Origin of the sequence: Parvibacter caecicola (genome assembly GCF_003725335.1) — a bacterium.
GTDB lineage: Bacteria > Actinomycetota > Coriobacteriia > Coriobacteriales > Eggerthellaceae > Parvibacter > Parvibacter caecicola.
In genome coordinates this window covers 114536-155914 of the sequence record NZ_QIBY01000003.1, presented here as the reverse complement: position 1 = coordinate 155914, position 41379 = coordinate 114536, and the positions used below count along the sequence as shown (strand labels likewise).

Sequence of the window (41379 nt, the reverse complement as noted above, 5' to 3'; positions counted from 1 at the left end):
GGGCGAAGGTGGTCAGGAACGGCCTTGCGGGGGAGGGGCGGAGGCGAAATCCGGCGGCATGGCGGGAATAGGCCGCTAGTCCGGCCACGCGGCGGCGCGGCGGGGCGGCTGCGGTACAGTTTCCCCTTTCGGAAAGCGCGTTCGCACAAGGGGTTGATGGCGTGGAAGCTTTGGAGCTGATTCTGTTTCTGTTGGCGGCGGTGGTGGCCTCAAGCATCCTGGACAACTTGCTGCCGCGCCTGTCGTTGCCGTTGGTGCAAATCGTCCTCGGCGCACTCATCGCGCTGCTGGTGCACACGCCGCTGGAAAGCGGCCTCGACCCTGAGCTGCTTCTCATCCTGTTCATCGCACCGCTTCACTTCAACGAATCCCGCCACGCCGACTCCGGCGCCCTGTGGGCCAACCGCTGGGGCATCGCGTCGCTGTCGGTAGGGCTGGTATTCGCCATTATCCTCAGCCTGGGCTTCACCTTGCACGCGCTGTTGCCGGCCATCCCGCTGGCGGCGGCGCTGGCGCTGGGAGCCGCCATGGGCTCCACCGATGCCGTGGCAGTGATGGAGCTGTCCAAAGACTTCAAGTTCGGCCGGCGCCACGAAACCTTGCTCACCGGCGAGGCGTTCTTCAACGACGTCACCGGCACGGTGGTGTTCCAGTGCGCCATCGCCGTGGCCGTCTCCGGCAGCTTCTCGCTGGTGCATGCTGGGGAAGAATTTGCGCTCGATCTGTTTGGCGGCCTGCTGGGCGGTCTGGTGATGGGCGTGTTGGCCTGGGGCCTGCTGGAATTCATCCGCCGGCTGGGCATCGACAACCCAACTTTGCACGTAACACTGGAACTGCTGTTACCCTTTCTTATCTATCTGCTAGCAGAGCAACTGCACATCGGCGGCGTAATTGCGGTGGTGGTTGCCGGCATGATGATGTCGGTGTTGCCCCACCGCCAAACGTCCCAAACGGCGCGCCAGCGGCTGCAGTCCCGCAGCGTGTGGGACACCATCAGCTTCATGCTGAACGGCGTGATATTCGTCATCTTGGGTATGCAGCTGCCGCGAGTGCTCACGCCAGCCACCGACGGCGGCCTGGGAAACCCGCTGGTGCTGATGGGGCTGATGGCGCTGCTCACCTTGCTGCTGGAAGCGGTGCGCTTCGCCTGGGTGCTGGGAATGGACGTCGCCCATCACCGGCAGCAGCGGCGCGCGGGGAAGAACCCCGGCCCCTTCCTCACCCGCGGTGAGCTGCGCGGCGCGCTGGCGATGGCGCTGGCGGGCCCGAAAGGCGGCATAACGTTGTCGCTGATGCTGACGGTGCCGCTGGCCCTCACCACAGTGGACGGCTTCCCGGTGCGCGAGGCGCTGGTGTCGGTGGCATCGGGCATGATCCTGCTCACCTTGTTGCTGGCGAACTTCGCAGTGCCGGCGCTGGTGCCCCACAAGCACGTGGTCCAAAAGACCCGGCAGCGGGTGGACGCAGAGGCGCGGCTGCTGATGGAAGTGATTGAGTGGGTGCAGCGGGACGCCCCCATGACCGGTGTGGTTACGGAAGTGGCGCCGGCTAATGTGGCGGCCGCCGGTGCGCCGCCGGTTGGTGCGCTGGCCGCCGATGCCGCGGGCGACGCGGTGGAGCGTGCGGCCCAGGCGGCCGTTGCGGACGGGGCTACCCCGAATGCCGGCCGCTTTGCGGCCGATGAGCCGGCAACGGTGATTGTGATGAAGCGTTACGCCGACCAGCTGGAAGAGCTGATGCCCCACGCCTCCCCGGAATGCGCCGCCCAGGCGCGGGAGGTGGTGGCCCACTGCGGCGCCCTCTACGAATCCATCGACCAGCTGGCGGAGGAAGTGGCGGCGCTGGCCCAAGACGGAGGTGACGGGGAAGAGGGCGACGACAGCCCCTGGCCGGATCCGTCGCGGCTCACGGCCCATTTCCGCATGCTGCGGGAAACTTACGATGCAGTGGAAGACGTGCAGGCCCAGGCGCTGGTGCGGGAGCTTGAGGTGATCAAGCGCATGCGGAAGGCGGGCGAGCTTTCCCCCGATCGCGCCAAGGCGCTGCGCAACGACGTGTACATCCAGCAAATGGCATTGGACTAGAAGAGGCAGAGGTTTTGCGTCCGACTGACCGACGGCCTGCACGTGCTTGCATCCCAGGCAGAGATAGAATCTCTGCCCTACGAAGGCCAGTTGAGCGCGGCCCGCGGCAGCCTGCGGGGCGAGTCCGATTGCGGCCCGTAGTGCGGTCCGCGGGGCCCCAGGGGTGAGTCCGGTTGCGGCCCGCAATGCGGTCCGCGGGGGTCGGCCGAATGCGGCCTGCAGGGCCCGGTGGCGCGGCCGGGTTCCGGCCAGGCGCGGCCCGCGGCGGTGGCCCCCGGATTGCGCGGACGAATTCCGGTCAGGCGCGGCCCCGGCGGCGCGCAGTGGTCCACCGGGTGGGTCGGCCGAATGCGGCCCGCGGGTTCCGGTCGGGTGCGGCGCCAACAATAGGAAAGGCCCTCCGAAGAGGGCCTTTCCTGCATTAGGGAGAGGGTTAGCGCATCCCGACGCGAGCGCTATTCCTTCTTTTGGGTTTCCACCGCAACCGCAGTGCCCTCGGCGCTCTTCGCCACGTACACGAAGCCCACCTGGCCGGCCGGCGGCAGCTCGTTGTAAGCCACCATCTCGGCAATCTCTTCGGGGGTAGCGCTCTTGGGCTCGGTCTCCAGCAGGTAGGCGGTATCGGCGCGGCGCTCCATGGCCTCGGTGAAGTCCTTGGTGCCCACGAACACTTCCTGCTTGTAGGGGTTCACGCCCAGCTTCTTGCTGCGGTACAGGATGTAGCTCAGAGCTGCGATGTTGGCCACCAGTGCGATCAAGGAAACCGCCAGGTTCACGTTGGGGTTGTTCACGGAGTTGGCGGCGAAGATGGAGTCGTTGGCGAACATCGGCACCATCTGGCAGAACATGCACCACATGGAGAGAGTGAAGGCGCGGTTCTGAATCCATCCGCCCTTGTTCCAAATCAGGCCGGCAATGGTAGGCGCCAGCAGCAGCGCCACGCCGCAGTACCAAGAGTGGGTGGGAAGGCAATTGTAGGTGTAGCAGAAATTCCACAGGTCGTAGGCAATGATGAACACCCAGGTCATATCCGGCCACAGCATATCTTGGCGTTTCTTGGAGATGTAGATGCCAAACCAGCCAGTCATGCAGGCGATGTTCAGCAGGCCGGCGATGCCGTTGAACACGTTGTGCCAACCGCCGTACAGGGTAACGCCCTCGGTGGACACCCAGGTGGTGCCAAAGGCGCGGAAGGCGCTCTCGAAATCGCTCACCACGGCGATGAGAATGTTGATAGCCACGATGACGAAGGGGAAGGCCTTGAACCAATGGGAGCGGCCGATTTTACCCCAGGAGTACTTCAGCATCATGAAGCCGATGCAGCCGGCGGTGGCAGCGTACACCTTAGCGTAGTGGAACCAGCTGTTCATATCGGTGTGGGTGGGGTTGGTGAGCGCCCAGTCGGCACCCATGGCGGCGCCAATTTCCACTGCCAGGCAATAGATGGTCATAGCCCCGCATACGCCGAAGAACATGAACATACCGCCGAACTTGGTGCGGCGCGCGAACTCGTTGAGCAGGATGAGGGCCACTAGCACCATGGCCAAACCCAGCCACTGGTACAGGGCGTTCGGCCCGTAAACATCGAATAACATTGTTCCTCCTAAGATGAATCACTTGCAACTTCATGCCTCTTCGAAACGCCGGTTGTGCTCCTTTCCGTCTCTTCGTCCGGCCGGCGGGCCCGGGCGCCTGCAGGAGCTTTCCATTTGCCGCAGTTTGTCTTGGCAAAAGCAGCGGCAAATGGAAAGCCGTGATGCTTATGTGGTGTGCGGCAGGCTTCTGTCCATGTGCAGGGTCTGCGCGATGAGGTCGCACACCACCTCATCTGGTACTTCAGGGTGGCGGCGAGTGTAGCTGATCATGCCCACAATGAGCACGTAGAAGGTTTCGTACAGGTGATCGATGCGCACCTCGTGCAGCTGCTGGTAGTCACGCACCGTGGTGTCGATGAGGTAGTGGGCCGTCTGCTCCGCTACGCGATTGATGAAGTCGATGTAGAGGGCCGAATTCTCGCGGGAAGCCAGCGCTGTGCGAAACGAATCCTTCTCGAACAGAGCCGTGCGCAGCAGGTGGGTGATGGTGCGCAGCGCGTGCTCGATGTCGCCGCGGCGGCGGTTCTCGTTCCAGTAATGCAGTGCCTCCAGGTAGTCCTCCACGTAGGCGTCCAGCACGGCGGCGGTCACGGCGTCTTTATCGGGAAAGTAATGGTAGAACAGCGAGCGGGCCACCCCCATGCGGTTGGCGATGTCTTGGATGGTGGTGTGGCTGAGCCCCTTTTCCTCGTAAAGGGCGCGGGCCGTTTGGATGATTTCTTCACGGCGTTCTGCGGCGTCCAGCACGGCGCGGGGGCGGCGGACAGGCTTCACGCCGTTTTCTGCTGCGCTTGCCACGATCGCCCTCCTTCGCTGCCCCCGTGGGGCGCTTTCGCTTTCCGCAGGCCCCTCCAATAGCTGCCGGGATGAAGATAATGAGGAATTGACATGCAGTCAATGAACACATTTGACAAATCGTCAATGGTTGACAGCTTGTTAATTAACGTCACTAATCCCTTGATGAAGTCAAGTTTCCCTGCTAATCTTCGTGTAAAGTTCATAAGTGAAACAAAAAAGAAACTTCTAGGAAGAAAAAACGCCCACCGCAGAGCGTCGGAATTGCGGCGAAAACTCGGAGTTGCAATGGAGAGCCCGAAATTGCGATGAGCGTTGCTGAGGATAAAGGCAATCGGCAATAGGAGGGATGATGCAGCAAGACGAAATCATGCGCGACGGAAGCGCACCCGAACCGACGGGTGGCACTGCGGCCGCCCCGGAAGCCCCCTCGGCGGCCCCCAAGCGCCCCCGCCGCAAATGGCCCATCGCGGTGGCGGTAGTGGCGGCGGTGCTGGTGGTGGCGGGCGCCGGATTCTGGACATGGCACGAGCAGCCTAGCTTCTGCAACGCCATTTGCCACAGCCCCATGGACGCCTACGTGGAGGGCTACTACCATGACGCCAGCCTGAGCGCCAACGCCCATCAGGCGGCCAACGTCACCTGCCTGCAGTGTCATGAGGCCAAGATTGAAGACCAAGTGCACGAGGGCTTGGTGTGGTTGTCCGGCGATTTCGAAACCGGCAAAGATGGCCTGCTGACCACGGTGGGGGTGCGCTCGGACGAGAAGATGTGCACCGCGAACGGCTGCCACGACTTCGATGAGGTGGTGGCCGCCACCGAGAACTGGGGCGGCCAGGAGGGCGTGAACCCCCATGAGTCGCATCAGGGGCACGCCATCGACTGCAGCAACTGCCACGGCGTGCACCAGCAATCGGTGATGTACTGCAACACCTGCCACGACTATGAAGTACCCGAAGGCTGGGCCCAGCCCCAGCGCGCCGCCGATGCCTCTTAGGCGCGGCCGACCAATGCCCGGAAAAGGAGGTTCTACCATGAACAAGAACATTGCCGCCGTGGCCTGCGGGGCCGCGGCGCTCACCCTGGGGCTTACTGGCTGCGGCGCCTCGTTCGAGGGGTCGGGGTCGAAGGACGCCGCCAGCGCCGAGCAGTTGGCGTTGCACGAAGACGACCCCTGGGCCTTCGAGATTTCGGCCGATTCCCAGAAGAAAGCGGAAGGCGAGCTGGCCGATGGCGTGTACACCGGTACGGCTCCCGGCATGGAGGGCAACGTGAGCGTGACCCTCTTGGTGGACGACAACCGCATCACCTGCCTGGAAACCACCCAGGAGGGGGAGAGCCAGAGCCGTGGCGGCTACGAGGCCATCCGCGATGGCAAGTACGCCCTGATGATTGAAGAGGCGCAAGGCTCTGACATCGACACCATAAGCGGCGCCACCATCACCACGGCCGCTGTGAAGAACGCCACAGAAGACGCCCTCGACCAGGCCCGCGTCGCTGCCCAACCGGCCGCTGCCGCGCAGGCCGCCAGCGAATAGGAGGAAGACCATGGAAAACGAGCGCACATATTCGCGCCGCGACTTTCTGGAGCGGGCCGCCCTGTTCGTAGGGGGCACTGCCGCCGCTGGCGCTGCCGCTACCGGGGCTGCCGCCGGCGTGGCCTATGCCGATGAGCGCATCGGCAACTGGGCGGCTGACGGCAGTCACGAGGTGGAGCTGCCCGCATCTGAGGCCACCAACGCATCGGCTTTCGACGGCACCTACCGCGACCACAACCCTGAGGCCTTCCCCGCCAACGATGCCAGCCCTATTCCGCCGCGGGCCGTGCCCGAGGCCTGGGACTACGAGTGCGACATCTGCGTGGTGGGGGCCGGCGGCGGTGGCCTGAACGCCGCTGCTCGCTCGGCCGAGCTGGGGGCCCACACCATCTGCGTGGAGGCGCTGGGGCTGCACGGCGGCAACGCCCAAGAGGCGGGCATGTGCGGCATTCTGGGCGGCATGTCCATGCAGGAGGACAAGAAGTTCGCCTTCCCCAGCTATCCCTTTAGCGCCCAGGCCCTTACCGATTGGGCCATGGACGAGTACCACTACGCGGCCGACCCCAAGCTGATTTATAAGATTGCCGAGCAAGGCGGCAAAAGCCTGGACTGGATGGCGGAATGCGGCGTGCAGTGGCGCCTGGGCGAGGTGCCGGTATACGTGGCGCCGAAGAACTCCACGCTGGATCACCACGTGCTGAAGATGAAGGACGCCACCGACGCCATGTTCGCTTATGGCCAGCGCAAAGGGGTGGAGTACTTCTTCCAGAGCCCTGCTGAAGCGCTGGTGCAAGACGAGGACGGCCGCATCGTGGGTGTGGTGATTTGCGAGAAGTTCGGCTCTGAAAAGTACATTCACGCGAAGAACGCCGTCATTCTCACCGCCGGCGGCTTCTGCAATAACAAGGCGCTGCTGGACAAGTACATCCCCACCGCCGCCATGGGTTGCGCCAGCAGCTACCTTACCGCGGGCGAAACCGGCGAGTGCTTCCGCATGGGGCTGGGCGTGGGGGCCGACGTTTCCGGCTTCAACTCTTCGGCCTCTTTCGACGGCGGCGTGGATTGGCAGGCGGAGGGGGGCCAGTGGGCGCGCTTCCTGTACGACGGCATGACCCAGCTGTCCCGCCAGCCGTGGCTCACCATCGACCGCTGCGGCAACCGGCTGCGCTACATGGACAGTCGCGTGGGGGAGGACGGCGCCAACGCCATCTACGCCCTGGGCGATTTGGCCACCATCCAGATGACCCCGCCGGGCCACCGCTCCTACATCATCTTCGACTCCCACTACGAGGACCATTTGGCCGGCTACGCGCAGGAGCACTGCCGCAAGCTGATCACGCCGGACTTGGAGCAGATCGACAAAGTGCCGGCCCATTACCGCGATTGGCACCACGGCGTGCAGGACGCCATCGACGCCGATGTGCTGAAGAAGCGCGACAGCCTGGAAGAGCTGGAGGCCGATTTGGGCTTTGCCCCCGGCGTGCTGGTGGGGGCCGTGGAGAAGTGGAACGAAACTTGCGCCAAGGGCCACGACGATTTCATGTACCCCATGCCCGACGAGTGGCTGCACACCATTGCCGATCCACCGTTTTACGGATGCCGCATCGGCGGCAACCTGTACGGCACCAAGGCGGGCCTGCTGATTAACGACCAGATGCAGGTGATGGGCACCAACGGCCTGCCCATCGCGGGGCTGTACGCCGGCTGGCACACCGCCGGCGGTGCTTGCGGCGAGAACAGCTACATCGGCGACCCCATTTTGGGCTCGCTCATGGGCGACGTGGGGCTGGCCTTCTGTGGCGGCTACCTGTGCGGCACTTCGGCGGTTCAAAACGAAATGGAGGCATAAGGCCATGGATTCCATGAAGCAAATGGCGAAGCCGTTTTTCACCCTGTTCGGCATTGCCCTCATCATTGCGGTCATCGGGCGCGTGGGGCTGGCCATCATGGCCGCCACCGGCGCGCTGGCCTTCGATTACATCTCCGCCAGTGGGGTGGCCATCTTGGATGTGATTTGCTCCATCCTCACCGGATCTGCCTTCGTGGCGTTTCTGTTTGCGGCGGGGCTGGCGCTTTGCCTGTCCACCGCCGGCCCGGTGCTGTACGGGTATCTGTTTGCGAAGAAGGGCGGCCCGGCCCGTCCGCTGACGGCGTTTCTGTGGGGCTGGGCTACGGCGCTGATGGCCATTGTGTGCCTGCTGATCGTGGTGTCCGGCATCCTGTCGGCGGTGCAGGTGGGCTCCATGAGCTCGAAGCTGCCGGGGGCGCCGGTGCTGGTGCTGGCCCTGGTGGTGTTCGCGGCGTTTTTGGGCACGCTGCTGGGCGCCGCCTCCATGGTGGTGTGCGCCTGCATCGCCCGTGCCCGCGCCGGCCATAGCCTTTCCGCCCAGTTGCTGGCGGCCACGGCCCTGTGCGGCGCGGTGGTGATGGTGCTCACGGTGGGCACGTTCGCCACGCTGAACTCGGTGGCCATCAACACCACGGCGCTTTTGGCATGGTTTGCTGCCGATGTGGCGGTTAACCTGGTGGTGCTGTTCGCGGCCGCCCGTATGGCCCGCGCCCCTCGCGCAGCAGCGGCTCCGGCGAAGGCAAAGGCAACGGCCGCCTAGGCCCCGCCAAGACGCCATCCCAGGTCAAATTCGTAGGGCAGAGATTCTATCTCTGCCTTTTCGTTTCTGGAGCAGGGAAAAGAGGTAACGTCACGCCTTAGGCGGGGCTGAGGTCGCTTAGTTGCTGCTGCTCGCGGGCGTCCCGTTGGGCTTGGATGCCGGCAATCACGATGTGCCCCATCTGTTCGATGGCCTCTTTCTGGGCCGGGCTCAGGTTCACCCACAGTCGGTTTTCCGCCAGCTCGTTTATGGTGGCGTTGATCAACTGCGCCTGGAATTGCCCCTCGTCGGTGAGGGCCGCGTACACCGCCTTGCGGTCGTGGGGCGACTTCATTCGCTGGCACCAGCCGCGGCCCTCCAGCTTGCTGGCGGTGCGGGTAACGCCGATGGGGGGAATCAGCAGCGCGTCGGCCAGCGCCCCCAGCCGCAGCGGCCTGCCTGCTTCCGCCAGTTTTTGCACGATGCGACATTCGACCATACTGGCGCCGCAGGTTTCCTTCAGCACCCGCTCGGTTTCCTGCCGGATCAGCTCCACCGCCGCCAGGGCGCGGGAGGCGGGGCGTTCCGGGATGCCTCCCTCTTCCCGGTCGCCTTCGATGCGCGAGCCGGCGAAAATGGCCGCTTCCAAGATGGTGCGCCATGTGGTGTTGGTGGTGGGGAAGGTGGCGTACAAGCTGTTCACCAGGGCTTCGTTCACGGTGTCCACGTGTTGGCGCCCTGCTTCGGTGGCTTGCAACACGCGGGTACGGGCATCGGTGGCGCCGGGAAGGCGGGTGGCGAACCCCTGCTGCTGCAGTGCGTCCACCGTTTGGGTTGCGGTGTTCGCCTTCAGTCCCAGCAACTTTCCCAATGTGGCTTGATTTACGGCGCCAGCTGCTTGGCACAGCTTTGAGAGGAAGCGGTACTGGGTGATATTGAGAGGGCTTGCCTCAGTGAGGCCCTGCTTGAACGCGCGGTGCGCCATTTCGAAGGCCACCAGGTAGGTGGAATCCAGCGAGAACCGGTAGTTGTCCGGCTTTGCGGGGGGAGGAGGGGTGGATGGCGTTTGCTCCGCTGCGCTCATAACCTTGCTTTCGAGGGGCTAAAAATGGGTTCATTTCCAGTTTAGGCATTTCGCTGAAAAGTGGGGGCAGCGCGGCCAAATCTCCACGGTGCGGCCGCCCGCGGCGGTGGTTGGTGAAGGCTTTTCGCGTGCGGTGCTCCCGCTTGGTCACGGCAATTTTAATGAAGCGGAAACGGGTGGCTGACCGTTGGGATGAGGCGCCCGTCGGCGGCGCCATTGCGGGTTTGGCGGCGCTACGATTAAGAGCGCGATGGGTGCCGAACGCCTTGAGGCAGCGCGTCGTCGCCAAGGCGGTTGGTTGGATGTTCGAGGTACAGCAGTGGAGGTTCTGGAATTTGCGCTCATAGTGCTTGCCTGCGTCATCGTGTCTTCGGTGGCGGGGCGCATCGTGCGCAAAGTGGCGCTTCCTCTGGTGCAGATTGCCGTGGGGTTTGCGGCGGCGCTGGTGGCGCCGGCAGTGGTGGAGGTGCAGATGCCCTCCGACCTGTTCCTGGTGCTGTTTATCGCGCCGCTGCTGTTCGATGAGGCTCGCCGCAGCGACCGCCGTCAACTGTGGCAGCACAAAGGGGCCATCGCCTCGCTGGCGGTGGGATTGGTGTTGGCCACCGTGGTTGTGGCGGGCTTTTCGCTGCACCTCATTATGCCCGTCATCTCGCTTCCGGCGGCGCTGGCCTGCGCGGCGGCCTTGGCCCCCACCGATGCGGCCGCCGTGAGCGCTATGGGCTGTCAGGTAAGTCTGCAACCGCGGCAGCGCACGCTGCTGTCGGGGGAGTCGCTGGTGAACGATGCCTCTGGTGTGGTGGCCTTCCAATTTGCCATCGCTGCCGCTGTGACCGGCGCCTTCTCGGCCATGAGCGCAGGGGAGGACTTTCTGGTGATGTTCTTCGGCGGCATCGGCGTCGGCGCCGTTTTGGGGCTGTTGGCGCTGGGCACCATGCGGGTGCTGCGCCATTTCGGCTATGAAGACACCACCATCCACGTGCTGTACGAGGTGTTCACGCCGTTTGTGGTGTACCTGCTGGCTGAGCGGCTGGGGGTGAGTGGCATTTTGGCGGTGGTGGCGGCTGGCCTGGTGATGGCCGAGCGCGCCCCGCGGCTGATGTCCGCCTCTGCCGCTAAGCAGCAACTGGTGTCCGATAACTTCTGGCGCATCATCGAGTTTCTCATTAACGGCATCGTGTTCGTGATGCTGGGCATGCAGTTGCCTTTGGCTATGACCCCCGGGGTTGCCGAGCTGTACGCTGTGCCGCATCTACTTGCCGCGGTGCTGGCCCTTACGGCGCTTATCATGGCGTGTCGCCTTTTGTGGCTGTGGGTGATGGAGCTTTTGCACGTGCGGCGCGCCCATGGGATGCGGCTGGGTCGCAAGATGGCCGGCGCTCTGCGAAACGCCCTGGTCATGACCCTGGCCGGCCCTAAAGGAGCGGTAACCCTCTCGGTCATCTTCACCATTCCCTTCATGGTGGAAAACGATGCGCCGTTTCCCGCCCGCGGCCTGATAATCTTCCTCACGGCCGGCGTTATCCTTGCCACCCTGCTTTTGGCTAATTTCCTGCTGCCGATGCTGGCGCCGAAGAAGCGCAACTCCACTGAGGAAGAGGAGCTGCAACAGGCCACGGTGAAGGTGCTGGAAGCCACGCTGCAAGAGCTGCACCGGCGCCTGGACGAGGGGGAACCGGCCGAATACGTGCCGGCAATGCGGCGCACGGCGGCTCGTTACCAAACCCGCCTAGTGCGTCAGCGGGAAGCCGGTGGCGATTGCGGCAAGCAGCTGGCCGAGCTTTCCCAGCAGTGCTTGCAGGTGCAGCAGAGGCGGGCGGACGAGCTGCAGGGAGCCGAGGACAACCAGTTGAGCGTAGGGGATTCGCTGCCCTATTACGCCGCATTGCGCGGCATTCGCGCTTCGGTGGGCTATGTGGGCCAGGCGGTGAACGTGGGGGCGCGGTTCCACAGCCTGCATGGGTGGGTGCGGCTTTTGTGGCGTCGCACCAAGCCATTCGAGGTGCTGGACGACCAGGCGGCCCAGGTATACTACGACTCGTGCCTGTTCGCCATCGAGCTGGAACACGCCGCTATCGCCTATCTGCGGGACGTGGCCGCCAAGCAGCCCGGCAGCGCCCGTGCCGCCCAGGTGCTGCTGGCCTCCCATCAGGCGGCGCTGAATTCGCTGTGGGGGCGCATCAACTACGGTCAGGAAGTGCCGCAGGATACCGGCACGCTGCCGTTTGAGCTGAGGCCCCACCAGGATTTACCCGAAGGCATGCGTCCCTTGTTCAACGACCAGCTGGCTATGGCGCGCCGTTACGCCAACGCTGTGGATTCCAATGCGCTCATCGTGGAGTTGGACGCGGTGCGCCATCTGGAGGAGGCGGGCGAAATCTCGGAATCGGTAGCCCGCCAGCTGCGCCAGCGGGTGTACGCCCTCCAAGCCGCCCTTGAACCCTCCCCCTCGTGACAGGGGACGGGGATAACGTCAGGTTTTCGGCATGCTGAGGGGCGTCCCCCTGACACGCCTTGGTTGGGCCGACCCGGCGGGTCTTAAGCGAGGTTCGGTCAAGCGGATTAGGGGAGCGTCGAGTGCCGAGCCTGTCGGGCCGACCCAACCCCCCGATGAGACATTAGGGTTGTCCCTTTGTCTCGTTTTGGTATCCTTTGCAAATACTTTTCGCCTGATAGGAGCTTGCATGACGCTTTCTTTTCGTTCCGACGTTTTTGCCGATGCAGCTGAAATTCGTCGCAAGGTGTTCATGGAAGAGCAGGGTTTCCAGAACGAATTTGATGCAGTGGACGAAGACCCGCGCACCATTCACCTGACTGCCTACGACGAGGGCGAACTGGTGGGTTGTGCCCGCATTTTCCCCTCCGACATGGAGCCGGGCCTTGAAACCGCGCCTGGCCGTTGGGTGTTTGGCCGTTTGGCGGTGCTGCCTTCCCGGCGGGGCAAGGGCATGGGCTCGCGTATTTTGGCCGAGGCGGAACAGCTTGCCCGGCAGAGCGGCGCTGCCGAGATGCATCTGCATGCCCAGTGTTACGCCCAGCCCCTGTACGCGAAGGCGGGCTATGTTGCCTACGGGCCCGTTGAATTTGACGAGCACGTGGAGCACCAGTGGATGGAGAAGCGCCTTTCGACTTAGGAGAGGGTGCAACGGCGCAGCTTTAATTCTGGGTCGTGCTGCTCAAACTTGCCGAAGAGCAGGGGATATCCGCTTTTGCCAAAAGAGGAAGATGGGTTATCCTTATGGGGAAATACGATGGTTCCAAAGGATGGCATAATGGCGCAACCGCAATTCCAATTAGACAAAGACAGTCCTACGCCGCTATGGGTTCAGCTGCGTAGCCAAATTGTGAACATGATTCGCCACGGTCAGCTGCAGCCCGAGCAGAAGATGCCCACGGTACGCGGCCTGGCCCAGCAGCTGGAAGTTAGCCCATCGGTCATCAACCAGTGCTACCGCTATCTGCGCGCTACCGGATACCTTGAGTCGCAACAGGGCAGTGGTGTGCGGGTGCGGCGCCGCACTGACAACATGATAGACTCTGACTTTCCGAAGGCCGCTAAGCTGCTTAACGATTTCATCGATGCCTATACGGCGATGGGCATGCCACTGGACGGAGTGGCGGATGCTGTGGCCTACGCCGTGGCAGCGCGCACGCTGGACCCCGACAACCGCGACGCCATTATGGATCTGTACCGCGAAGAGGCCGAGCAGACCGAAAAAGAGGGACGCTAGCGGGGGCGATAGCCCAACTTCCCTGCCCATCAGGGCGTTTCTTCTGCAAGCGAGGCACTGAAAATTGTTCCGTAACAGTCTTGATTGTTACGGAACAATTTGTTATTCTGCCTCCAGTAAGTTGGAGGGAAAGGCGAGCGGCCTAAGGGAAGAGCGGCTCGCAGAGGGAATCAATCGGACTGTTTGAAAGAGGCGCCTGCGGGGGTCTTGATTTCGTGCAGCCTGATGGGGGCGGCCCGTGCCGCTTCGCCCTGCCATTTGGCCCCTCCGATGAGGCGCTGCCCTGCGGGGCGGCGAAACGAGAGGGAGGAAATTGATGACAGGGAATACTCATCAAGCATCCGCGCAGCTCACCCGCCGCAGCTTCTTGAAAGCTACGGGGGCCGTGGCGGGCGTCACCGCTTTGGCAGGCACTGGCGCCACGCTAGCCGGGGTGGCCGCAGGCGAGGCCCATGCGGAGGCCTCGGCCGCCGAGCAGTACTTCCACAGCGGTTGTCGCGGCAACTGCGGCAGCAAGTGCCATCAGAAGGTGACGGTGCGCGACGGCAAAGTGGTGAAGGTTTCGGCCATGGAGTACCCCGAGGGGGACGAGGGCTGGCGCCGCCTGTGCGTGAAGGGGCAAACCCAACCGCAGCGCCAGTACGACCCCGACCGCGTGCAGTACCCCATGAAGCGCGTTGACGGCACCGAGCGCGGCGCCGGCCAGTGGGAGCGCATCTCCTGGGACGAAGCCATCGGGCTCATCGCCCAAAACATGGGGGCGGCGCTGCAAAGCGGCGGCGGCACTTCCATCGGCTTCATGTCCTCCTACGCTTCCTACGGCGTGCTGAACGGCGCCACCGGCGGCTACATGTCCTTCGCCTACGGCCGCTTCATCACCGCGGTCGGCTGCACCGTGCTGGGGGCGTGCTCGGACTACGCCCAGATGCACGTGCAGATGCTGGGCTTCGGCCAGAACGGCAACTCCGCCGATGACGTGGTGAATTCCAAAACCATGATCTGCTGGGGCGGCCGGCCGGACGAGTCCGATGTGCACATCTGGCACTACGTGTGCGACGCCCGCGAGAAGGGCATTCCGCTGATCACCATCGATCCGCAGTACAGCGCCACCGCTGCCCATTCCGACCGCTACATCCCCATCCGCCCTGGCACCGACGGCGCGCTGATGCTGGCCATGATCAACCACATCGCCGCCAACCAGCTGGAGAATGTGGATTACATGCGCGCCTACACCCAGGCCCCGTTCCTGGTGAAGGAAGACGGCACTTTCCTGCGTATGAGCGCGTTCGGCGTTGAGCCCATCGAGGCGGGCATCAACCCCATGACCGGCATGCCCATCGTTTTGGATTCGCCGGCGGTGTTCGACGAGGCGGACGGCACCGTAAAGGCGCTGGAGGCGGCGCAGCAGCCGGCCATTCTGGGCACCCACGCGGCCGCCGATGGCGCCAGCTACAAAACTTGCTATCAGGAGTGCCTGGACCACATCACCGAATACACCGCCGCCCGTGCCGCCGAGATTACCGGCGTGCCGGAGGAGACGGTGGTGGAGCTGGCGGAGATTTACGCGCAGGGCGGCATTTGGAACCTGGGTTATCAGGGGCTGGGCCATCACGTGAATTCCCACCACAACTACAAGAACATGGCGCTGCTGTGCGCCCAAACCGCCAACTACGGCCTGCCGGGCACCGCTATTTGCCGCAACACGTCGCCGTTCACGGGCGTTTCCAACTACATGCCCTACATGTACGGCCGCGTGGGCGCCAACGTTCCCAGCATGGCGCTGCCGGATGTGCTGGAAACTAAGATATGGGGCGAAACCCCCGTTGACCTGCAGGTGCTGTGGGTGATGAACGGCAATCCGCTGTGTTGCGAGAGCGGCCGCACGGAGCTGATCGAGGCCTTCAAGAAGGTGCCGTTTGTGGTGGTGGCCGATGTGTCCATGACCGACACCGCCATGTACGCCGACGTGGTGCTGCCGGTGCCGCACGTGTTCGAGGTGGAGGATTACGACTCCGGTTGCCCCACGCCGTATTTGATGTACCACCAGAAGTGCGTGGATCCGCTGTATGAGAGCAAGTCCGACATTGACATCATGCGCCTGGTGGCGGCTGCGCTGCAGATGGATGCCATCTACGCCGACGGCCCCACCGACGGCGACTTCATCAAGCAAATCGTGGAGGCGGAAACCACCGCCCCGCTGGGGGTCACCTACGAAAAGCTGGCCAGCGGCGAGATGGTGCGCAGCCCGCTTTCGCCGGCATCGCATGTGGAAATGAAGATCGGCTCGGCCGAGGGCGAGCGGCTGAAGTTCTACATGGAGGCGCCTACGCCGCGCATCGTGAGCGGCCAAGAGGTGGCCGATTACGAGAAGCGCCCTTACTTTATGCCCGCTAACGAGGCCTATTGGGAGAATCTGCTGCGCAGCCAGTATCCGCTGATGGGCTGCAGCGAGCACACGAAATACCACGTGCATTCCCAAACCGCTTTCACCCCGTGGCTGCGCGAGTTGGAGCCCGAGCCGGTGCTGAAGATTAACAGCCAGGATGCGGCCGAGCGCGGCATCGCCCAGGGCGACTACGTGCGTGCTTTCAACGACCGCGGCGATGTGGTGCTGAAGGCGTTGGTCACCGATGGCATCATGCAGGGCGTGATTGGCATTCCCCACGGTTTCCGTGAGGACCAGTACGTCAGCGGCCACGCCCAGAACCTCACCTCGCGCGTGATGAACGATTTCTGCTACAACAACGCCTACTACGACTTCCTGTGTGAAGTGGAGCGTTACGAAGGGAGCGTGGAATAAATGGCTCGCTACGGAATGGCTATCGACACCAAGCGCTGCGTGGGCTGCAATGCCTGCACGCTTGCCTGCAAGCAAGCGAACAACGTGCCGGACGGCGTGATGTGGAGCCGCGTGCTCACCGACGGCGGCGACATGCCCGACACGCCGGCGTCTGACGGGGGCAACCTGTCCATGCGCTACTTCCCCATGGGATGCCAGCATTGCGAGAACCCTGCCTGCGTGAAGGTATGCCCGGTGGGGGCCACCTACAAGGACCCGGAGACCGGCGTGGTGCGCCAGGACTACGACAAGTGCATCGGCTGCCGCATGTGCATGAGCGCCTGTCCCTATAGCGGCGTGCGCAGCTTCAACTGGGACGAGCCGCAGTACTGCCTCGGCCACGATGTGGGCGATGCCGATGCGCCGGCCCACCAAAAGCACGTGGTGGAGAAGTGCACCTTCTGTTATCAGCGCATTTCCAAGGGCGAGGTGCCCTCCTGCATGGATCTGTGCCCCGCCCGTGCCCGTTTCTGGGGCGATTTGGACGACCCGAACAGCGAAGTGGCGAAGAAGGTGGCCAGCCGCCAATACACCCACCTGCTGGAAGAAAAGGGCACCAAGCCTAGCGTGTACTACCTGGTGTAGCTCGGCTCCAATAGCCTGCCGGCCATCGGAAGTCCTCGGCGCTGCGGCGCACTGCGGCCGCCCGCCCTTGCCCTTCAGGCCTTTCCCTCACGTGCCGAAGCACGCTCGGCCGGCCTTCAGGGCAATTGCGGGCGCCACAGCGCCCCTCGCTCGCTCGGTAGGACCTGCAAGGCTGTTTTTTCGTAGGGCAGAGATTCTATCTCTGCCTTGGCGGCGAGGGGATGCGGGCCCTGCCGGGCCCGAAACGAATTGCAACTCTGTATAAGGAGAGCCTTATGACTAACTACAACTCCGAGGCCGTCATGGACGACCTCGACGTGCCCGCCGCGGCGCCCGCGAAGGCCCGCGAGGCGGTCGGCGCTCGCGCGGCCGCGAAGAGCCGCGGGCTGAACGTGGCCATCGGCATTTCCGCCATCGTTGCCGCTATCGGCATCGCGCTTTGGGTGGTGCAGATGTCCGGCGGCATGGTCCAGACCGCCATGCGCAACCTGGACTCCTGGGGCCTGTACATCACCTGCTTCATGTTCTTCGTGGGCCTCTCCGCCGGCGGCCTGATCATCTCTTCCGTTCCCAAGGCCTTCGGCGTCAAGGGCTTCGGCGGCATAAGCAAGGTGGCCGTGATGACCTCCATCGCCGCCACCGTGGGCGCCATCGGCTTCGTGGTGGTGGACATGGGCCAGCCCCTGCGCGTGTGGGAGCTGTTCGTGTACTCGAACTTGGGCTCGCCCCTCATGTGGGACATCATCGTGCTCATGGTGTACCTGATGCTGTCCTGCGTGTACCTCTGGGCCCAGATCGCCGCCGAGAAGGGCAAGGTCTCCCACGCCGCCCTGCGCGTCATCTCGGTCGTCGCGCTCGTGTGCGCCGTCATGGTGCACTCCGTCACCGCCTGGATCTTCGGCCTGCAGCAGAGCCACGAGATGTGGCACACCGCCCTTCTGGCCCCCTGGTTCGTGAGCTCGGCCTTGGTGTGCGGCACCGGCCTCGTGATCTGCGCCGCGGTCGCCCTTCGCGCCGCGGGGTACCTGAAGTGGGAGCAGGCCGACCTCGTGAAGCTCGCGAAGCTGCTGGCCGCGTTCCTGCTGGTGGACCTCTACTTCTTCGGCTGCGACCTGCTCACCGAGGGCTTCCCGGCCGCTTCCGGCGCCGAGATCGTGGCCATGCTGGTGTCCGGCCCGCTGGCTCCCTTCTTCTGGGGCGAGGTCGTCCTCTCCGCGCTGGCCGTGATCATCTGCGTGGTGCCGCGGCTGCGCACCACGCCCATGCTGGTGGCGGCCGGCCTGTTCGCCATCGCCGCCATCTTCTGCAAGCGCGTGCAGCTGCTGGTGGGCGGCTTCCAGGTGGCCAACATCGACTGGCCCGCCGTGCTGACCCCCTTCACCGTCACCGACTGGGAGGGCAACATGGCCCAGGCCTATCAGGGCATGGTGTACTGGCCCACCCCGCTGGAGCTCGGCATCGCCCTCGGGGTCGTCGGCCTGTCCTTCCTCATCTTCTTCCTGGGGCTGAAGCTCCTGCCCCTCAAGCCCGCCGGGGGCAAGTAGCCCGCATCCGCCCGATGCCGAGAGGGCGGCCGGTCCGGCCTCCCGCGACAACCTCCCTCCCCGCGCAGCGCCCTCGCCACCTCCGGCGGGGGCGTCCTTGCGTCCGGCCCGGTGCCCCCGGCGGCGCCCCTGTCCGAACCGGCCCGCCGACGGGCGGCAGCTCGGCAGTCGCCCGGCCGACCGGGGCCCCGGATCGACTCGCCGCTCAGGCAGAGATAGAATCTCTGCCCTACGAAGGGTCGGGTCGGTGCGCCTGCCTGATGCCGGAAGGACGCCAGGCCCAGTGCGCTTGAGGGCCGGCCCCCGGTCCGCCCGCAACAACCTCCCTCCCCGCGCAGCGCCCTCGCCACCTCCGGCGGGGGCGTCCTTGCGTCCGGCCTCCTTCCCGTCCTCGGCCGACACCCACCTCTCCCTTCCGCTTCTGCCCGGATTACCCCGCTTGTCCGGTCAAACCTCCGGCTGGATCCCCGCTAAACCCGCCCTCTGCCCGGATTAGCCCGCTTGTCCGGTCAAGCTTTGCATTGTCTTGTCTCGCCCGTCACCTTTTGCCCGGATAACCCCGCTTGTTCGGGCAAACCCCCGGCCATGCGGCGTTGCACCTAGCCCTCTGCCCGGATTGCCCCGCTTGTCCGGGCAAACGGCCTGCCGGCGTGTCGCCGGGTTGTCTATTTACCCGGATTACCGCGCTTGTCCGGGTAGCTCCTCGACCGGAATTCCGTTGGCCCCGTCCTCTGCCCGGATTAGCCCGCTTGTCCGGGCGCTGTGGCGGAAATAGGCCCCTATTTCCGCCACGGTTGGGAACGGGGAGAGCGTTATGCTGGGCATTGGCAGAAATAGGCGCCTAGTTCCGCCACGACTTGGGTTGGGGGGCGTGTCGATTGGTCTTGCGGCAGGAATAGGCGCCTATTTCCGCCAAAGCGCTTCGTGGCAGCGGCGGAGGGGTGGGCTGTGAATTTCCCGAGCTTGTTTTCTGCTGAGAGGTAGACGGCGATGGCCGTTGGGAGGGCTTCGGTATAATTGCTGGAAAAGGGGTCGATGACAAAGGGGAGCAAGTGAGCGAAATGCAGGGTTTTGAGAGGGGTCCTTTTTCGGAGGATGCCGTCTTGGCAAACGTTGGATCGGCAGATGCCGTCTCGGGAGGCGCTATCTCGGGGGGAGCTGCTCTGGCAAGCAACGCCTCGACAACCACCATCTCAGGGAGCGCTGTTCCGGCGGCCGCCGTTTCGAGAGGTGCCGCCTCGGAGGATGCCATCTCGGAGAGTGCCGTTGCGGCGGTTGCCACCTCTGCGGGTGACGTTTCGATTGATGCCGTCTCAGCAAACACCGCCTCGGCAGGTGCGGCTTTGGGGGGCGGGGTTTCCGTCGCCCGGTCCGACGAGGTGGAGCGCCTGCTGGCCCAGCGGCCCACGCTGGCGGCGTGGCTGGCGGAATACGACGCCATCGGCCAGGAATACGTGGACGGCTTAGCTGGCTTCGGCATCGACTTCGCTCCCCGCAACCAGGACACCGCTGCGCGCCAAGCGGTGCTGCAACGGCTGCGTGAAAAAGGCGCCCGGTTCCGCAACGGCGGCGCCAGCATTTCCTGCGGCCCGCTGTCCAGCGCTTGCGTGGCCTGCGCCGACGACAACGGCAGCCGCACCTTCTACCTGTCGCTCTCTTGCAACCGCGACTGCTACTTCTGCTTCAATAAAAACCAGGTGAACTATGAGGCAGACAAGCTGCTGAAGAAAAACTGGCGCGCCGAAGTGGACGAGTTTCTGGACGGCGACGTGCCGGTGACCCACGTGGCGCTCACGGGCGGCGAACCGCTGCTGCACCCCACTGAAGCGCTGGCCTTTTTCGCCCACGTGAAGGCGAAGGCCCCCCAGGCCCACCTGCGCCTTTACAGCGATGGCGACTTCCTGGACGAATCGCTGGCGGCCCAGCTGGCCCAAGCGGGGCTGCAGGAGCTGCGCCTTTCGGTGAAGCCGGACGAGCCCGGCGCCTTTGACGAGGCGGTGCGGCGGTTGGCCATGGCCAAGCGGCACATCCCTGAAGTGATGGTGGAAATGCCAGTGGCCCCGGAGATGAAAGAAGAGATGAAGGGCCTGTTGCGGGGCATGGACGCCATCGGCGCGTTCGGCGTCAACCTGCTGGAGTTCGGCTACCCCATGGGGGATTGGGCCCCCTTCGCCCAGCGCGGCTATCGGATAGCCAACCCGCCCTTCGCCATCCCCTACGAATACACCTACGCCGGCGGCCTGCCGGTGGCCGGCAGCGAGCTGGTGTGTCTGGAGCTGCTGGAATGGGCCATGGACGAAGGCCTTGCGCTGGGGGTGCACTATTGCTCGCTGGAGAACAAGAACCGCATGCAGATGCACCAGCAGAACACCCAGGCGCGGCTGGACGGTGCGCTGTGGCAGTTCGACACGGAAGACTTTTTCTGGAAAACCGCCAAGGTGTTCGACGGCGATGTGCCGGTGGCCCAGCGGCTGCTCAAGGCTGCGGGCGCGGCTTGCCAAAAGGACGCCGATGAGGAGAGCCTACAGTTCCATCCGCGCCATTTGTCGCTGTTGGCCGGGGCGGGCGTGCTGTCGGCCATCTCGTTTAACGCCCTGGAGCGCTACGACAGCGGCTTGGGGGTGCGCGAACTGGCGCTGCATCTGGCATAATCTGTGACGGGGCGGCGGCAGGGGCCGTGCAGAACAGGGAAGGGAAGCCCGTGAGCTACATAGTGCGTTTCGGCGAAGAGGTGGACGTTGCCTACCTGGACAAGTTGGTGCCGGTAGACCGCGCATGCTACGAAGAAGCCTATTGGGGCGACCCGCAGAAAACGGTGGACCGCTTCCTGAAGAACCGCCAGTCGTTCGTGTTCGTGGAGGACGCCGATACGGGGCAGCTGGCCGGTTACGTGAACTTCTTCCCCTGCGAAGAGGGGCTGTACCGGGACAACCTGGAGCGTAGCCCGGTGATACGCGACGACGACATTGCCCCGGAAGAGGTGGCGCCGTACCGGGCCGACGAGAATCACCTATTCATCATTTCGTTGGCGGTGCACCCCGCCTACCAGGGCACCGAGGCGATCAAACTGCTGTCCAACGGGCTTATCGACTATCTGAACCGCCTGCAAGCGCAAGGCTTTCCCATCACCGACATCATGGGCACGGCGGTATCGCCCGATGGTAAGAAGGCGCTGGCGAACTACCTGTTCCGCGAGGTGCGCACGCTGGCCGACGGCAATACCGTGTACATCTGCGACGGCAAGCTGCTGCAGCATTTTCTGGCGGGCCAGCTGGAGGTAAAAAGCTACAAGGGTGATATGTACCTGCTGATGCCTTTGGCCGACCATCGCGATAACCTGCGCATCGGTCATTTTTTGGAGGACGCGCGAACGGGGGCGGCGCAGGTGCCGGGCACGGCGGCCGACCGAGCGCTGGCCGACGAGCTGATGGCCGATTTGCGCGATTGCATCGCTTACGAGTGCAGCAACGAAGTGGTGAAGGAGCTGCAGCTGGCCTACCTGGGCAGCTTCGATTTCCTGCAAACCACCGACGAGTACGCGGGGCTGGAAGACCCATCCCGCGAGGTGGTGGTGGGGCACGCCCGCGGCCACTCGGTGCTGGTGGCCCATCCGAAAACCCACATGTACGTGCTGTGCACCTTGCTGCCGGCGTTTCCCTATTCCATGACCCAGATGGAGGACCAGGTTTCCTTCGATTATTTGAAAGTGGCAAAGCCGGCCGATCTGGGCAGCGCCATTTCGGTGCTGGGCTGGAAGGCGCTGGTGCGGCCGGGCGCGGCCGAAGAGCAGCAGGTACTGGCGAAGCACGGCGAGCAGGGCACCGTGCAGGTCGCCGAGTTGCCGCGGGACGTGTTCTTCGCCGGCTATTTGCTGGAGAAATATGGCCTGCACGCCTGCGGAAACGCCACCTGCGCGCTGTGCCTTTCCCAAAAGCCGCGCGATCGGCGCGAGCTGCAGGACATGCTGGCGGGGGAGGCCTATCACAACTTCGAGCGGGAATACTGCATCGACTGCGATCCCATCAACAGCGCAAGCGAAACCAACCGCTCGCAGTTCGACCACTATGAGGCGTACCTTTCGCAGCGGGCGGTGGTGTACGTCGACAAGCGTTTTGCCCCCGACATCAGCCAGCGCATCGACTTCTTCGCCGACTACCTGTTCGTCATCATCCTCACGCTGTTCCAGAACACTGCGCTGGCGAAGGCAGCCAAGCGGGTGACGGGCATCCTGGAGGAAAGCACCGACATCACACCGGAAACCAAGCTGATAATCGACCGCGAATACGGCGCCACGGTGCGGTTTTGGGAGATGCAGAACTTCAAGTACCTGTCGTCGCAGATGGAAGCGGCGCAGCTGCGGGAGGCGTTTATGAACCAGCAGCTGCACGACGCCTACAGCGAACAGCAGGAGTACCTGGAGCACGTGGTGGCCTCGAAGGCGGCCATCACGGAAAGCCGCAACGGCATGGTGATCAACATCGTGGCCATCTTGTTGGCGGTGGCCCAGCTGCAGCCGCTGTTCATCGAGCTGCTGCAAGGGTTTTACCAGGAGATGGGCATCGAGGCGGTGTACGCTCAAACCACCATCAATTATGGCATTCTGGGCGGCACGTTGCTGCTGGTGCTGGTGGTGCTGATAAACCAGCGCCGCAAGCGCCACCTGGAAGCCCGCCGTTATTAGGAGTTGCCTGTGGAAACCACTGATTCGCGCCCCCAATTTCGCCTGAGCCCGCTGGATCGTTTGCGGGGCAACCGGCTGTTCTGGACCGCCGTGCTGCTGGCGGTGGCCACGGCGCTCTCCGCCGTGAAGCCGGTGGTGTTGCCCGATGGCGGAGCCGTTACCTGCTTCAGCTTGCTGTTCTTGTGGCTGATCACGTTTTTCTACGGTCCCCGCTACGGGTTTTGCGCCGGGCTGGTGTTTGGCCTGCTGAAACTGGGGGTAACCTACCTTACCGGCGAATACGTCAACTACCATCCGGGGGCACTGCTGCTGGAATACCCGCTGGCCTGCGGCGCCATGGCCATGGGCGGCCTTTTGCTGAATCGACGCAACGTGCAATGGGAGGAGGATGGCGTGGCGCGCGACAGCTTTGGGCTGAGGGCCGGCTACGTGCTGGGGGTGTTTTGCCTGGGGGCCTGCTACATCGCGTCGGCCAACCTGTTCTACCCGCCCGACCGCGTGGGCTTTTGGGCGAATTTCCTGTTCTCGGTGAGCTACGATATGAGCTACCTGCTTATAGAGGCGCTGTTCACGGTGCTGTTGCTGTGCATCCCCGCCGTGCTGGACGCCATCTATTACCTGAAGTTTGTGGCCACCACCCCCAAAACCGATCCCACCCGCCGCTCGTTCTAAGGCCGCGCCGGCCGGCGGCCCGGCTGGCCGCACCTGTTTTGGCGAGGAACTGCGCAGTGAAAGGAACATCCGGTGACTAATGCTGGTAAAAGCCTCCCGTACGATCCGGCGGATCGCCAGTCCATCTGCCGCTACGCGGAGCAGCTGCGGGGTTCTACGTTGCGGGAGAAGACGGGGGCCGAAGAGGTTGACGACATCCGTAAAAATAAAGGCTCGTTCGGCAGCGCGGTGGAATCCCGCTATTTCATGTTGGACGTGAACAACGAGTCGGAAGCGGACTTCTGGGAAGCGGGGCTGGAGTTGAAGACAACGCCGCTCAAGATGACGCGGGATGGGCGCTTGGTTGCCAAAGAAAGGCTGGTCATCGGTATGATCGACTACATGCGAGTAGTCCATGAAACCTTTGAAACCAGCCATCTTATGGAGAAAGCCAAGGACATGCTGCTGGTTTCCTATGTGTGGGCCCCTGACGCCAGTCCGCTGGATTACCGCGTGGTTATGACGGAGCTGGTGAGCATTCCCAATTTGCCGAAGGGCGATCTTGCCCAGATTAAGCAAGATTGGGAAACGGTGGTAGGGAAGGTGCGCAGCGGTCGGGCCCATGAGATTTCCGGCTCGGATACGCTGTACTTGGAAGCGTGCACCAAAGCCGCCAATGCGCAGGTTCGCCGTCCGCAACCCTTTTCCGCCATAGAGGCGAAGCCGCGGGCTTGGGCGCTGAAGGCCTCGTTCATGACGGCGATAACCAATCGCCTGATGGGGGAGATGCAGCCCATTGGCCGTGATCAAGACGAGCAGAACATGCCATTGCTGCAGTTGGTGCGCAAACGGTTCGCGCCATATTTCGGCCTGACGGAGCCCCAGCTAGCGGAACGGTTTGGCCTTGGGAAACCAGGGGCGCGAATGCCAAAAAACCTCTGCGCGCTTATCACCCGCCGCATTCTGGGCGTGACCAACGATGCGAAAATCGAGGAATTCGAGAAAGCGGGCATCAAGCCCAAGACGATGCGGGTAAAAGCCAACGGTACGCCCAAGGAGTCGATGTCGTTTCCCTGCTTCGATTACTTTGACTTGGCGAAGACGCCGTTTGAGGAGAGCGACTTCGCTGCACATCTGGACAACAAGTACCTCTTCGTTGTTTTTCGGGAGGACGTTTCCGAGCGAGGAACCTATCGCCTGGCGGATGTGGCTTTTTGGCAAATGCCAGAGGTGGACGTGGAAGAAGCGCGCCGCTGTTACGAAGAGATGCAGCGGCGGGTGCGCGATGGCCGGGCCCAGGAGTCCGTCAAGTCGTCCGAGAACCGTTGTTGCCACGTGAGGCCCCATGGCCGCGATAGCAAGGACACGCTGCCCACGCCCCAGGGCGACGCTGTGGTGAAGAAATGCTTCTGGTTGAGCGCCGCCTATCTCAAAGGCGAGGTTGCCCGAATCACCGGAAAGTGAGTTTTTCGCGCCAGATTGCTCGCTGTCCCATTTTTGGATCTTGATCTTATGGGGCGGATCGGATAGAATGGCCTGCAAGAGAATACTGGCACAGACAGCATAGGAGAAACGTGCCATGAGAACCATCAAAGTTGCCGAGCTCTTTGCCGGCGTTGGAGGCTTTCGCCTTGGTTTGGAGGGGTACGACAACCCTGACTTTCCCCAGTTCGCCATGGGCGCGGCGGGTCCTTTCCAAACGGTGTGGGCCAACCAGTGGGAGCCGCCCGGAAGTGAGGGCAAGCAGTTCGCCTGGCGCTGCTATGAACAGCGCTTCGGGCAGGGGAGCTGCGTTTGCGAAGACATCAACCGCGTGCTGGATGATTACGAGCGTGGCGATAACCGCCATGGCATCCCCGAAGAAATCGACATGGTAGTGGGAGGGTTCCCGTGCCAGGATTACAGTGTGGCCAAGCCGTTGTCGCAAGCTGGCGGCATTGAGGGCAAAAAGGGCGTGCTGTGGTGGGACATCTACCGCTTTCTCTTCCTGAAAAAACCGAAGTACGTTCTGTTGGAGAACGTCGATCGCCTGCTGAAAAGCCCTGCCGCGCAGCGGGGCCGCGACTTCGCCATTATGCTCACCTGCTTAGCCGACCTGGGCTATTCCGTGGAATGGCGGGTAGTGAACAGCGCCGAATACGGCTTCCCCCAGCGTCGCAAGCGGGTGTACATCTTCGCGGAGCTTACCAATCAGACGTGGGACCCCGAAGGGCGCATTTCCTCCGGCGTGCTGTCTTCGGCGTTGCCCATAAAGAAGCCGGAGTCGTTCGGCCGCGTGCAACTGCCGGACGACCCTTATGTGGTGTCGCAGTCGTTCAATGCCGGCAGCAAGGGTAAGTCGCCGTTCGGTACCGCTGGCACCATGCAGAACTTTTTGGTGGCAACTTGCGACGTTGCTGAGGCCTACGAGGGGGAGCGCGGCTGCTTGGGGAATGTGGTGGTGCCGACGGCCGAGGTGCCGGAAGGCTACTTCATTCCTGCTGACAAGCTGGAGCGATGGCGTTATTTGAAAGGCTCGAAGAGCGAGGAGAGAGTGGACAAGCGCACGGGGTTCAAGTACCGCTATTCTGAGGGCTCGATGGCCTTCCCCGATTTGCTCACCAACCCATCGCGCACCATTCTTACCGGCGAGGGCGGCGCGGGGGCATCCCGCTTCAAGCATGTGGTGGAAATCGATGGCCGTTACCGGCGCTTGGTACCAGATGAGCTGGACCGGCTGCAGGGCTTTCCCAAAGGCTGGACTGACACTGGGATGACCGATGCCCAGCGGGCTTTCTGCATGGGAAACGCCCTGGTAGTGGGCGTGCCGCACCGCATTGGCCAAGAACTTGCCCGGCGCCTTCGGGAGGAGCAGGGCTAACTCCCGGCCGCTCGGTTGTTCTTTATGGTGCCCGGGAAATTATCCCTGCCAGCTGCGGTGGAGGGTTCGGCCGCCTTAGCTGACAGCTAATGAAACCGCAGTTCATAACCGATACCCTTCTCTGGTGTTTATCAGAAGCGCAAGCTTACAGAAGAAGGGACTGTTATGGAAAAGAAACCAACTTCGGGCCTTGGGGTGGCCTCGCTGGTAACGGGAATTATCGCGCTGTTCAGCGCATTCGTGCCGCTGCTCAATTTACTGTCTTTCCCCTTTGTGCTGCTGGCCGTGATTTTTGGGGGTGTGGGCATTTGGCAAACGGTGAAGGGGACGAAGGGCGGCAAGGGCATCGCCATCGCTGGCCTGGTGTTAGGCGTGTTGGCCTTGGTGGTGACGGTGGCCATGTACGCTACGGCGGGCAGCGGCCAACAGACGGCAGATGACGTCCCTGCCCCGTCGCAGCAGCAGGCGGCGCAGCAGCAATCCGCTCAAGGAGAAGACCAACAGCCGCAGGCCGCGCAATCTAGCCAGGAATCCACCCCTTATGAGGTGGTAATCGGGGAGGCGCGCACGGTGGAGGACTACCAGGGAAACCCGGCTGTGGTGGTGTCTTACACGTTCACCAATAACTCTGACGAGGCGGTAAGCCCTATGGTGGCAGTTCATGCCAAGGCGTTCCAAAACGGCGTGGAGCTTGATACGGCCTTTCTCACGGAAGATGCCGAAACCGCCAAGGCCATGAACGAGGTAAAGCCCGGTGCCTCCATCACCTATGAGGATGCTTATAAGTTGACCGACACCGCCAGCGACGTGCTGGTGGAGGTTGAAGAGCTGTTCAGCTTCAGCGATGAGCTGCTGGCGGAAAAGACTTTCTCGTTCTAGCGAGTTCACGGGGCCGCTGCGCCGAGGGTCGATGCCCTGCGCGGCGGCCCGCGTTTACAATGGTGGCTGCCTGAGATGGGACGAAGGAGAAAAAGGCGCGTGGAGGAACCGCTCACAGAGGACATGCTGGCCGAGCTTTTGAGCGCTCCCGATCCGCGGGCATTCATGAAGAAGGCCACTGCGGGCCAGCGCAGCCTTTCTGATTATCTGAACGAACTGCTGGAGGCGAAGGGACTGAAGCGCGCGGCGGTGGTGCGGGCCGCCGGCATAAACGAGACTTTCGGCTACCAGGTTTTCACGGGCACCCGAAAAGCCTCGCGGGACAACCTGCTCAAGATTGCCTTGGCCATGGGCTGCACGTTGCGGGAGGCAAACCGGCTGCTGAAGGCGGGTGGCGTGAACGAGCTGTACTGCAAAAACCGCCGCGACGCCATCATCATCTTCTCGCTTTCCCAGGGGGCTTCGCTGCAGCAGGCGGAAGAAGACCTGTACCGATTCGGCGAAGCCACTCTCAGCTAGTGCTCCCCATGCTGATGTTTTGCCCGCTGGTCTTCTGTCGAAAGCGGGGGGGGGCGTTCCTTTTTTCCCAACGGACGAAGGGGGACGCTTCCGCTTGCAGGGTCTTGCCCAGGGGGCCGGCAATCCCCGGATGCCATTTGGGCCCAAGCGACCTGCGGATTTGATACCATGAACTCCATGGAAAACGATCCCCTTGCCACGTATCTGAATGCCCTGGAGCGCGATGAGTGCTATCGCGTGGAGAAAGTTTTGAAGGAAGCCCCTCATGAGGTGACCGAGCTGGTGTACCTTGCTGGCGCGGGCGGCGCTCAGCGAGGGCCTTTCGTGCGCAAGCGCATTCGCAGCGAGGCGGAGATGGGGAAAGGGTACGCGCATCTTTTGGAGGCCCAGCGGGCCGGGCGCCACTTCTCGCACCTGCCTCATATCTACGATGTGCACCAGCGCGATGGCGAGCTAGTGGTGGTGATGGAGTATGTGGAGGGCTGCACACTGCGGGAAGAGGTGTACCGCCGCGATCCTTCGCCCCAGTTGGCGGCCCAATGGTTTCCCGCGCTGTGCGATGGGGTGGCGGAGCTGCACGGTTTGGCACCGGCCCCGCTGATTCACCGCGACCTGAAGCCCACCAACATCCTGGTGGGCAACGGCAAGCTGACGGTGATAGACCTTGGCATAGCGCGGTCGTTCCGCGACGGGGCCGAGGCGGACACCACCCATTTCGGCACTCGTTCTTACGCTCCGCCAGAGCAATTCGGCTACGGTCAAACCGATGTGCGCAGTGATGTATACGCCATGGGAATGATTCTGTATTACCTGCTCACCGAATGCGATCCTTCGCCAGCGATGGTGCGGGAAGGGTTCGCCGACGAGCGAATTCCCGCACCGCTGCAGGCGGTGTTGGCCCGCGCGTGCGCCTTCGACCCTGCTGCCCGGTACCAGACGGTGGGCCAGTTGAAGAAAGCTTTTCTTAGCGCGATGGCCAAGCTGGAAGCTGTGCAGGGGAGGGGCAAGTCGGTTGGTCCGGCACCCGGCGGTTCGGGGCCGGCTGCCCCGAATTCAAGTGGCCCGAAGCCCCATGCGGAACGCCCTGAAGCTGCCCCGTCGCGCCCGTCGCTTGTGGCGGGCATGGTGTGGAACGGCGCGCTGGCCCTGGTATGGGCGTTTTTCGTGGTGGTGGCACTGGTGGCCATCTTCGTTCCGAACGTGGGAGACGCCTCGCTGCCCCTGTGGTTCCGTATTCTTGAATACGGCGGAATCTTCGCGCTGCCGGTTACGGGCATTGCATATGCTTTGTTGGACAAACGCTGGCTGCGGCGCCGCATCTCGGCCCTTGCTGGTCAAACATTCCGAAAAGGCCTGGTAGTGGGCTTAAGGCTTGTGGCTGTGGGTGCCATTGTGCTGGTGGCCTGCATCTTTTTCGTGGCCTGCGGCGTGGTGCGGCTGCCTGGTGCTGGCGCTTAAATGTCGCGGGCCTTACAGGCAGGCGGCTTCCTGCGCGGGGGCGAAGACTGCGAATTGGGGCGCGGGTTCGGCCATGGAGTTGGTGGAGTCGTGGTACACTGCCACGGCATCGGCAGAGATGCTGCGGGATATAGCCGCCGCCACCTCAATTAACCTCTTTTTCGGCGAGGAAGGGGATTGCAGCGAGAAGTTCCTTTAAGCAGCGCGGTTCATCGCCAGCGCCTACGTCGAGGTGATAAAGGAGTGGCTGCGGTCGGGCATGACCATTTCGCCAGAGGGGATGACCGAGTGGTTGTTCGAGTTTTCCTCTTCGGGAAATAAAATATTGCTGGACCTGCTGCAATAGGGGAAGCGCGGTGCTGAGCTGGGAAAAGCAACCGGAAGGCGCCGGGAAATTTTGAAAAAAGATGCCGCAAGTTGGTGGAGCCGGCCCGTCGCAACCGATAGAGTGAGGGCCGTTGATCAACTGGAATGAGCCCCTGCGGCCCGCGCCTGTGAGACGAAAGTGAGACAGAGGAGTGAGACAGAGGGACGCCCCTAATGTCTCCCGCCTTATGAGACATTAGGGACGTCCCTCTGTCTCACGGGGCCGACTACGAAAAGAAAGCGATAGCACAATGAGTTTCCGCGACAACCTGCAGTACCTGCGCGCCACCCACTCTATGACCCAAGAGCAGCTGGCCATGCTTTTGGGGGTGAGCCGCCAGTCGGTCACCAAATGGGAAGCCGAGCGCTCCTACCCTGAAATGGACAAGCTGCTGAAGATGTGCCAGATATTCGATTGCAGCCTGGACGACTTGGTGCAAGGCGACCTCACCGTCCAGGCCCCAACGGCGGCGGCGAAGGCGAAGGCCCGGGCTATGCGCGAGAGCGCCGGCGGCCCGCCGCAAGACGTGTGCGGCTACGATGAGCACATGCGCCGGTTCTCGCTGCAGCTTGCTCTGGGCTGCTTCTCCATCGTAATGGGGTCGGCGCTGTTTTGCTGCATCGCCGGGCTGGGAGAGCTGTGGGGCAATGCCAATTTAGAGGCGCTAGGGATGATTCCCCTGTTCGTAGGCATTGGCGTAGGCGTGGGGCTTTTGGTGATTGCATCGTTTCAGCATGTGGAATTTCAGCGCAGTCATCCTTTTTTGGAGGACTTCTACACGGCCGAAGATCGCCGGATTGCCCAGCAGCAATTCGTGTGGTACCTCGTCGGCGGCCTGATCTGCATCTTCGCCGGCGTAACGGTGTGCGTTTACTTTGACAATGCCCCCGATGTCCAGCAGCAGGTGGCGGCGTCGGTGCTCATCGGCGCAGTGGCGGTAGGGGCGGCCCTCATCGTGCGCGGCAGCATTATGCTGGGACGGCTGAACATTGCCGGCTACAACGATGCCCGCGAGCAGGCTATTGCCGAAAGTGATTTGGGGAAGGCGCTGGCCTACGAGGACACGGCGGCGCTGCGAACCATGTACAGCGACCAGCAAATTCGCGATCTTCTGGGCATGCCCGACGCGTCGGAGGAGGAAGTGGCCCGCGCCCGCGCCCGTTTGGAGCGCCGTCGTCGCAAAAGCCAGCTGACCGGCGGTTTGTGCGGCGTGATCATGGTGGTGGCCACCATCGTAGGGCTGGTGATGCTGTTGGTGCCCGGCTACCGCAGCCCTATGTTCTGGATGGCGTGGGTGATCGGCGGCCTGCTGTGCGCCGTGGCTTCCATCGTCGTGCAAACCTTTGTGAAGGACCAACCCAGCGAGTAGCGTGAGGCGTTGGGTGTGAGACAAAGGGACAACTCTAACGTCTCATGCGAATCATCGCATGGCTCAAAGCGCAAGGAGGGAGTGCGTGAGACATTAGGGACGTCCCTTTGTCTCACCGGCGCTTTCGCATGACGCTGGCGAAGATGGTGGCGCCTACGAAGGCCACAGCCAGGATGACGATGCTGATGATGATGGTGTGGGAGAAGCCGTAGGCGTAGGCGGCGGCCTTGGTGGCCCCGGTGGCCATGAGATGGTCGGCATCGGCGGACATGATGCCCACGAACAGGGCCGACCCTACCGAGCCGGCAATCTGCACCAAGGTGGAATGGATGGAAGAGCCGTGGGAGTAAATGGCCGCCGGCAGCGCCCCCAAATCCACCGCCTTAAGGGTGGGGAACACCAGGCCAACGCCGATATAGGAGGCTGCGGCGCAGGTCACAACCGCAAGGGCTATGCCTACAGAGGAGAACACCTGCATGGCCACGAACCCCAGCAGTATCAGCAAAAACCCGCCGGGCACCAGCGGCCAGATGCCGTACTTGTCCTCGATGCGGCCCCCCACGAAGCAGGCGCCGGCGTAACAGAGGATGGGCGTCACCAGCAGGCAGCCGGCCACGAACGCCGTGTAGCCGGCTGCTCCTTCCAGGTACAGCGGCACCAGCAGGCTCATGTAGATGGAGCCCATATACCCCAGCATCATCAGCATTTCGCCGACAACGAAGCGCGGATGCCGGAAGGGACTCAGGTTCAGCAGCGGTGTTTTGATGCGGAACTGCCGCCATGCGAACAGCGCCAGGACAACGGCGCCGCCGATCATGAATGCCAGCGAGGGGAGGAAGGTGCGGGTGATCTCGTTCAGGCCGTAGATGAAAAGCCCCAGGCCAGCGAAGCTCATCACCACGCTGGGGGCGTCGATGGGGCGGTTCTCCCGCTGGTAAATGTCATGGAGGAAGAAGAAGCCCAGCACCAGCAGCACCACCGACAGCACCGCCGGCACCAGAAACAGGCTGCGCAGCCCCGTGTAAGTGATCAGCAGACCGGCCACAAGCGGGGCGAAGGCCAGCCCTACGCCAATGGCGCCGCTGTTGATGGCCAGCATGGTGCCCTTTTTGCCCTTGGGGGCCATGGTGAGGATGACGCTGGTAACCACGGGGAAGAACAGTCCCACCGTGAGCGCCTGGATGAGGCGGGCCGCCAGCATAGAGAAGAAGTCCCAGGCGAAAAAGCCCAGCAGCGAGCCCACGAGGGATGCCAAGTAGCCGAACCCCATCACGCGGCGGATGCCGAAGCGTTTCAAAAGCGATGCCGCCATGGTGATGACGGTGGCCGCTACGATGGTGAAGCCCAGTACCATCCAGTTGGCCACCGAAAGGCTGACGTGGAACTCGACCGCCACGCCGTCGAGCGCGATGTTCATGAGCGATTGATTGAACGAGGCCAGCAAGTTGCTGCCCAACATCAGCGCCATCATCACCCACATGGCGCGGCCGGTGGGGATGGTCCCTTTAGCCACAGCGTCGAGAGCCCCCTGGTTGGGGGTGGCAGCCGGCACGCCGGCGGAGTTCACGGCCGGCGCCGCGGGGGCCGGGGTGGCAGCGGGTGCGCCAGGTGCCGCGGTTGTCGCAGGCGCGGTGGCGGTTTCGGAGTTTTCGGTGGCTCTCGTTTCAGTCATGGACAGGCTCCTTAGAGCAGGGGTTTCACCCAACTCTAATTCCCGGCCGCCCCAATTCGCCCCGGCCCTCCGCGATGTTTCCGCCGCGGCACAGAACCGATAACCGCAGACAGGCGCGAGCGTTGGCTGGCTGTTTGAAAACGATTTGGAATACCCAGTTCAGAGGAGAGTTGGTGAAATAGCTGTACCCTTTTGAGCGCAAAGAATGTGCCCACCTTGCGAAGGGCGGGCACGCTAAAAAAGGCGAAGCAGCCAAGTGGGCGATCGCGTGGTGCTGTGGGTTTCATTGACGTACGTTTTTGCGTACGTTATAGTGATTTCACTGGATTACGAAAGGGGCTCCCATGACCTCCATCACTGCCACTGCTTTTCGTCAGAACATCTACCAAACCATCGCGCAGGTGAATTCGAACTGTGCCCCCATTGCCATTACTAACAGCAAGGGCAAGGGCGCAGTGCTCATTGGCGAGGACGATTGGGCGGCTATCGAGGAGACGCTGTATCTGGCGGGGGTGCCCGGCTTGGTGGAATCCCTGCAGGAGGGAAGGGCCGAGGCGCTGGTTGATTGCGTGGCCGAAGACGCGCTGGAGTGGTAGCCGTGTACCGCGTGGTGTTTGCCAGGCAGGCGGCAAAAGATGCGAAGAGGCTCAAGGCTGCTGGTCTGGATGGAAAGGCGAAGCAGCTGGTGGAAGTGGTGCGGCACGACCCGTTTGGAAGACCGCCGGCTTACGAGGCGCTGGTGGGCAACCTTCAGGGGTTGTATTCCCGGCGTATCAATTTGCAGCACAGATTCGTGTACGAGGTAATTCCCGAAGCCGTTGAAGAAGACGGCCAGAAATACCAAGGCACGGTAAAGGTGCTGCGCATGTGGACCCACTACGAGGGCGTGCAGCTGTAGCAGAAACGCACTGGGACAGTGCGTTTCTGCATAGTTGGGCCCTGGAAAAGGCAGGGCGTCGGGTTATTACACTTCGCGGCAGTTGAGGAGGCGGACGCCTTCGGAGAGGGGGCCGCAGGCGAATTCGGATGGGCTGATGGCGTAGTTCGGCTGCGTGATTTCGGGGTCTGGCATCATGCCCACCTGCTCGGTAACTGCAGGGCTGTCGGACAGCCGGGCGTACACGTCGAACCCCAGTGCCCGCTGCGGGCACGCCTCCACGCACACGGGCCCCAGCCCTTGGTCGATGCGGGCTTGGCAGCCGTCGCACTTAACCGTTTTCCCAATGGCCTCGTCGAAGCGGGGGGCGTGGTAAGGGCAGGCCATCATGCACGATTGGCACCCCACGCAGGTGTCGCTGTTCACCACCACGAAACCGTCTTCGCCTTTGGCGATGGAGTCGGAGGGGCAAAACCGCAGGCAAGCAGGATTAGAACAATGGTTGCAGGACATGGACACGTAAAATGCGAACACGTCTTGCTGCCAGCTGCCATCGCTGTTTTGCTGCCAGTTGCCGCCAGCGAACTCGTGGATGGTGCGGTAGGCCACGCCGGCCCCCAGATGATGGTAGTCCTTGCAGGCCATTTCGCAGGTGCGGCACCCAGTGCAGAGGTTCTGGTCGAAGGAAAAGCCGAACTGGCGCCGCTTGGAGCTGCCTTCTTTGGCGGAGGCAGTCGGCTGGGGTTTAACAGTCATAGCCGCGCGCCCTCCCTTCTGTTTGCTCGGCGGGGGTGAGGGGGCGCAGCCGCACGAGACAGCTGTTTTGGCCGTTGCCCCTGGCTATGGGGCTGGGGCGAAGCGACGTGAGGGTGTTGGGGCAGCCGCCCCAGTCCAGCCGCGAGCCTTCCATGTCCGCATCGTGCCACGCCCCGTTGGGCAGGGCCACCACGCCCGGCATGATACGGGGCGTTAGGTGCACGTGGGTCACCAGTGCGCCACGTTCGCTCTCAACCACCACGGCCTGCCCGTCGGCCACATTGAAGGCGGCGCCGTCGACGGGGTTCACTTGCAGGGCGCGGGGCATCACGGAGTCCATGATTTCCAGATGGGCCAGATTTGAGTGAATGCTCTGGTGGCCGTGATAGGTGATGAACTGCAGGGGAAACTGGCCGGCCCTTGCCGCTTCGGGGCCCTCGGCGGCGGGAACGTAGGCGGGGATGGGGCAAATGGCCTGGCCCTGCGGGAGGTCTGCGGTTTTGGCCAGGCGAGTCAGCGCCGCGGAATACACCTCCACCTTCCCCGAAGGGGTGGGCAGCGGGCAGGCCGCCGGATTGCGGCGGAAGGCCTCGTAGGCGCAGGGGAGGGATTTGCGGGGCGCCCGCGTTTCGGCCTGGTCATTTGCGTCCGAACCGCAGGGCCCGGATTGCCCTTCTTCGCCAGCCGAGGTTTCGGCAAGCAGGGCGAAGGCCTCCTTCCGGTGATGCTCCAGCGGACCGCTTCCTTCCAAACCGCTGGTGAAACGGCTTTCAACCCCCAGTCGTTGCGCCAGTCCCAAGCCTATTTCCCAACTGGACATCCGCTCTGCGGTGTGATGGTTCCACGCATGCCCTTGCCGCACCATCGCCAGCCGGTCGCTGTAGCCGGCGGTCACAATGTTCTCCTGTTCCCCCAGAGCAAGCTCGGGCAAGATGATGTCGGCGTAACGGGCGGAATCGGTCAGCACCACATCGCACGCCACTATGAACTCGCACAGCGCCTCGTTGAATAGCAGATCGTGGGTGGCGTTGATGGCGGCGTGCTGATTGGTGAGGCAGTTGCTGCCGTAAAGGACGATCATTTTCAGGGGCGCCATCAGCTGCGGGGCGCCCTGCAGCCCGTGTGCTGCGGTGAAACCGGTGCCGCGCGTCAGCGCCTCGGTCCACATGAACGCCGGAAGGGAGGCGCGCACGGGGTTTTCGCCGGCGCCGGGAAGCTGGGTGTTGTTGGGCCGCATCGGTTCGCGCACGCCACTGTTGGTGCCCGGCTTGCCAAAGTGGCCGCTGGCCAGGGCCAACAGGCAGATGGAGCGGGCGGTTTGCTCACCGTACTCGCTGCGCTGCGGCCCCCATCCTTGGGTTATGAAGGCGCTCTTGGCTTGGGTCAGGCGCTGGGCGAGGCGGCGAACGACGGGGGCGGGGCAGCCGGTTACCGACGCCGCCCACTCCGGCGTTTTCGCCACGCCATCGGGGCCAAGCCCCTGCAGGTAGGCGTAATAGCTGCTGCCGCTGGGCGCCCCTTCGGGGAGGGTGTCCTCGAAAAACCCTACGCAGCCCTCGCGCAAAAACACTTCGTCGGCGTTGCCGTCCTCCATCAGCTGGTAGATGACGCCGGCCACAAAGGCGGCGTCGGTGCCGGGGCGGATGGGTATCCACAAATCCTCGGGGCTACGCACTTCGGCGGTGTGGCGCGGGTCGATGGAAACAACGGGCAAGGGGCGTCCGTCTTCGGCGGCGCGTCGCCTCAGTTGGCTGAGGAAAGGGCCGCTCGCGGCCCCTCCTTGACGAGTTGTGGAGGGAGAAGACCCGAACAGCACCAGCAAATCGGAGTGTTCGAGCTGTTCCAAAGGAGAACCGCTCAGGTAGCCGTCGTCGCCGAACAGCGCCATAGCTCCGGCCTGCAGCTGGGCGCTGCTGTAATCGGAATGAAAGCGCAGGTGCCCGCAGTAGCAGTTGACTGCGCGCTCGATGGGCGATTCCCCCATGGCGCTGGCGCCGGTGCCGAAGGGAAAGAAGATAGCTTCGGGCCCGTAAGTTTCGGCAATGCGCTTCAGCTGCGCAGCCGTCTCATCGAGGGCTTCATCCCAGGAAATGCGCTGGAACTGGCCGGAGCCGCGCGGCCCGGTGCGTTTGAGCGGGTAGTTCAGCCGTTGGGGGCTGTGCACCCAATGGCCCCAAGCCCGACCGCAGAGGCAGGCGCGCAGGGCGGGCAGGTTTTCGGAATCGGGGGCGTTGTCGGTTTCCACCCAGGCCACCCGGCCGTCTTCCACCTGCAGCCGCAGTTGACAGCGGCTGCCGCAGTTGAAGCCACAAGATTGAAGCACCGTCTGGCGAGAAGGGGCCGCCATGCTAGCCCTCCGCCCCTGCGAGGGCGGCATCTTCCGCCTGCAACCAGTGCTTGGTGAGCATCAAGAACTGCCGCTGCTCCAAACGGTCGCCGAACAGCGATGACAGCAGCACGAAGATATCGTCTCCGGCGGAGCGCACGGTATCGGCGCCGGCCGCAGTGAGGCAAAACAGGATGCCCCGCGCGTCGGAGGGATCGGGGATGCGCTGGATGAGGCCGGCTTCCTCCAGCCGCAGCGACGCGGTGGTGACATAAGAGCGCCCCACCCGCAGGCAGGCGGTAACATCGCGGGCCCTCAGCTGCTTTTGCCCCCGGTGTTTTTTCGGGAACAGCTCTAACAGGAAGCGGAAGTCGGTGAGCGAAAGGCCGCAGTCCTTTTTCACCACCTGGCACATGGCCTGGTGGATGGCGCACAGGGTGGTGATTTTGGGAATGGGGCCCCAGTCGGCGGGGCGGGGACCGCTGCGGAGGGCGAAATAGCTGCCCGGAACCACAAGCGCGTCGCCGACGATTTGGGACAGGTAATCCTGCTCATGGGGGCTGAGGGGTTCCAGGCATCGGCGCCCCCAGGTTTGCACCGCCACCGACGCCCGGATGAGCGCGTCTTTTCCCTGGGCTGTGATGAGCGGGACGCCGCCCGGCCTTGGCTGCACCAGGCCGGATGCCGCAAGCGCCTCCAGCGCGCCCTTCACGTCGTCGGGGCGCATGGATGCCGCAAAGGCCAGGCGAGCCGGGGTGGCGTCGCAGGTCTCCGGCATGGCCAAATGGGCGAGCACGCGGTACTGGACCACGGTGAGGCGCGGCGCCAGGCAGCGGGCCAGCCCCTTCTCGAACTTAGAGATAACGGCGCACCACAAAGTTACCAGGTGCGCCTTCCGGGCATCCATCGGCGGCTCCTTGCATGGGGGCGGGGCGTCGCCGCAAGGGCGCGCCCCGGCAAAGGGCCCGCTGGCGGGCGGGCCGAGATTCAAGGGTGTCCATTATAGCCGATGGAGGGGGGATGGGCGCGGGCGAGAAGCCCGAGCGCCTCCCCCTCGGTGTTCCGTCTGAGGGGCTATTGGTCGTTGCGGGCCTTTTCCGGCTTGATGAGGAAGCCGGCCAGCACCAGGAAGCCCAGGGCCACCAAAGCGATGACGCCCACTACCACCAGCACCTCGATGGGGGTGGGGGCATAAGAGCTGAGCACGGCGAAGGAGGCGGTGCCGGTTTCCCGAATGGCCTCGCTGGAGCCGCTGATCAACCCCGGCGCCCCCATCACGTTGGGGGTGATGAACGCGGTGAACAGCAGCCACACCCGCTTGCAGAACACGCCGGCCACCACCAGCGCGCAGGCCACGTTCACCACCGCCGGCTTCTGGCGGTTCTTCGCGAACACCAAGATGCAGAAGGGCACCAGCAAACCGCCGATCACCTCGAACCAGAAGAACGGGGCGGTGGCGCCGAAGAATAGCTCGTTCAAAATCACGGTTGCCCCGTGGGTGCCGTTGTAGGCCATGGTGAGCAGTTCGCAGAAAATGAAGAAGGCGTCAACCGCGATGCAGGTGGCCAGCAGGCCCGCCAGCGACGCCATGAGGTCGCGGGAGGTGTCGAAGATGCGGGCCTTCTTCAGGGCGGAGAGCACCAGCAGCAGAAGGGCCAGGCCAGAGTCCATGGCGGAGGCCACGAAGATGGGGGCCAAGATGGCGGAATGCCAGCCTTCCTTCGCAATTTCCAGACCGAAGATCCAGGCGGTTACGCTATGCACCAGGATGGCGCAGGGCAGCGCGAAACGGGAGGTGATGGAGATGGCACGCTGGTTGTTTTTGGCCATGAACACCAGGTAGCAGATGTTGATAACCAGGTAGCAGGTGATAACGCACACGTCCCACAGCAGGGGAGAGGTGGGGTTGGGGCCGGTTGCAAGGCGCCATACCCTCTGCACGCCGCCCAGGTCGATGAGTACGAACATGCCGGCCGCGCAAATGCACACGGTGGAAAGGATGATGGCCGGCAGCGCCACTTGCTTGAATTTGGCGATGTGGAACACGCTGGCCGAGGAGGCAACGATCAGGCCGCCGGCGGACAGTCCCACGAAGAACATGAAGTTGGTGATATAGAGGCCCCATGAGGTGCCGTTGTTCATGCCCGTGGCGGTGAGGCCCACCATGAGCTGGTACACCCAGCAGCCCACCCCCACAACTACCAGCGCCGCCAGCAGCGCCGAGATGGCCTTGTATCGCTTGATGAGTTGCATGGCTTCTCCTAATCGAAATAGCGGACCGAAGGTTCGGTGCCCATGGTTTCCAGCAGTTGGTACGCGTGGCGCTCAAGCACCAGACGGGAGATTTCGCTTTCGGGGTCGTCCAGGTCGCCGAAGATGCGGGCATGGGCGGGGCAGCACACCACGCACATGGGGGCCTCGCCGGCATCGGTGCGCTCTTTGCACAGGGTGCACTTCTCTGCCACGCCCTTGGGGCGCACCGGCACGTCGGCGCCGCCGTAATTGGCCCCGGTGGTGCGCACCGGCGTCTGCCAGTTGAACACGCGGGCGTTGTAGGGGCAGGCGGCCATGCACATGCGGCAACCGATGCACTTGTCGTAGTCGATTTCCACGCGGCCCAGCTCGTCTTTGTAGGTGGCGCCGGTGGGGCACACCCGCTGGCAGGCGGCGTTCTGGCAGTGCTGGCAGGCCACCGGCGTGTACACGCGGCTCACGTTGGGATAGCTGCCCTCGGCGCCGTCCACCACGTCGCAGTTGCTGGTGAGCACGCGGTTCCACAGAAGCCCCTCGGGCACGTTGTTCTGCATCTTGCACGCCATGGTGCAGGTGTGGCACCCCACGCAACGGTCCAGGTTTATGGCAATGGACAATCGGGTCATTCCTTGTTCCTCCTTAGGCCTTCTCGATTTGCACCAGGGTGTCCGAAAACGGAATCACCGGACCGCACATCAGGGCCCCGCCCCGTTCGATGAGGGTGTCGTTGGTGGTGCTTTGTAGGTTGCCCGCCACGTTGTACAGGGCGGTGGCGGCCTCGTAGATGCGGGCCGTGCCGGGGCGGATGGCGCTGTTGGCGGCCACCTTCACCTCGAAGCTGCCGCGGTTGTTGAACACGCGCACCGTGTCGCCGGTTACCAGGCCGCGGCTTTCGGTGTCTTGGGGGTTCACCATGATCAGCGGCTCGTACAGCAGCTGCAGCCAGTCGGCATCGTAGAACTGGTTGTGGATGCGGAAACGGGTGCGCACATTGGACAGCTGCAGCGGGAATTGGCGCCGCAGCTCCTGGTCGGCAATTTCAGTGCAGGGCTCCCACTGGGGCAGTTCTTGGCCGAAGTCCACCAGGTTGTCGTAGTACACGTCCATGCGGGTGGAGATGGTGGGGAACACCAGGTCGGGCACCACTTCGCGAATGGTGTCGCGGTCGGGCACCGGCCATACGGCGCCGGCTTCGGAAATTTGCTGCACGGTCAGTTCGGCCACCCACGGCTCGGGCGAGCTGGCCAGCACGGCGTTGCAGCGGTCGGTGGCGGTGGGCGGAAGGCCCGCTTCCAGCCCCAGGCGCTTGGCAATCTCGCGGGTGATCCACAGGTCGGTTTTGGCCTCGAACAGGGGGTCGATCACCTTTTCCTGGATGACGATTTGGCTGTAGCCGCCTTTCACGTTGCCGAAGGGTTCGTCGTATTCGAAGCGGCTGGTGGCCGGCAGCACGTAGTCGGCCCATTTGGCCCCTTCGGTGAAGTAGGGGTCGATGGACACCACAAAGTCCAGCGTGTCCACCCAGGCGGTGAGGTTGTCCATGGCGGCCACGTGCTGGGCCACGAAATCGCCGCAGAAGATGGCGCCGTGCACGTTGTTCTCCTTGAAGGGCATGTCGTAGAGGCTCACCGGAGAGGGGATCATGGCCCAATCTTCCGGCATGGCCCAACCGCCCAGCGCCACGCCGTAGCCGTTATAGGAGGGGCCCACGTACACGCCCACGCCAGCGCCGGGCTTGCCGATGTTGCCAGTCAGGGCCACCAGCACGGCCGCCGCATGGCCGGAGATGTCGGCGTTGGTCATCTTGTCGTTGCCGCCCCAGCCCAGCGCCAGCGAAGAGGGCCCCTCGGCGTACTCTTCGGCCAAGGCCTCGATGCGCTGCTGCGGAATGCCGGTGACGCCGGCGGCCCATTCGGTGGTGTAGGGGCGCTGGGTTTCCAGCAGCAGGCTGTAGGCGGTAACGTATTCGGTGCCGTTCAGGGTGATGCTTCCCTCCAGCTGCGGGTTGTCGCAAAGGTCGTAGCGCTGCACCTTGCCGCTTTCGCCGTCAATCACATAGAAGGGGTTCTGCTCGCCGGTCTCCGGCACTGCGGGGGCGGCCCCGTCGGTGGTGCCTTCCGCCTGGTTGCCGCCGATGGCCAGCGGGCCAATCTCGCCGGCGCCGGCGTTGGGGTTGGTGGCGAAGTTGGCTTCGTCCACCTCGATGGCGGCATCGCCGTGGTGACGGGCAAGCTGGCCGGTGGTGGCGTTCACCAGGAAGGGCAGGCTAGTGTGCAGCTTCACGAACTGCTCGTCTACCAGGCCCTTGTCCAGAATATGGGAGGCCAT

General features: G+C 63.5%; 34 protein-coding genes (1 of these 34 running past the window's edge). 23 read left to right on the top strand and 11 right to left on the bottom strand.

Translation table 11 applies throughout. From position 1 onward, the window contains the following. The first annotated feature begins 161 nt into the window (after positions 1-161). On the top strand, positions 162-2084 hold the full coding sequence (locus tag DMP11_RS03785) for a cation:proton antiporter (RefSeq protein ID WP_123185172.1): 1923 nt from the start codon (positions 162-164) through the stop codon (positions 2082-2084). Between the two features lie 455 nt (positions 2085-2539). Here the strand turns inward: DMP11_RS03785 and DMP11_RS03775 are convergent, their stop codons facing one another. Continuing rightward, positions 2540-3679 (bottom strand): DUF5692 family protein, encoded by a 1140-nt coding sequence (locus DMP11_RS03775; protein WP_235869384.1) that lies wholly within the window; start codon positions 3677-3679, stop codon positions 2540-2542. Positions 3680-3844: 165 nt separating this feature from the next. Beyond that, positions 3845-4477, bottom strand: a complete 633-nt coding sequence (locus tag DMP11_RS03770) for a TetR/AcrR family transcriptional regulator (protein WP_214647023.1) — start codon at positions 4475-4477, stop codon at positions 3845-3847. Between the two features lie 349 nt (positions 4478-4826). Here DMP11_RS03770 and DMP11_RS03765 point away from each other — a divergent pair, with 349 nt between their 5' ends. The 4 genes from DMP11_RS03765 to DMP11_RS03750 are packed head-to-tail and all read left to right on the top strand — an operon-like array spanning position 4827 to position 8621. Next, positions 4827-5471, top strand: a complete 645-nt coding sequence (locus DMP11_RS03765) for a cytochrome c3 family protein (protein WP_123185170.1) — start codon at positions 4827-4829, stop codon at positions 5469-5471. A 37-nt stretch (positions 5472-5508) separates the two neighbouring features. Then, the gene (locus tag DMP11_RS03760; RefSeq protein ID WP_123185169.1) at positions 5509-6012 is read left to right on the top strand and encodes an FMN-binding protein; all 504 of its coding nucleotides are present in this window, start codon (positions 5509-5511) and stop codon (positions 6010-6012) included. A 10-nt stretch (positions 6013-6022) separates the two neighbouring features. Next, complete coding sequence (locus tag DMP11_RS03755) at positions 6023-7861, top strand: FAD-dependent oxidoreductase (protein WP_123185168.1); 1839 nt, start codon at positions 6023-6025, stop codon at positions 7859-7861. A 4-nt stretch (positions 7862-7865) separates the two neighbouring features. Continuing rightward, complete coding sequence (locus tag DMP11_RS03750) at positions 7866-8621, top strand: hypothetical protein (protein ID WP_123185167.1); 756 nt, start codon at positions 7866-7868, stop codon at positions 8619-8621. 97 nt (positions 8622-8718) lie between these two features. On the opposite strand, the gene DMP11_RS03745 is transcribed toward DMP11_RS03750, so the two are convergent. Next, positions 8719-9684 (bottom strand): MarR family winged helix-turn-helix transcriptional regulator, encoded by a 966-nt coding sequence (locus DMP11_RS03745; RefSeq protein WP_123185166.1) that lies wholly within the window; start codon positions 9682-9684, stop codon positions 8719-8721. 319 nt (positions 9685-10003) lie between these two features. Here DMP11_RS03745 and DMP11_RS03740 point away from each other — a divergent pair, with 319 nt between their 5' ends. From DMP11_RS03740 to DMP11_RS03675, 14 genes are all read left to right on the top strand, one after another. Continuing rightward, complete coding sequence (locus DMP11_RS03740) at positions 10004-12139, top strand: Na+/H+ antiporter (protein WP_161555291.1); 2136 nt, start codon at positions 10004-10006, stop codon at positions 12137-12139. A 229-nt stretch (positions 12140-12368) separates the two neighbouring features. Further along, positions 12369-12818, top strand: coding sequence for a GNAT family N-acetyltransferase (locus DMP11_RS03735; RefSeq protein ID WP_123185164.1), 450 nt, complete (start codon positions 12369-12371; stop codon positions 12816-12818). Positions 12819-12956: 138 nt separating this feature from the next. Further along, positions 12957-13415, top strand: a complete 459-nt coding sequence (locus DMP11_RS03730; protein WP_161555290.1) for a GntR family transcriptional regulator — start codon at positions 12957-12959, stop codon at positions 13413-13415. Between the two features lie 316 nt (positions 13416-13731). Then, on the top strand, positions 13732-16215 hold the full coding sequence (locus tag DMP11_RS03725) for a molybdopterin-containing oxidoreductase family protein (protein ID WP_123185162.1): 2484 nt from the start codon (positions 13732-13734) through the stop codon (positions 16213-16215). Beyond that, entirely contained in the window at positions 16216-16839 is a 624-nt protein-coding gene (locus DMP11_RS03720) for a 4Fe-4S dicluster domain-containing protein (protein ID WP_123185161.1), read from the top strand. 275 nt (positions 16840-17114) lie between these two features. Continuing rightward, positions 17115-18383, top strand: a complete 1269-nt coding sequence (nrfD, locus tag DMP11_RS03715; protein ID WP_214647024.1) for an NrfD/PsrC family molybdoenzyme membrane anchor subunit — start codon at positions 17115-17117, stop codon at positions 18381-18383. A gap of 1343 nt (positions 18384-19726) precedes the next feature. Next, positions 19727-21034, top strand: coding sequence for a radical SAM protein (locus DMP11_RS03710; RefSeq protein ID WP_161555289.1), 1308 nt, complete (start codon positions 19727-19729; stop codon positions 21032-21034). Positions 21035-21084: 50 nt separating this feature from the next. Continuing rightward, positions 21085-23064, top strand: a complete 1980-nt coding sequence (locus DMP11_RS03705) for a GNAT family N-acetyltransferase (protein ID WP_161555288.1) — start codon at positions 21085-21087, stop codon at positions 23062-23064. A 9-nt stretch (positions 23065-23073) separates the two neighbouring features. Further along, positions 23074-23736, top strand: a complete 663-nt coding sequence (locus DMP11_RS03700; RefSeq protein WP_161555287.1) for an energy-coupled thiamine transporter ThiT — start codon at positions 23074-23076, stop codon at positions 23734-23736. Positions 23737-23808: 72 nt separating this feature from the next. Further along, on the top strand, positions 23809-25179 hold the full coding sequence (locus DMP11_RS03695; RefSeq protein ID WP_123185157.1) for a Sau3AI family type II restriction endonuclease: 1371 nt from the start codon (positions 23809-23811) through the stop codon (positions 25177-25179). Between the two features lie 115 nt (positions 25180-25294). Next, positions 25295-26575: a DNA (cytosine-5-)-methyltransferase gene (gene dcm / locus DMP11_RS03690; protein WP_123185156.1), complete on the top strand. Its 1281-nt coding sequence runs from the start codon at positions 25295-25297 to the stop codon at positions 26573-26575. A gap of 165 nt (positions 26576-26740) precedes the next feature. Then, positions 26741-27454 (top strand): DUF5067 domain-containing protein, encoded by a 714-nt coding sequence (locus tag DMP11_RS03685; RefSeq protein ID WP_123185155.1) that lies wholly within the window; start codon positions 26741-26743, stop codon positions 27452-27454. Positions 27455-27553: 99 nt separating this feature from the next. After that, on the top strand, positions 27554-27973 hold the full coding sequence (locus DMP11_RS03680; RefSeq protein ID WP_123185154.1) for a helix-turn-helix domain-containing protein: 420 nt from the start codon (positions 27554-27556) through the stop codon (positions 27971-27973). A gap of 177 nt (positions 27974-28150) precedes the next feature. Beyond that, complete coding sequence (locus tag DMP11_RS03675) at positions 28151-29431, top strand: serine/threonine protein kinase (protein WP_161555286.1); 1281 nt, start codon at positions 28151-28153, stop codon at positions 29429-29431. Between the two features lie 12 nt (positions 29432-29443). Here the strand turns inward: DMP11_RS03675 and DMP11_RS10590 are convergent, their stop codons facing one another. Then, complete coding sequence (locus DMP11_RS10590; protein WP_257432410.1) at positions 29444-29575, bottom strand: hypothetical protein; 132 nt, start codon at positions 29573-29575, stop codon at positions 29444-29446. Positions 29576-29642: 67 nt separating this feature from the next. On the opposite strand from DMP11_RS10590, the gene DMP11_RS10675 reads away from it, so the two are divergent. Further along, complete coding sequence (locus tag DMP11_RS10675) at positions 29643-29777, top strand: TetR-like C-terminal domain-containing protein (RefSeq protein WP_369525283.1); 135 nt, start codon at positions 29643-29645, stop codon at positions 29775-29777. A 271-nt stretch (positions 29778-30048) separates the two neighbouring features. Beyond that, a complete protein-coding gene (locus DMP11_RS03670; protein WP_123185152.1) occupies positions 30049-31167 on the top strand; it encodes a helix-turn-helix transcriptional regulator in 1119 nt (372 codons plus the stop codon). Between the two features lie 112 nt (positions 31168-31279). On the opposite strand, the gene DMP11_RS03665 is transcribed toward DMP11_RS03670, so the two are convergent. Further along, positions 31280-32839 (bottom strand): MFS transporter, encoded by a 1560-nt coding sequence (locus DMP11_RS03665; RefSeq protein ID WP_123185151.1) that lies wholly within the window; start codon positions 32837-32839, stop codon positions 31280-31282. A 344-nt stretch (positions 32840-33183) separates the two neighbouring features. Here DMP11_RS03665 and DMP11_RS03660 point away from each other — a divergent pair, with 344 nt between their 5' ends. Continuing rightward, entirely contained in the window at positions 33184-33435 is a 252-nt protein-coding gene (locus DMP11_RS03660) for a type II toxin-antitoxin system Phd/YefM family antitoxin (RefSeq protein ID WP_123185150.1), read from the top strand. Continuing rightward, entirely contained in the window at positions 33429-33737 is a 309-nt protein-coding gene (locus DMP11_RS03655) for a Txe/YoeB family addiction module toxin (protein ID WP_235869383.1), read from the top strand. Before DMP11_RS03660 ends, DMP11_RS03655 begins: the two co-directional genes overlap by 7 nt. Positions 33738-33803: 66 nt before the next feature. Here the strand turns inward: DMP11_RS03655 and DMP11_RS03650 are convergent, their stop codons facing one another. The 6 genes from DMP11_RS03650 to DMP11_RS03625 form a co-directional block, all read right to left on the bottom strand. Next, positions 33804-34472: a 4Fe-4S dicluster domain-containing protein gene (locus DMP11_RS03650; RefSeq protein WP_123185149.1), complete on the bottom strand. Its 669-nt coding sequence runs from the start codon at positions 34470-34472 to the stop codon at positions 33804-33806. Beyond that, on the bottom strand, positions 34462-36819 hold the full coding sequence (locus DMP11_RS03645) for a molybdopterin-dependent oxidoreductase (RefSeq protein ID WP_161555284.1): 2358 nt from the start codon (positions 36817-36819) through the stop codon (positions 34462-34464). Before DMP11_RS03645 ends, DMP11_RS03650 begins: the two co-directional genes overlap by 11 nt. Position 36820: 1 nt before the next feature. Then, positions 36821-37705, bottom strand: a complete 885-nt coding sequence (locus DMP11_RS03640) for a MarR family transcriptional regulator (protein ID WP_123185147.1) — start codon at positions 37703-37705, stop codon at positions 36821-36823. 167 nt (positions 37706-37872) lie between these two features. Then, entirely contained in the window at positions 37873-39051 is a 1179-nt protein-coding gene (gene nrfD / locus DMP11_RS03635; RefSeq protein WP_123185146.1) for an NrfD/PsrC family molybdoenzyme membrane anchor subunit, read from the bottom strand. Positions 39052-39059: 8 nt separating this feature from the next. Then, positions 39060-39677 (bottom strand): 4Fe-4S dicluster domain-containing protein, encoded by a 618-nt coding sequence (locus DMP11_RS03630; RefSeq protein WP_123185145.1) that lies wholly within the window; start codon positions 39675-39677, stop codon positions 39060-39062. A gap of 13 nt (positions 39678-39690) precedes the next feature. Continuing rightward, positions 39691-41379, bottom strand: partial view of a molybdopterin-dependent oxidoreductase gene (locus DMP11_RS03625; RefSeq protein ID WP_123185144.1) — the 3' portion only. The gene runs 816 nt beyond the window's last position; only the last 1689 of its 2505 coding nucleotides appear in the window; its start codon lies beyond the right edge, outside the window; the stop codon is at positions 39691-39693.

Excerpts from the sequence above, each read along its gene's own strand:
- DMP11_RS03775 (WP_235869384.1), bottom strand. The coding sequence starts at position 3,679 with ATGTTATTCGATGTTTACGGGCCGAACGCCCTGTACCAGTGGCTGGGT.
- DMP11_RS03765 (WP_123185170.1), top strand. The coding sequence starts at position 4,827 with ATGCAGCAAGACGAAATCATGCGCGACGGAAGCGCACCCGAACCGACG.
- DMP11_RS03760 (WP_123185169.1), top strand. The coding sequence starts at position 5,509 with ATGAACAAGAACATTGCCGCCGTGGCCTGCGGGGCCGCGGCGCTCACC.
- DMP11_RS03755 (WP_123185168.1), top strand. The coding sequence starts at position 6,023 with ATGGAAAACGAGCGCACATATTCGCGCCGCGACTTTCTGGAGCGGGCC.
- DMP11_RS03750 (WP_123185167.1), top strand. The coding sequence starts at position 7,866 with ATGGATTCCATGAAGCAAATGGCGAAGCCGTTTTTCACCCTGTTCGGC.
- DMP11_RS03745 (WP_123185166.1), bottom strand. The coding sequence starts at position 9,684 with ATGAGCGCAGCGGAGCAAACGCCATCCACCCCTCCTCCCCCCGCAAAG.
- DMP11_RS03735 (WP_123185164.1), top strand. The coding sequence starts at position 12,369 with ATGACGCTTTCTTTTCGTTCCGACGTTTTTGCCGATGCAGCTGAAATT.
- DMP11_RS03730 (WP_161555290.1), top strand. The coding sequence starts at position 12,957 with ATGGCGCAACCGCAATTCCAATTAGACAAAGACAGTCCTACGCCGCTA.
- DMP11_RS03725 (WP_123185162.1), top strand. The coding sequence starts at position 13,732 with ATGACAGGGAATACTCATCAAGCATCCGCGCAGCTCACCCGCCGCAGC.
- DMP11_RS03720 (WP_123185161.1), top strand. The coding sequence starts at position 16,216 with ATGGCTCGCTACGGAATGGCTATCGACACCAAGCGCTGCGTGGGCTGC.
- nrfD (WP_214647024.1), top strand. The coding sequence starts at position 17,115 with ATGACTAACTACAACTCCGAGGCCGTCATGGACGACCTCGACGTGCCC.
- dcm (WP_123185156.1), top strand. The coding sequence starts at position 25,295 with ATGAGAACCATCAAAGTTGCCGAGCTCTTTGCCGGCGTTGGAGGCTTT.
- DMP11_RS03685 (WP_123185155.1), top strand. The coding sequence starts at position 26,741 with ATGGAAAAGAAACCAACTTCGGGCCTTGGGGTGGCCTCGCTGGTAACG.
- DMP11_RS03675 (WP_161555286.1), top strand. The coding sequence starts at position 28,151 with ATGGAAAACGATCCCCTTGCCACGTATCTGAATGCCCTGGAGCGCGAT.
- DMP11_RS03670 (WP_123185152.1), top strand. The coding sequence starts at position 30,049 with ATGAGTTTCCGCGACAACCTGCAGTACCTGCGCGCCACCCACTCTATG.
- DMP11_RS03665 (WP_123185151.1), bottom strand. The coding sequence starts at position 32,839 with ATGACTGAAACGAGAGCCACCGAAAACTCCGAAACCGCCACCGCGCCT.
- DMP11_RS03660 (WP_123185150.1), top strand. The coding sequence starts at position 33,184 with ATGACCTCCATCACTGCCACTGCTTTTCGTCAGAACATCTACCAAACC.
- DMP11_RS03650 (WP_123185149.1), bottom strand. The coding sequence starts at position 34,472 with ATGACTGTTAAACCCCAGCCGACTGCCTCCGCCAAAGAAGGCAGCTCC.
- DMP11_RS03645 (WP_161555284.1), bottom strand. The coding sequence starts at position 36,819 with ATGGCGGCCCCTTCTCGCCAGACGGTGCTTCAATCTTGTGGCTTCAAC.
- DMP11_RS03640 (WP_123185147.1), bottom strand. The coding sequence starts at position 37,705 with ATGGATGCCCGGAAGGCGCACCTGGTAACTTTGTGGTGCGCCGTTATC.
- nrfD (WP_123185146.1), bottom strand. The coding sequence starts at position 39,051 with ATGCAACTCATCAAGCGATACAAGGCCATCTCGGCGCTGCTGGCGGCG.
- DMP11_RS03630 (WP_123185145.1), bottom strand. The coding sequence starts at position 39,677 with ATGACCCGATTGTCCATTGCCATAAACCTGGACCGTTGCGTGGGGTGC.